The organism is Legionella taurinensis, from assembly GCF_900452865.1.
Lineage (GTDB): Bacteria > Pseudomonadota > Gammaproteobacteria > Legionellales > Legionellaceae > Legionella_C > Legionella_C taurinensis.
Genome location: NZ_UGOZ01000001.1, coordinates 1724356 through 1782026, shown reverse-complemented (window position 1 = coordinate 1782026; position 57671 = coordinate 1724356). Strand labels below are relative to the sequence as shown.

The window sequence follows — 57671 nt, the reverse complement described above, 5'->3', positions numbered from 1 at the left end:
CCCATCTCCATTTTAATGACAATCATGCTCGGAATCGGAATTCTGGTTGGCTTTTTACTATTTCTTTTGCGCTATTGGCGGCTTAAACGCGAATTAGCCAAAGTAAGAAACCAGTTACGTCTGACTGAAAAAGAAATTAAAAATTTAAGGGATATACCATTAAAAGATCAACATTGAAGCGAAGGTTTGACAGCGTTTCAGAAATTAAGATAAAACCGCCCCGTTGTGATGATTTCAATCGATTGATTATTCGTCATGGAGACCGTTGATGATTAATTTATGGCCATTGTTATTGCCCGCCGCAGCCTGGTCAGGCTGGTGGGTTGCTAATCGAAGCTTTGCTGGCAAAGAATTGAAAGCAGGAAACCGCTTATCAAGAGAATATGTCGTTGGTCTTAATTATCTGTTGGATGAGCAGCCCGACAAGGCAGTGGATGTGTTCATTAAACTGCTGGAAGTCGACAGTGAAACGGTTGAAACCCATCTGGCACTGGGCAGTTTATTCCGTCGCCGTGGCGAAGTGGATCGTGCCATCCGCATTCATCAAAATTTAATTGCCCGCCCGCAACTGAGTCTTGTGGAAAGAAAAGAAGCCCTCATGGCCCTGGGGCAGGATTACATGAGCGCCGGTGTGTTTGATCGCGCCGAACGCATTTTCCTTGAAGTGGTCGAGCTTGGTGGCTCGCGGGAAACCTCCAGTCTGCAAGGGCTGCTTGCCATCTATCAACAGGAAAAATCCTGGGAAAATGCGCTGGATGTCATTAAAAAGCTGGAATTGTCAACCGGGCAGAGCATGCACATGCAGGCCGCTCATTACTATTGTGAAATTGCCGCGCAGGCCTTGAAAACCAGTGCCCTGGAAAAAGCACAGAATGCGATTAAACAAGCGCTATTGATAGATAAAATGTCAGTTCGCGGTAGTTTAATGCAGGCGTCTTTTGACATGGAGCAGGGCCGTTTCAAGCAGGCCATTCGGTCACTCAAACGGGTACCCCAGCAGGATCCGGAGTTTTTAAGTGAAATCATTGAACCGTTGGTCATTTGCCATCGCCATCTGGATTGCATGAATGAATGCGTGGCGTATCTGGAAGACACATTAAACGATCATCCTCGCGCGTCCACCATCTTTGTGATCGGGGATTACCTGCGCAGGGAAAAAAGCATGGATGCCGCCATTGATTTTGTATCAGAACAATTGAGCACCTACCCATCGATCAAGGGACTTAACCGCCTGATTTGCTGGCACCTTGAAACGGCCCATGGCAAAGTGCGGGACAAGCTGCAGATGCTTTATGACATCACCAGCAAGTTTCTTGATAATAAACCCATTTATCGCTGTACCCAGTGTGGATTTGGCGGTAAACACTTACATTGGCATTGCCCAAGTTGTAAGCAGTGGGGTAGAATGAAGCCTGTTCATGGATTAGAGGGAGATTAGGTTTTATCCTGATTTCTGGTTTAAATCGCTTTTAACGAGAACATTATGCAATTTATCGACCTTAAAAAGCAGTATCAATTAATCGAAACCGACGTGTTAAACGGTATTAAAAAAGTACTGGATCATGGCCAATACATCATGGGACCCGAGATTGGTCTATTGGAACGTCAACTGGCTGACTTTGTTGGTACCCGCCATGCCATTGTCAATGCCAGCGGCACAGACGCGCTGTTAATGGCGCTTCTGGCGCTTGAAATTGGACCCGGCGATGAAGTGATTACCAGCCCATTCAGTTTCTTCGCGACAGCGGAAGTGATTGCCTTATGTCAGGCCAAACCCGTTTTTGTCGATATTGATCCTGCAACGTATAACCTCGATGTTAAAAAACTGGAAGCGGCGATTACCCCCAACACGAAAGCGATTATGCCAGTCAGCCTCTATGGTCAAACGGCAGATATGGCGTCCATCAATCAGATTGCCAAAAAATACGGTTTGCCGGTGATTGAAGACGCGGCGCAAAGTTTTGGCGCCACCCAGAATGGCCATTATTCCTGCGCGTTATCCACCATTGGCTGCACGAGTTTCTTCCCCTCAAAACCCTTGGGCGGTTACGGGGATTCCGGTGCCTGTTTTACGGATGATGACATTCTCGCTGAGCGTCTGGCTGAAATTCGCATTCATGGCCAGAATGCCCGTTACTGCCATCGCCGCATAGGGATCAATGGCCGCATGGACACCATACAGGCCGCTATCCTGATTGAAAAGATGAAGTTATTTCCCAAAGAAATTGAACTGCGCCAGCAGGTGGCCGAACGTTACATGCAATTACTGGATGGCATTGCCCAGACGCCGGTTATTAAAAAAGGCAACACCAGTGTGTATGCCCAGTTCACCATAGAAGTACCCCATCGTGAAAAATTCCAAAAAGAAATGCAGATTCTGGGCATTCCAACGGCGGTGCATTACCCGGTTGCCATGCACGAGCAGGAAGCCCTGCAGTATTTAGGCTACAAAACCGGCGATTTTCCCTGTGCAGAAGCCGCCAGCAAACGTGTGGTCAGTTTGCCTATGCACCCTTATTTGACCATGGAAGAACAAAACAGGGTGGTTGATGCGGTAAAACGGTGCATTGCTTTATCGGTTGAAGTCGCCTGATGACGACCGAACTGATTGTCGCCCTTGATTTTCATCACGAGGCTGAGGCGTTAACGCTTGTTGAAAAGATAAACCCGGCTCATTGCGCCCTCAAGGTGGGCAATGAGCTGTTTACCCTGCTTGGACCTTCGTTTGTTAAAAAACTGGTTAATCAGCAATTCAACGTGTTTCTGGATTTGAAATTTCATGACATACCCAATACGGTTGCGCGTGCCTGCGCGGCGGCAGCGGAAATGGGTGTCTGGATGATGAACCTCCATGCCTCCGGGGGGTTGGCCATGATGCGCGCGGCAAAAAACGCACTGGAGGCTTTCGGCAAAGACAAGCCCTTGCTGATTGCAGTGACGGTATTAACCAGTATGAATTCATTGCAATTGCCTGAAATCGGCGTCGATACCTCCATTGCCAATCAGGTTAACCGTCTGGCTCATCTGACACACCAGGCGGAACTGGATGGCGTTGTCTGCTCTGCTTTGGAAGCACCCATCGTCAAGCAATTGTGTGGCGCTGATTTTTTAACCGTGACCCCCGGCATTCGACTGCCTGGCGATGCGGCCGATGATCAATCACGCATTGTAACGCCCAGGGATGCTTTGATGATGGGCAGTGACTACTTGGTCATGGGCCGATCCATCACTCGATCGCCTAATCCAGATCAGGTGATCGCTGACATTTTAGCCTCTCTGGCTGAGTAATAAACACGTGTCTTATTAACAGGCACGTGTATCGTTTAATAAACTTCTCCCTCCTGTATTCAATTCTACGATGATTTATGTTAGTTATTAAATTGGATAAATAATTTAGCAGTCAGGCCACTTTGGACAAAACGTGGTTCATACGATCACATAACAAAGGGATTTATTATGGCTCGAGAAAATGTGTTAAGTGATTTGTTGCGTAGGAATTGTGCTGAACATCCCAACACGCGCCTTCTTCAAAAAATACTCCTTTGTGTTCATCGTGGCTGGTTTAGAATCAATGGCCTGGCCCCAGACAACCATTATACGCTGGGGGATTACCTGCTTGATGACGAGCGTATCATTTTCGATTACACCCGCCTGAGCGATGAAGCGAAAGAAAAATTTATCCACTGGTTTTTAATGCCGCATTATCAGGATGCCCAAAAGGCTTTTCTAAGCGGGGTGGCGACGAATGATTACCGGGGATATACGGCAGAGGTCGGTTTAAGCTGGTGGGGCCGTATCACCAATCTTCTCTATTATCGTCGCAAAGCCTACCACTGGCCTCTGACGCCGCTGGAATTAACCTTAAATTATCAGTTAACAGGCATCGACATCTGTCCTGATAAATACGGCCTGTTGATTGGCCTTAAACAATTCGCCACTGAAAATAATGGCAGTAAATACCGCGATCCGGAGGATAATCAGCTAACCCCTTTGCGCAACGCCAAACGCCTGATATTAACCGACAGGCTAGTAGAAAATTTAATCAATGAAGATCCTGGATCCCTCGATTATGATGAGATGATCTTTAATCCGCACCCTTATGCCATTCGTGTTCCTTTACATAACCAGCGTATGGAGGAGATGTACGAATACCGTCAGACACAGCGGTTTATCACCACGCAAACCTGGTACCAGCGCGTGTGGCGCTGGATTAAATCCTGGTACGAAAAGCCCAATAACGAGTATGAACTGGAAGAGTTCAAATTCCGGGAAAAAAATTATCAGCCGCTCATTGAAGACGATGACGTGATTGTGTCCGAGCGGCCATCCACTGGTGAAATCCTGATAACCGAAAAACGTCCTGAGCTGGACAACATGGTGTTTTGCGGCGGCGGCGGCAAAATTTTTGCTCACGTAGGGGCCTATAAAGCCTGTGAAGAGACCGGTATTACGCCAACGCGTTTTGCTGGAAGCTCGGCTGGTGCCATCATGGCGGTGTTGTGTTATTTAGGTTATTCCTCCGAGGAGATATTGAATTTTTTTAAAGAGTTCAGGCAGGAGAATCTGATTCACTTCGACATTGACAGTTCAGGGATGTCAGACACCCAGGCAGTGAAAGGGGCGTTGGATTTTATGGTGACGCAGAAAGTGAATCAAATCATTCAACGCTATGGAATTGACACCACCGCCAAAGGCCGAAAATTCCTCTCCGAAGAAGTGCTTTATAATAATAAAATCACCTTTGCTTCGCTTAAAGCGCTTAAAGAACGTTACCCGGATTGTGGACTCGGTAATGAGCTGGTCGTTACCGCCACCAATATGCCGCAACGCAAAACCCGTTATTTCTCAAGCACGACCTCGCCGGATCTTGAAGTCAGTGCGGCAGTGACCATTTCGGCCAGCCTGCCCGTGGTTTTTAAACCCACCATTTTTGAAGGCGAACGGTACAATGATGGTGGCGTATTAAACAATCTCCCTACCAATGTCTTTCATGACAATCATTCCACCTTACTGACCTCAGAATACGGCAATTGTTTAAGTTTGCTTGCTTTCCAATTTGACAATGGCTGTGAACGGGGCTTACTCGACAAGCTGGTGGATCGTATCTATCGGGAAAATTTTATCTGGAACTGGATCTATGGTTTCCTAACCGGGGTGAAAGACCCGGTCAGCGGTTGGGAGCAGGATCGCTTAAGGCTGATGCAGCACAGTAATCAAGTGGTCCTCTTGCCTACAGGGAATGTGTCAGCCACCCAATTTAATATTACCCCGGAAGAACAGGTGATGCTGGTTAAAAATGGTGAGGAGGCCGTAAAGAATTACATTGCCCCACGTTACCACACCCGCCAGGGGGTTAAGGCGCGTAACGAAGAATACATGTATGCCAATTTTGCCAGTATCGAAGAGGCGCTTTATTTTACCTGCTTTCGTAATCGCAAAGACTGGTTTGAGCGTCTGGCCGCCATTGCCTTGAAACGGGGGATGACGGCTGAGAAATTGAACGAGATTCGCGAACGTCATTTCCCGGAACCCAGGCCAGCACCAATAAGGGTACCGTCTGCCATTGACAGTGATTTTTTTAATTCAGGCCTTTCGTCCTGGCTTCGCCGTGTCAACACCCTGTGCAACATGCAGATTTTTGAATGCCTGTTTCCCATTTTTTTAAAATTGCCTACCGGTGTGTTTAAAAAGCCCGCTGACTTGAAAATCTATAAAATGGCAAGGCATTCCTTTGCCTTGACTAATCCCCATCAAAGCCTTGATATGCTGCTTAAAATCAATGGCGAAGTGCATGTGTTGTTTGCCATACTTAAACACATCACATCGAGGTTAAATGTTGAATCGTTAAAGGAACAATGCCAGCAATTGAAATGCTTTGAAGCCATTCTCAATAACAAATGCATGACTGAAGAATCGGTGTTCTATGGGAACTGGGATTTAACTCCTGAGCAGGCTAACCGATTGTTTAAAGCCTTCCAGGCCGGTAATCTAAACACGGCCCGCGTTATTTGTTACAGCTTAAAGAACAAAGAGGAGCCCCTGCAGACCGTCGCTAAGGGGCAGGGGGATGAACTCATTTACACGGATGAACACTATGAGGACACTGATTACTGGGGCATCACGGGGAATAGGGCAAGCCTTAGCGTTTGAGTTTGCAAGGCAGGGGCATGATGTGGTTCTCGTGGCCCGGGACGAGCCGCGGCTCAATGAACTGGCAGCTACGCTTCGATTAAAATTCGGCATTCAGGCTGACATCGTGGCCATGGATTTAAGTCGTCCAGGCAGTGCGCAGTATCTCATCAATGCCCTTGAAGCAAAACAACTGGATATTGAATGCCTGATTAATAATGCAGGCATCGGCTGCCTGGCCGATTTTGTTGACATGGATGGGGAGACAGTCAACGCCACGATGCAATTAAACATGGTCTGTTTAACCGAACTGACCCACCATTACGCCGTCCGTTTCAGCAAACTGGGGCGAGGGAAAATATTACAGGTGGCCTCAACGGCTGGTTTTCAACCGGGGCCGCGCATGTCGGTTTACTATGCTACGAAAGCTTATGTGATTTCCCTTTCGGTGGCTCTGGCCTATGAATTAAAGCCGCAGGGGGTGACGGTTTCTATCCTGTGTCCCGGGCCAACAGAAAGCGCTTTTATGGAAAGGGCTCACATGCAGGGCTCCTGGCTTGCTCGTGGCATCATAGGTTTAATGAGTGCAGAAAAAGTTGCTCGTAAGGCTTATAGCGGATTAAATAGCAATCAATTGTTTATTATTCCCGGTATAATGAATAAAATTCTGGTTTTTGCTGCGAAACTCTCTCCCCGGTTTATGTCCACGAGAATTGTCGCTTTTTTTCATCGAAAACAGGTTTAAGGTGGCATGTCGAATCATTTAAATCATTATTATCTTCAAGAGATGGGGATCGAACCCTGGATCTTACGTGAGGGCCACACCGGGTGCGACAAGCAATTAAAGCAATTGATGACGACCGTGGCTTCCTGCAGACGGTGCTCGCTTGCCGATACACGTACCAATACGGTTTTTTCGCGAGGTAATCCCGGCGCGAAGCTCATGATTATTGGTGAGGCTCCGGGATTTTATGAGGATAAACAAGGCAAGCCCTTTGTCGGCAAGGCCGGCCTGTTGCTTGATCGCATGTTAAAGAGCATCGGACTGGACGAACAACAGGTGTACATTGCCAATGTCTTAAAATGCCGTCCGCCGGATAATCGTGATCCAATGGCAGACGAAATTGAGCAGTGCCGCGACTACCTGGTAAAACAAATTGAATTGGTATCGCCTGCATTGCTTCTCGCCCTGGGGCGTTTTGCCGGGCAATTTCTCATGGGTAAAACTACGCCTTTGAATCAGATGAGGGCTAAATTACACTCTTATCAAGCGATTCCTTTTTTAGTTACCTATCATCCAGCTTATCTTTTACGCAATCCAAAAGATAAAAAACACGCATTTAGCGATTTACTTTTGGTTAAACAACGATTGTCCAGCGGCGACGAACAGCAGGCAACGGGCCTTCAGTCTTGTTGAGTTATTAGTCAGCCTGGCTTTGTTCACTCTGTTGTTGAGTTTTTATCTGGGAATGAATGCCAATAACCAGCTCAAAACGCAACTGTTCGTGGCGCAGCATCGATTGACACAAGCCATACACTATGCCCGCAACCAAGCCCTGGTTAAGCATTCTGTCCTGATTTTACACCCTGTGGAGCAGGGCAATTGGGCAAAGGGCATGGTGCTTTTTAAAGACCCTGGCGAGCATCGTTTCAGCCATCAGCAGGAGGTGGTGTATGAATGGCATGAGCTAGGCGGTCCATTAACCATTACCTGGTCCGGGTTTCACTCGCAAGACGCGTTGATTTTTAGCCACGCCCTCGGCCACGCCGCAGCCAATGGTTATTTTTCCATTGCTTATCAAGGGGTTGAACTGGGCCGGATTGTTATCAATCGGCTGGGCCGACTCCGCGTCGTTAATTACATTTAACAGCAAAATAGCCTATAATTTATACAGAATTTTCGGAAAATGGTGATTATTTTGAAAGGGACGTGCCGAGCGGGGTTTACCCTGACAGAATTTATGGTCACCTTGGCTGTGGCTGGAATTTTTATGGCTGTGGGCGTTCCGGCCTATTACTCGTTAATTCAAAACAACAAGGCGGTGGGAATGACCAATAAATTATCCGCCAGTTTCAGCTATGCCCGCATGGAAGCCATTAAACGGGGTATTCGCGTTTCGGTTTGTCCAGCCGCCAATGCGGCTTTCAATGCCTGCGGTAACGGTGCGCAATGGGCACAGGGCTGGATTGTTTTTCTTGACGCCAATAACAATAATACGATTGATTCAGCCGCCGATGTGGTTAAAATCCAGGAAGCGCTGCCAGCGGGGACAACCGTCAACGCCAATCTGGGAATAGTCAGTTATGACAGTTCGGGCTTCGTGACCAGCGGTGCGTTGAACATGACCATCTCCGCTGCAGGTTGCAGCGGTAACAATGCCCGTTCATTAGCCATAACGTCCAGCGGCCGATTAAGCGTTGGTAAAATGAACTGTCCTTAATCCGCATCGATTCTCATTCTGTATTCTCCCTGATCTCAATGTTATACTGCATGCGTTTTGTTAGCCGCTGATTGCTTATGCCATTTGAAATTTCACCAGCACTGACCCGTTCATTTAAGCCGCCTGACGCTTTGCTTCCCTGGTTGACGCACGCAGAGGAGTTATCTGCCAAATTGCGTCAGACCGCGGGTCAGGTTGCCCTTCATGTGTTAAAGCAGGACTGGGTCCCGACCGGCTGGTGGGAGAGGTCTGTCTTGGGCTTGACCTTGGCCACGGTTGTTCAGCGCGAGGTGATTGTCTCTGTCGCAGAGACGCCTTGCTGGTATGGGCGCACCGTCATCCCTGAGATGACCTGGTTAAACAATCAGTCTTTTTTTGCGCGATTGCGGCAGGAGTCCTTAGGCGCGCTTGTTTTTTACACGGATGAGGTGGTGCGTGTCCGTACTGAGTATTATGCGGTGAATTCAAGCTGCATGGAATATTATTGGCCCGATCGGGGGTTGACTCAGAATGAATCCTTGCTTTGGATTCGCCTGTCAGAGTTTAGTCTTTCTGAAAAATACCCGTTTCACCTAATCGAAATTTTATTGCCTGGACTTTTGCGAGTAATCTGATGGATGTTTGGTCTTATCTGCGTTTGATGCGTTTTCATAAACCTGCTGGCACGCTGTTACTTTGGGCTCCAACAGCCTGGGCGTTATGGATAGGTTCTCAGGGGACGCCGCCTGTCGCGTTGCTCCTTTATTTTTTCTTAGGCACGGTTATCATGCGCGCTGCCGGTTGCGTCATGAATGATATTGCCGATCGGCACATTGACTGCCACGTTCAGCGCACACGGGAAAGGCCCTTAACCAGCGGTCAATTGACGCTTCGACAGGCAACAGGCACTCTGTTCGTGTTGCTGGGTCTGGCGTTATTCATTCTGTTGCAATTGCCCTATGCCTGTTTTTATTATGCCCTTGTTGCTTTGTTACTAACCATCGTTTACCCGTTTTGCAAGCGGATTATCGCCTGTCCACAACTGGTTTTGGGGTTGGCGTTTTCCATGGGTATCCCCATGGCATTTGCCGCCTTGCATCGCCCGGTGGATTTATCCATGACGCTGCTATTTGTGATTAATTTTGCCTGGATTGTGGCTTATGACACTGAATATGCCATGGTCGACCGACAGGACGATTTACGCATAGGCGTCAAGTCCACGGCCATTTATTTTGCACAATGGGATACATTTATCATTGCTGTCCTGCAGGCCATTCTGCATGGTTTATGGCTGCTGTTAGCCTGTATTTCCTCCCTGTCCCTGCCTTTTTTCCTTTGCTGGTTAGCAGGCGGAGGATTGCTACTGTATCAGCAATGGCTTATCTCCGAGAGAAAGGAAGCCGCCTGCCTTAAGGCATTTTCGGTAAACAGTGGGTATGGTCTGATTCTTTGGGTAGGGTTAATCCTTGATGCCCTGCTTAAGTAATCCAGAATAGGCATGCGCAGCCTTCATCAAATGGCTGTTATGGAGGCCGGTGCCCCTTTCATGGATGCCCGCCTGCACGCGGCGAAGAACAAGAAGGGAGGCATAGGATGACCCTGTCTGTGGACTCATCCGCTGTCTTGCCCGCGAAGGCCGGCAACTATTCGAAAACCCGTATGGGGGATGCCTGGGACGAAGCAGGCAAGACCACGCGACTAAGGGGACTGCGTGAGCTCATCCAATAAACTGCTGGCGCCAATCCTAAACCAGCTTTTATGAACAGGTTTGTCCAGGCAATATTCCGCCAGATGAATGTAGGCCAAGGCGGGTGATTTTTGTTTTACTCCACCGGATACCTTAATCCCGCAGACCGAGTTGCTGTCATGGATGGCTTTCATTAGGGTAAAAACCGCAAGCGGTGTAGCCCCGATCGCTATCTTACCCGTTGAGGTTTTTAAAAAGTCGCAACCTTGCTCGATGATCTCGCGGCAAGCCCGGTAAAGGGTGGTGACTGAAGGGAAGGCGCCTGTTTCAAGGATAACCTTAAAGACAACCTGCCTGCTCCGGCAAAGTTCGTAGAGCGTCTGGCAATGGTTAAGGGCATGGGCTGTTTTTCCCTTTAAATAATCGGTGTAAGGGAAAACATAATCCAGTTCATCCGCTTTCCCTTCGTCAATGGCCAGACGGGCATCCTCTTCAACCGCCGTCAGCGGCTGAAGACCCTCCGGAAAATTCACAACCGTGGCTCGCTTAAGCGAGAGGTTTTGAGGCAGGTGAAGCAGATGCCGGGGGTAAACACAAGCAGCAGCGACAGGGTATCGGGTTGTTTTTTGTACGAATTTCGACAGAGCCTGTTCGTTCGCTTCGGTATCGAGCAGCGTCAAATCAAGCAGCGTGATTATTTCTTCAGCGCTTACAATGCGCTTGTTTTGGTCACTCTCCAGATCTTGAAGTGTCCGGCTGTACTCGCGTTCGATGGTCATGCAAGTCCTGCAATGAATGTTTTAACCAAGCGGTTTAATTTTTCTGCCGCTTGGGACGCCATCATGACTACCGCTTCATGGCTGTGGCTGCAACTGGCTAAGCCGGTGGCATAATTGGTAATGGTTGCAATAACCGCCACCTTCATGCCGCAATGGTTGGCCACCAGCACTTCAGGTACGGTCGACATGCCCACGGCATCCGCACCCCAGATGCGGAAAGCACGGATTTCTGCTGCGGTTTCATAATTCGGACCCAATATGGATAAATAGACACCCTGATGAAGATTAATCTGTTCCTTTAGGGCAATCTGCAGCAGCGTATGACGTGTGGCTTTGTCGTAAGCATTATCCAGGGGGAAAAAGCGTGGGCCAAATTCGTCGTCATTCGGTCCAACCAATGGATTTCCGGGTTGCAGGTTGATGTGATCGGTAATAAGCATTAATTCCCCGGGGCCGACGTCTTCCCGTAATGAACCGGAGGCGTTCGTGGCGAAAAAATATTCACAACCCAGTAATTTTAACGTACGGACATACGTTTTCACCACGTTGTAATCGACGCCTTCGTACGTGTGGGCACGGCCTTGCAAACACACTACGCCAACGCCATGCAAATAACCCAGAACCAGCTTGCTGCCGTGACCGTGCACAGAGGTTTTGGGAAAGCCGGGTAGCTCGGCATAGTCAATGGATACGGCATTTTCCAATTGTTCAGCAAAACTGCCTAAGCCGGAGCCTAAAACAATACCAATGGCTGGGCTGAAGTCAGGAACACGTGTCTTAATTTCTGCTGCTGCCAGATGGGCCGGGCTCAAATTCGTCTGCGTCATTTTTCTTCCAATATTCTCTTGGTTACAAATCGCTGCTGACTATACTCATTATCGACTGGGCTTACAAGACGTTAAAACCACGCGAAAGTTTTTTTGCAATTAAAAGGGTTATAAATAAAGGCATTAATCAGGAAACACCATTGTTTATTGGTAATCAGCAGCATGGCAGCTTGCCTGCTTATTGTTGTCAGTATCCGATCAGGTTACTATAGGTCATTTTGTTGATTACTCTTACCTCATGCCCACAGTCCAAAAAAGAAGATTTGCCTTACTGACCGTTGTTGTCTTCCTTATCCTGATTAACTTAAGTCTACGGATGATGCACTATTGGGCCAATCGCCAGATGACGACCAACATGCTGCCCACACCGGAATCAGATTCTCTCAACACCCGGAAAAAAGAGGTATCCCCTTGGCAGCCGCTGAGTAAAGGGGTGATGGAAACCGTACAGGCTGTCCCTGACACCCCAGTGATTTATGCGGGCGGCTTTGATGCCCTGAACGATGACAATGGGCCGGTGTACAAATCGCTTGACGGCGGAAAAAGCTGGGTAGCTGCAAGTCAGGGTTTTCCTGAGAATGCACTGGTGAACGCCGTGGTTCCCTTGAGCGAAAACAAAGTCTATGCCGCCACCTGGGGGGCCGGTGTGTTTAAAACAGAAGACGGCGGCAATACCTGGTTGAGCATCAATAAAGGCTTACCGGGTAAGGATATCCTTGCGCTTTCGGTTGTGGACGAGAACACGTTGTATGTCAGTACCTCGGGCAAATTGGCTTCGCGCGGCGGTATTTTTAAAACAGTTGATGGCGGCGCCCATTGGCAAAGCGTCTACAAAACCTGGCCTAACCGGGTGTTAAGCCTGGATGCAGTCGATGCCAATACGGTTTATGCGGGCATAAGCCCCGGGTGGGCTACTAATGGGACACTCATTAAAACAACCGACGGCGGGGCGCATTGGTCGACGCTTTACGTCGGATCCCGTCATCTGCAGATAACCAATCTCGCAGCCCATGATGCCAATACCGTCTATGTAGCCACCTCGGAAGGCCTGTTAAAAACCACCGATGGTGGTCGCTACTGGATGGCGGTCAATGGCGGTTTACCCATCTCCTTTAACGCCACCACGTATTCCCTGTCAGGACTTTACGTTGATGATGACAAACGGGTGTATGTTGGGGCAAGGACGGATGCTGCGCGAAGCGGAGCGGTTTATTATACGGTGGATGGCGGCATACACTGGTTTTCAGCCCGCAAGGGGTTAAAAACCGATTCGGTCAACAGCATCTCGGCGTTAAAAAATGGTACCGTTTATATTGGTACCAATCAGGGCATATTTAAATCACAGATTCGCTAAGGATTACACGATCTGACATAAGCCTAAAGAGGGCTCTTCTTGCGCTTTTGTCTGACGAGCCAGCCTGAAATCAGCTTGGGCGTTCGTGTAGTGCATTAATTCGATGAGGTCGTTTTTATGCAGTGACTGCGCCAATTCCGGGAATGTGTAGCCCATGATGAGGGCTGTTATTTCAAGCGGTAATCGAAGCAGGTTTTCATAGGCGAGGTGATCGTTTGTCAAGGCAGCGGGGTTTTCTTTTTGTTTGCCAAAAAAAGTCATGGCGTTTTTCATCTTCAGTAATTTTTGAATGTAATTTTTATTAAGATGAATCCCTTGCTGCAATAAGAGAGCGGAACACGTTGGGGAAAGAATAATGGTTTTGTGGAAATCGGTTTTAGGGTGAAATTCAAGGGGCAGGTATTGTTTCAAAAATAACAATTCCTGCTTGATGATCTCGTGATTTGGTTTGCCCTTGGCATAAATGTCCCGATAGGCCGGATTGCCTGGCATATCCATAGCAAGGCAACCATCCTGTCGAAGGGTGAATTCTGCGTCGCTAAACAGCCACCATTCGGTATAATTCCAGGTGTAATGCCCATTGTCATGAGCCAGTTGACCAATCGCAGGTCGGAAAAATCGTTTTTTTGCCTCCAGGCCTAAATTGTCGACAAGGTGGATTAATTCAACCTTTCGGTAGGTCAAGAGCGATTGAGTCATTTCAATCAGCATCCTGATTTGGCTGTAATGATCAAGTGGTGAGGCAAGAAGCTTATTGGCAGAGGTATAGAGGATGAGATACCGGTTTTTCATTTCCAGGCATTCACTAAACGACTTGCCCTGTTGCCTGGCAAAATGATCGACTTTGGCCAGGGCATCAAGCGTCGAGCGGTAAAGGGGAACAGAACACTGCCATGAGAGGATGGTCGCTGTTAATCGTTGTGTCACCTGCTGACGCGGCAATGAACGTGCAAGGAGGTTTTCCAGCGGTTGGATTAACTGGCCTTCCGATACCTTTTCGTAAAGAACCGAATCGCTGAGCACGGTGTGATCAAATTCCCTGCTTTCAAGGTAGGCATCAATGGCTGCAAGGAAATCCAACGCCATGAGACGATGATGCGGCAAGCGATAGTGTACGGATGTAATTCTTGAGAGGAAGGGTTTATTCTGGTAATTCAACTCAATGAAGGAGTCAGGCTCCTCAGCAATTAACTCTGTAATCTGAAGCTCCTTCTGAAAAGCCACCGCATCCATGGGATAACTTCTATTGAATAAATCCAGAAACCTGTGCAGGACATGCCCTGCGTTCTTTTTGTGGTTATACCAGATTTCATCCTGCTGGTTTTCAAAGAAAGAAAGCGTTTCAAACAGGACAACAATGTCATGATCTTGGCGTTGAGTAACGATATTTAAAATGCGCACGTTTCATCCTTGAAACAGGAGGTGGTTCATTTTAGTGAGAACAAGCGATTGTTTCAATGAGAAAAATAACCCTAACCCTTTTGACTATCAGGGTCCCGTGTACTTCTCAACTGTCAGCACAACTCCGTTTTCAAATTATCCAGCACACGTTGAATCAAACCCTGAAGCTGATTTTTTTCTGCCTCACTGAAACCCTGTAGCGCATGTTCGTTGAGGCGATTGGCATTGTCAGCGAGCATGGATTCTGTCTGTTTGCCTTTTTCGCTGAGGTAGATTAATACCGCACGCCGATCCGTGGGGCTCGGTTGGCGAAGAATGAAGCCGTCGCGCTCCATGCGATCCAGGGTTCGTACCGCGGTGGGCTGCTCGACGTCAATGCGCTGCACCAGTTCGGTTTGAGTCAGCCCGTCCTGATTTAAAAGCTCCATCAAAATAAACGTGTACGCATGATTGATCTCATGCGGTTTTAATAATTCATTGGCGCGTTTCAGCAGCAGCCGATTGGTTTTTTTTAACAGGGTTGACAGGTACATGATTTCCTTTTATTTGCATAGCTTGCTATATAATAATAGACTATGTTAAACTATACCCAGTTATTCAGGAGTAATCAATGAAAAAAGTAACCCTCTATCAAGTCGATGCCTTTGCCTCATCCCTCTTTCGCGGCAATCCCGCTGCCGTCTGCCCGTTGCAGGAATGGTTGCCCGATGACCTGATGCAGGCCATTGCCAGTGAAAATAACCTGTCGGAAACCGCTTTTTTTGTCCCGAAAGGGGATGGTTTTCATTTGCGCTGGTTTACGCCGAATGAAGAGATTGAACTGTGCGGCCATGCGACCTTAGCCAGCGCTTATGTTCTCTTTGAGAAGCTGAATTATACTCGGCAAACCATTCAATTTACCTGTTTAAGCGGCGAGCTTCTCGTTATGCGGCAGCCGCAAGGCCTGGTGATGGATTTTCCTGCCTTGCCCTATGAGGAAATACCCTGGCAGCCGGACTACGGGATAACCGCTTTACCAAAACCGGTGAAGGTATTAAAAAGCCGTTTTGATTTAATGTTTGTTTACGATGACGAAGCGGACGTGGTTTCTGCAAAGCCCAACCTTGAGGCTGTGGCTCAACTGGATTACCGCGGTCTGATTTTAACGGCACCGTCAACGCGGACTGATGTGTATTCGCGATGTTTTTATCCGGGTTGTGATGTGCCGGAGGATCCGGTCACCGGGTCGGCTCATTGCGTGATTGCCCCTTATTGGTGTGAACAATTCGGCAAAAACAACATCACCGCACAACAGGGCGGGCGCCGCCGCGGTGAGCTGAGTTGCGAGGTCAGGGGAAACCGCGTCTTTTTAAGCGGTGTGTGCCAGCTTTATCTTGAAGGCGTCATTCACTTACCGGAATGACGGGCAGTTCGACCGACGGGTCCTCGTCAACCGCGGACTGGGAGGGCCATGGCAGCGATGATAGCCAGCCTTTCCCTTCCACCAGCCGCGTAATCATCAGGCTGCTCGCGGTGTTGGCGGTGACATTAAGCAGGGTGGCAATGGGATCAATGATAATGCTGATGGCTGCCACCGCAATCAGCACCGAAGGCGGGAACCCGTAAACGTTTAAAATCAGCAATTCACCCAGCATGCCGCCGCTGGGTATGGCGCCCATCACCGTGCCGACCAGCACGGAAACGCCAACAGCCAGCGTCAGTACAGCAAGGCCGTTAAAATCGAGATGAAACAGACCAAACAGAAAGGCAATTTTGAACAGGCCGCCGATGACGGAACCGTCTTTGTGAATGAGGGTGCCTAACGGAATAACCGTTTCGGTGATTTCCGAGGGCACACGCATGGCCCTGGCGGCGTACAGATTGGCAGGGATACTGGCCGCGCTGGAGCAGGTCGCCAGAGCCGTGGTGGCGGGCAACAGTGTGTTTTTCCAGAACAAAACCAAACCTGCCTTTTTTCCTGCAAAAAAAGCATAGCCGCTTAACCCTACGGCGAAGTAAACCAGGGCACAGGCATAATAGAGCACAGCAATGCGAAAATAATTGCTCAGCAATTGCGGCCCCAATTCACTCACCAATACGGCAAAATAGGCAAAAAAGCCGACGGGGGCAACCCTCATAATCAAAGTAAATACCCGCATAAAAACCGTTTCGCCGGCTTTTAAAAAGCTAAAAAAAGCCGGGTTTGGATGATGCGTCAGTGCCAGTCCAACCAGTATTGAAAAAACAATCAGAGCCAGCATGTGATGATGGGACAGAAGCTGGCTGAAATCCGGTACCGAAAACATACCGACAAGCTGCTCTGAAAAATGGACTGCTTCACTGCCAGGGGTTGGCGGTAAGGGCAAATAAACCCCTTGAGCCGGCGGAAAGAGTTTGACGACAAGCAGGGCATACAGTGCAGCAATGAATCCGGTTAAGACAAAAACCACAGCCATACTGCCCATGATTTTACCCAGTTTGTTTAAAGAGCCTGCTTTGGCAATCGCTGAGGACACACTGAAAAAAATAAGGGGAACAATCACTGTAAAAATTAAATTTAAAAAAACATCGCCCAGGGGCTTAAGCAATTTGACCTGCTGCGGAAACCAATAACCCGCGGCGCCGCCGCCAACGATCGATAAAAGCAGCAACGAGGGGAAAAAATAGGATTGCAATGTTTTATTTTGCATGGCCACCGCAGTCATTTCCATTTAGAATTGTTTGATACCTAAAGCAAAGCATACCTGACCTGAGGCAAGGACTAAGAAATGGTTTTTCCTTACCACGTGATCGATTTAACCCACACCATCGCGCCAGCCATCCCAACCTGGGAAGGGACTGTTGGATTTGAGCAGGAGGTTTTGCTCGATTACGGGCAATGTACTACAGAACCGCCTTTTTGTGTACAACAATTTACCCTTGAGGCTGGCTTAGGGACTCACCTGGATGCGCCGGCCCATTGCATTCCCCATGGCCTTACCGTGGATAAACTGCCTTTAAGCGATTTGCTTGTGCCTTGCGTGATGATTGATGTGTCGTCCAAAGCCCATGCCAGCTATCGCATCAGTCCTGACGATCTCACCGACTTTGAACAACAGCACGGGCCGCTGCCGCCCCGCAGTTTTGTGGTTTTTTATACTGGCTGGTCCCGATTCTGGGATGATCCGATAAAGTACCGTAACAATCTGATTTTTCCCTGTGTGGCTAAGGAGACGGCGGAATTATTGATAACGCGCGACATTGCCGGCCTTGGCATCGACACCCTGTCACCGGACAGGCCGGATGGCGGCTACCCGGTTCACCAAATCGTACTGGGGTCAGAGCGCTACCTCGTTGAAAACGTGGCGAATGCGGACAGGCTTCCTGCCAAAGGCAGTTTTGCCTTAATCCTCCCTACAAAAATCCAGGGCGCTACCGAAGCCTGGGTGCGCCTGCTGGCTTTGGTGAGTCCTTGACTCAGTAAACCACGACTTCACGTAACGCCGGCTGAACCTGCTCGACTTTAATGGGTTCAATGGGGTGGAAAAACAGTTTGCTGAGATCCATCACCGGGGGTAACGCGTCCGTCTTATTTGAGGGTTGTTGTGCGACAAACACGTCATAGCGTTGCCTTAAATTTTTTAATTTCTGGTGCATGGTCAATTGCGCTTCGATATGCCCTCCGTTTAATTCGGGCGTTGTGACCGTCTTTGGCATGACAACCGGCGAATCATAGCGGCTTTCCCTGTCACAAAAAACCACCGCGGCTGAGGGTGTTTTACTGCCGGTAATGCCATAGTGCCACCACCGTTTAATCAGTTGCCAGAATTTAAAATACCAGCTGCCTACATGGGCGTTTAATTCGCCCTCTACCACGGCCTCCAAATGAATTTTTTCTATTTTTGGATTGGTTTTTTTCTCCGGGCTGTTTGTTTTATACAGCTCGCAGGCATGCCTGACGAGATCGTATTTTTTCTGTTGCCCGAAATGCTCGATCAAAGCCAGTTGGCATTGCTGCGGGGTGTACGATTTACGCTTGAGGTGGTTTTGCGCATGATAGACGGCCATTTGACTGAACAGGGTGTAATCCATTCGTGAGGGCTTGGCCGTAAAGCACTGTTCAAGTGCTTGAAAAATGCATGGGCTGACATTGCGGTTTGGCAGTTTGACCATCACCTCTGAAAGCGGCAGCAAATCGGCTTTTGCCGTCTTGCAATAATCATTAAGCAGGTTTTTTAAAGGCAACACGTCACCGGAGTAATTCGCAAGGTAGGCGCTGATTAAAGGCATTTTTAAGGAATCGGTCATGGCCCAGCTTTGTTTATTGATTTCTTTCCAATCAATGATGGCTTTGTTGGCCTTTAATTCCTGAATGGTTTTTTTCGTTTGCGGCGCTTCGCCATTAAACCAGCCGGCTAAGGTATCGACGACCTCCTGCAGTTTTTCTTTAAAGGCCGGGGGTATAAAATGGCGTGCGGCGATGGCGTTTAAGGTGCTTCGTTCAAAGTGGAGGCCTGCCAGTTGGCTATCAAATTGATTCTGATGATAAAACAACGACGTGTTACCGCAATTGGCGGTGCGAAAGACCAACTCGCTTACTAATTTTTTGCCGATTTTTTTATTGTGATCCAGCGCACCGGCGAGACCGAAATGCCGTTTGACAAACAGGCTGTAGCCACTCAGTTCGTCGCTCGTCCAATGATCTGGACTGTAGCGCAATTCAACCCGCTGAAAGAAATCCTGACGTTGGCGGTGAAGAATCAGCAACAGCAGGCGGTATTGGTAGCTGGTGGACAACTCATTGATTTTTAGGCGGTTAACCGCGGCAATAACCGGTGTGCAATGCGCTCTCTGGAAGAAAGCCGTCAACCCCGACAGTGTGCTGTCAAGGGTGTCTAAGGGGGAGTTGATGTCCGCATCGAGAAAAGCCCGCCAAACAAGTCTGGCGATGTTTTCTTTTGCTATCAAAGCAGTCATCAGGGTATCCCACTGCTTATCCAGTACAGCGTTTTTCTGTCTTTTTTCCTGAAGACAGGTTAAGGCGCGAAGAAGAAGAGTGCGTTGATTGTGCGAAACCGCATAGTCCGCGAAAGCCTGTAACCCCTGAGCAAAATAGGGTTTGGAATGATGTTTTTCGAGGAAGTCAGCCAGAATGACGACAGGATCGTGTTTATCCAGGTAGGCTTGAAACACAGGCGTTCGCTCGTTGCTGAATAATTGCTCACGCGTTCCCTCCTGTTCAAGAATGGTTTGAAACAGCGAATGGCTGTTTTGGCTTAAAGGCATGGCTGCAAGCAGGTTAAACGATGCCTCGGGGCCATGTTCCAGGACCAATAACTCAAAAAAAGCACGTGGCAGCGGTTTATTGGTTTTCTTCGCATAGGCGGCCACCTGTTGTTTTATCCAGGCCAGTTTTTCTGTGTCGCTCTCCTGATAAAGACGTGCAAGTGATTCTTCATTGATGGCATCAGCCAGCAACAGTTCCATGGTTGCGGGTGTGGTGGATAATTGTTCCACAGGCACTTTGGCTAACAACAGGGCGCTGGTTTCTTTCTGAAACAGGTTCGTCCGTTTGACTTCGCCGGAAGGCAGAAGAACGCCAAGGGTATAGCGGTTGTTGTCGTAAAACGATATGCCCGCACTGTAGCCCCGCAATTCAATTAACGGTTTGGGAATATCGTCAACAAAGGTCATGGCTTGATTGGCTTCATTAATAAAGCCAATTTCTTTGCCGGTGACATCGTAGAGCAGAACGGATTGTTTGCGGGCCAATTCGCTTTGCTCAAAATTTTTATGGGGTAAATATTTTTGCAGCCAACCAAGGAACGTATTCTGCGCCAACGCGAGGTCACCCTTACTGGCTGTGCTTTGTTCAAAGACAAAGTCAGCGACTTTAAATAACCAGTCGGATCGCAGGCTGCTTAAACTGGCATTGTAATGCGAATACAGCACGTTAAGCGCCGCATTGGCCATCGTCGGGTCGTCTTTACGCAGTGCAAAACAGGCATCCTCCAATTGCATCAGCAGGGCACGAATGCTGTCGTCGGCGCGAAATTGCAGCAGGCGTTGACGTTTTTCCAATAAACGGGCGCGAAGACTGGCATTGGCAGCCATTTGTTCATCCACCTCGGCAAGCTTGACGGCATGGTGTTTGAAGAAGACCATCTGGCTTTTGATATGGGCATTCAGTTGCTCAAATTCGGCCTGTTTCAGCGTCAGCGATAAAAAGCGGTAGCGTTCCAGCAAGGCGCGGATAGCCTCAGGCGTGCTGACTGCAACGAATTGCGGTGAGGTGAGAAGACGCTGGATCCAAACCCCGTTCAGTGTGGATTCAGCAAGCGTGCGGTGTTCCTGCTTTAACACATGCCCCGCCATGGTGATGAGCTGCTCATCACCCAATAAACTCAAGTCCTGAGCCCCCAGGTTCGCTTTAATGATAGCAAGATTCTCTTCCGACTGGGACGCACACTGGCAGAGCAGGGTCATTATGTCACGGCTGGCCTGCTTCATTGCCCTGTCGTTGCTGTTTAATCCTGCTAGGCAATGCGTAGTTAGCGAGGTGATGACAGAAGGGGGCAGCTGATTAATCATCTCCGTCACGATCAGGATGCGATGGGCGCTGAGCAACGTATTCAAGGTCGGAATAAAATCAGTTATGGTGTGAGGCGGTGATTTCTCCAGCGAATCAGTGGCCGCACTGATAAAAATAGCCAGGGTTTTGGCATCCAGGGGCACGTCCTGATCGGCAATGACCTGATTTAAACGCTTCAGTTCAGAAACCGGATGCGCTTTTAAATCGAACCCGCTGATCAATGCACTGCAAGACAGGGCTCTGGCGGCCTGTTTTTCAAGCGAGTTCAGGGACTCTTTAAGCCAGAAATCTATGGCAGTGGAAAGAGGGGTTACTGGTGGTGCGTCTTCTAACTTCAGCGGTAATTGGAGGAGTTTGCTTTCAATCACATAATCCACAATCAACAGCAGGTCGCGCTGATGGCATAAGGCGCAATAGGCCTTAAACTGTTCCAGTGTGGCCGCGGGAATTTTGTCAAGGCAATGAAGCAACGCATCCAGGTCAAAAAACAGGCTGTCGTTCAGCAGGGTGTTTAATGCCAGGATAACCGGGGATGCCGCACGACGTAATAAAAGGAACTGATTCAACTGCTGTTGGATGGGTACCCAGGCCTTCGCGGGAATCTGTTCACGCAGCGCCTGAATCTGCTCATGCATGGCATCGTGTCTGCCGGCGTCAGAGCTCATAAAATACCAGTAAAACAACGAGGGAAGCTGTTCTGCAATGTGGTCATTAGTCAGTAAACCCTGGATGACCGCCTGTCGAAACTGTGAGAGAAAATGCTCCTGCTCCTGCAGTGGTTGAGCAGGCAGGCTGGCCGTAAGCTTTGTTTCCTCGTCATCAATGTGCTTCGCCAGCGTGCGGATGTGTTCGATGATTTCAGTAAAATCGGTTATCGGCCAGGGTGAATTTTTCAATAATTCAGCGCCTCTTAAACCCAGGGCTGAAAAAAGGTCGCTGCTTGTTTTGAGCGAAGACTTAAGTTCAGAGTCGAAAACCGAAGAGGGTGCTCCTTCCAGCCGTTTACGGGACAGGAGGCTGCATAGCTCATCTAACTGATGCTTAAATTCGCTAAGCGCCGGCTCAAGCGGCAGCGATTGACGCAATACCTCCAGCTGCTCTGTGAAAGGCACAAGGTCGAGGCGATAGCGAAGGCTTCGCACCCGCCGCAGGGACTCGTGCAGTCCTGCATGATTGGTCTTAACGAATGCCTCATCACGGCGGGCAGCGGCCTGTTCCAGTGTCGGCTGCAGATGGGTCAGCAGGGCCGATGTCTCCTTGGGCGTGGCCATGGAGAAAAGAACGGAGTAAATCGGCTGATTTTCGGGATTTAACGCCGCCTGCGGGGTTTTTGCCTGTTTGAGAAGCATGTCCCTGAGAAGGCTTTGCGGCAGAATGGCTGTGTTTGCTGTGAGCTGTTTAAACGTTTGTTTAACCAAGGGGATAAAGCTGTCCCCTGCCTGCTCCTGAATCCATTGTGTCAGCTTGGGATGCTGGGCTAAATTAAGCAATAACACCTTCTCTTTGGGTGTCATTGGCGATTTATCCTGCCGGATTAAGGCCAATTCCTGCCCCAATTGCTTATAAAGATCAGCCATTGCGGCCTCATCCGTGCTGCCCATGGTCAGGTGTTTTTGCAGTGTGAGCAGGAGAACCAGCGGATTGCGTTTCTTTTTTATAGTCTCGTTTAGCTGGGAGATTGAAACCAGATCACTTAAGGCCAATACCCATTGAGGAGGCAAATGCTCTAAAGGGGCGTGCAGTAAATAATGGTTAGCTAAATCGATAGGCAGGGTTTTTTCGCCGCTTAACTTTTCAAGCGCATCCAGGAAAAATGCATGTTCTTTAAGCGTCAGGGTGGAATAAACAGCCGGTTGAATCAGGCCGCGAAATAAAACGGCGGCCCATTGCTTTTTTTGTTGCTCATCCAGTTGAAGCCGTTCCATGCACCGCGTTTGAACGCCAGACGGCAGGGTAAAAAACAGAGTGATTAATTGCAGTTGCAGGCCATTGGCAAGGGCGTGACTGGTTTGCGTATCCAGTTCACGCAGCGCTTTTTCAATGAACCGTCTGACCCCCGCTTCCAGAGGATCTCCGTTTTGAGAGAAAAGAAGCCTGCTCGTCAACAGGAGGAAGTACAGAAAGGTATCGTTTTTTTCAAGACAGTAGTGTATGAGGGCATCACTCACCGAGGTGGGTTTAACCTGTTCGAATGCCGCCTGCAGGGCGGTGCAGGTTGGCGGGACAGGGTTTATTCCATCCAGTTCATAAGCCCAGGCTCTGGCTGCATGGGCATCGGCATGGGTTACAAAATGAGTCAGCGTTTCCCGGTTGTCTTTCCGTCGGGCCTGATGAATCTGTAACAGGTAAACCAGCTCATGGTGCTGTTTTTCATTGGCCAGGTCGAGCAGCGTCCTGGAGCCGATGCTGGTCTTGTGCTCCCATTCGCTATCCTGTTTCAGGTAATGGGCGACAGCGGCCGTGTTGTGTTGAAGTACGGCATGATGCACCGGCGAAAAGGGTTGTTGGAGGGAGGTGGACTTCAACAACGGCTTTAATGCTTGCCGTTTACTGACAAAATCAATGAGCTGACAGGCAATGGCCGGGCAATTTTTGCGCGAAAAGGCGATGGATAACGGCGTTTCATTTTGCTTAAAGGAAGCCCTGGCAGTCAATAATGACTTCAACTCCTCATCCGGCAGTTTTTCAAGAATGGTCAGAAGTTTCGCGACGACAATTTCGGATTGGCTTTCAAACACGCGGTGCAGCAGATTGAATTGACCGCTGATGCCTGCGGTTAATGTCATTAACCTGTCTTTGTCATAGACAGCAAGGATGGATAATACACGCAGTGCCTGTTCGTCTGTCAGCGGCAGTTTAAATAAATCAATAAGAGCAGTGTAAGCACGGGATGGGAAAGGGTCGGTTTGCAGCAAGTCATACAATTTACCCTTCTTGTCTTCCTCCTGGGAGTAACCGTGCAGGATGGATAATAAATCACTCAGGCTTTCCTGATCGTCAGCATTTAAAAGCGCCGTAAAAACGCTGAAATAACGGTTAAAATAGTCTTTGCCAAACAAGAGAATGACGACGGTATCCATGGGCAGGGACTTGATGGCCGCCAAAAGTTTTTTTCGTGTGGCCGGCGGGGCATAATGCATGAGCGTGTGCATGACCCGTTCATTCAGGGAGTCATTGGCCGGATGGGTGCGGAAGGCGGACAATAATTCCACCATGTCTTTGGGTTCCATGCCGAGAAGCACATCGGCTGCCCGGTCACAGACCTCTTCCGGTGCATAGGCAAAGACCATGCTCAGGGCATTTTGGTAGCTTAATTCCTTATCCAGAAGGGTAGCGCGCCCCTGAAGTGCTCGCTGAGGTGACGACGCATAGACCTTACAGAACAATGCGGCCTGGGTTTCGGCTTTGGGATTGAAGTGTTCAAGAAGAAAGGATTTAAGCGCCTTATTGCTGACCTCGTCGATTTTACTGGCAAAAATTTCACCGATTTTACCCATTTAACATCCTTATTCACATCCTGTGTTGATTCTATTTTCCACGACAAGATAAACAAAAACCCATTTTAACTGAAAGTCTTCCAGTAATCCAAGCCCCCATTGTTAAGAATGTTAAGTGGATTGTAAGCAGACGAATGGCGCATCGCCCAGCATGTCAGGTTCAACGACCGCACCTGAACGCCATAGGGGCTGTAATGGCGTACCTTCACTCGAACTTGGCGCCTCAGACGACTGGGACAAGACAGAGACGTCTTCCGCCTCTTCGTCCAATGCCGGTTCATGCCCGAGTTCGCAGCCTAATTCATTGTTCATATGCGTATGGCTTTGCTCCCATGCGTCGGGGGGATGTTTAACCCAGGTAAAGACAACCCAATCCTGAAGGGCGACCAGGTTAATCAGAAGGCAGAGGATGGTGGCAGTAATTAATGTAGCCAAGGCCGCGGGAGGGAAACAAAAAACCAGCGTTGTAGCCACCGCGGTGACAAGGCTTGCGGAGGTCATTAACAGCGCATAGCGCATGTACACTGCCTGTCGTTTGGAGGAGTATTCTTTATCATAGACTGGCGGATGGCGCATTTTATGGTATTCCGCGATGCACCATAACACATTGCTGACGAGAAAGAGCCAGGCTGAGGCGATCAGGGCCGGGGGAAAGGCAATGGCTGCCACACAAATCAGAATGGCCAGGGTACCGAGGACCGCCGCCACTTTATGCTGATTTTTAAACTGGACAAGGCCATACCATGATTGCGTGCGTGGGGGGTGATCAGGGTAGCGTTCGCAGGCGGCAAGCCAGAGAGTATACGCCGTGAGGTAACACATCAGCGACAAAAGATTAAAAAGGGAGGAGACAAAGACGATAGGAATCGTCTGCAGTTTAGAGAATACAAAACCCATGAGGAAAAAAAAACCACTGGCTTTATCCAGGCGTTTAGCATGGCGGAGCTTTTTGGTTGTTTTCATCGGTTAATCGGATGGATATAAATGAATTAAATTAACACAGGAAAATTAGTATAGAAAGTGTTAATTTAATGTTTGAGATGATAAAAAATTGCTAACGGAGCCGGTGGTCAGACTTGACCGGGCGAAAAGCCACCAGCCGGCATGGTAATGATAACCTGTAATCCGCCTTCTGTGCGGTTGTTGGCGATAATGCTGCCGTTGTGAAGGGCAATCGCCTGCTGGGCAATGGATAACCCCAGTCCGTAACCGCCGGTTTTTTTCTCGCGGGACGTGTCGACTCGATAAAAGGGATTAAAAATTTTATCCAGCTGATCCTGGGGTACGCCCGGTCCGTGATCCTCAATGGTGATGTAGAGCAATGAACGCTCGTCGTTAAACGACAAAATAACAAACACTTCTTCCTCTGCTGGTGAATACCGTAAGGCATTACGGACGATGTTTTCAATCGCCCGATGAACCAACCGTTCATCCACCATTAAAATAAAATGCTCCACCCGGGCAATGACGTGCACGCGCTGATTGCCGGACTCAAAATTGGCATCTTTAGCAATTTGCCGCAGCAATGCGGGCATGTCGACCGCTGAGGGATGTACTTCGTTGACTGATTTATCGAGCCTTGCAAATTCGAGTATCTCGCCAATGAGGGTGTTTAAGCGCAGGCATTCCTCTTCCATGCGCGAGAAAGCACTTTCGGCCTCAGGGCTGGATTTTTTTCGGCCAATCTCAATGGCTATCTGCAATCTGGCCAAGGGTGATCGTAGTTCATGGGAGATGTCCTGCAGAAGCCTTTCTTTGGAATTCATGATGTTTTCCAATTGCTCTGCCATGCGATCAAATTCGCCGCTTAATTCGGCAATTTCATCCCGGTGATGCCCCTTAACGCGGCCAACCCGGGTATTTAGTTTGCCGGTGGCGATGGATTTGGCAGCCATGCGCAGGGAGCGCAGCGGTTTGGTTAAATACACCGAGAGCAAATAACAGATTAAGCCGCTGATAAAAATAGCAATCAAGAGGCGCAGAGTCAGGCCAGCCCAGGGGATTTGCACAAAATGAGCCAGCGGTTTCTCGCTGACGGCGACCAGACGATATGCTTTGCCCGTGGTTGACAAAATTTCATGGCTGACTACGATGTCGCCAAATTTAAGCAAACCGTCATCCAGACGCTGATGGACCAGTTCATCGGCAATGGTTTTCACCACCGCCGGCGGGGTTTGCGTGCTGATGATTTCGCCCGTACTGACCAAAAGAAAAAGGGTCATCTTTTTTGACGTGCCGGTTTGCTGCATCCATTGGGTTAGTGCGGCATGCTGGCCGGACTCAAACGTGGCCACGGCGGCATTGGCGTAGCTGTCCATAAAGAGCTGTTCGCGGGCCGGTATGGAGGATTTCTGCGCAATTTCGCTGGTGACCCAGGCTGTCGTCAGAATGATCAGACTTGAGGCTAACCAGAAGGTCAGGAAAATTTTCCAATACAGGCTACGCATTAAACATGTACCCGAATCCACGTACGGTTTTGACCAGCGGTTCACCCTGAGGATTATCGCCAAGCTTATTACGTAAATTGCTGATATGAACATCGATGCTGCGATCGTAAGCGGTGTATTTTCTGCCCAGGGCATATTCCGTCAGCTCCTCTTTGGAGAAGGCCTGACCCGGCGATTTAATCAGCATTTCCAGAATATTGAATTCGGCATTGGTCAGTTCCATGGGATCGCCATGGTAGGTGACAATGCGCTTGGAGCAGTCCACCACGATGTCATGGTGTTCGATAACCGGCCTGTGGGTGGGCATTTTTTGCGTGCGCCGCAAAATGGCCCTCAAGCGGGCGACCAGTTCTCGGGGATTGCAGGGTTTCGGTAAATAGTCATCGGCGCCGATTTCAAGTCCGACAATGCGGTCAATGTCGTCACCCCGGGCGGTTAACATCAGAACCGGCGTCTGCGTGTGCTCTCGGATGGCTTTGAGTACTTCAAAGCCGTTCAATTTGGGCAGCATGACATCCAGAATAATGGCATCAAAAGTTTGATTGACTGCGCGTTTCACCGCGTTTTCACCATCATGGACGCAGACAACATGAAAACCTTCGGGCTCAAGGTACTGAACAAGCAAATCCGTCAGTTCGGTATCATCATCAACAATTAAGATGTTATTGTTCATTTAACTCGGTGTCCTGGTAATGGTTCATGTTCAAATGCGGCGCGCTTGTCATAACAGGCCAGCAGTTTAATGCGGCGCGCGTCAGCATTTATCACTTTAAACTCAAATTCGTCGATGGTCGTCACTTCGCCGCGTTTGGGTAAATACCCAAAGCTGGCCATGACGATGCCGCCAATGGTGTCGTACGATTCGTCGCTGAAACCGGCATGAAGCTGCTCGTTAAATTCTTCAATGGGGGTATGGGCCTTAACAATGTATTGCGCATCCCCATGCTCTTTAATGTAAGCCTCTTCATCAATATCAAACTCGTCTTCAATATCACCGATAATCTGCTCAATGATATCTTCAATCGTCACAAAACCGCTAACGCCGCCGTATTCATCGACAACAAGAGCCATGTGGTTTCGATTTGTACGAAATTCGCTGAGCAACAAATCCAGACGTTTACTTTCTGGAACAAAAGTGGCTGTGCGAACAATGTCGTTTAAATCAAACTCACTATTATTTTGCGCCTGATACCTTAACAAATCCTTAGCATGCAGAATTCCGATGATTTCATCCGGGTGATCCCCTGTCACTGGAAAGCGGGAATGCCCCGAACTGGTGACTGTTTCGATGACTTGTTTCAAGCTGTCATTCTGGGAAATGCTGGCCATCTGTTTTTTAGGCAGCATGATGTCTCTGACACGCATCTGGGAAAACTGAATGACACCTTCAATCATGCCCAGCGTTTCTGAATCAATCAGCGCACGGATCTGCGCATCACGCAGCAGACTGATTAACTCCTCTTTATTCCTCGGCTCCAGTTGTAAAAATTGTTTTAAACGTATAAACCAGGAGCTGTTTTCGTCCTCTTTACTCAAGGTAATTATCCTCATCAAGATAAGGGTTGGTGAATCCAAGTTCCGCCAGCAGACGGATTTCCTGAGCCTGCATGAGGCGGGTTTCCTCGTCTTCCATGTGGTCAAAGCCCAGTAAATGCAAGACGCCATGAATGACAATGTGAGCCCAGTGAAAATCCAGGGCTTTATTCAATTCCTGACTTTCAGCCAGTAAAACGGCAGGGCATACAATGACATCGCCAAGCAGGGGATAATCCATGGCGATCGCTGCGGGCAGATTGGCTGGAAAAGCCAGAACATTGGTGGTTTTGTGCTGTTTCCTGTAGGTTGAATTCAAATCAATCATTTCCTCAGGACTGACCAAGCGCAGGGTTAACTCCGCTTTGTCGCGGTGCGCCTTCAGTGCTAATTCGGCGAAAGCGATTAAAGAGGCTTCGGTGACAGGCAGAGGATCTTCGCAGGCGACCTGAAGGTCTATCACGTAATTCATGATTTGCCTTCCTTCGATGAGGCCTCATAACAATCGACAATACGGGAAACGAGCGGATGACGCACCACTTCCCGGCTGGTGAAGGTATGGATGCCGATGTTTTCGATGTCTTTAAGGATTTTCACCGCATGGATAAGGCCGGATTGAATGCCTTTTGGCAAATCGGTCTGGGTCATGTCCCCGGTGATCACGGCTTTGGAGCCAAAGCCCATTCGTGTTAAGAACATTTTCATCTGCGGCACGGTCGTGTTTTGTGCTTCATCAAGGATGATAAACGCCTCATTCAGGGTACGGCCGCGCATGAAGGCTAAGGGCAGAATTTCAATCACATCGCTTTGGATTAATTTCTGCGCCTCCTTAAAACCTATCATTTCATAAAGCGAATCATAAATCGGACGCAGGTAAGGCAGGACTTTTTCAACCAGGTCGCCCGGTAAAAAGCCCAGTTTTTCACCTGCTTCGACAGCGGGCCTTACAAAGACAAGTTTTTGTACCTCGCCTTTTTCAAAGGCTTCAATCGCTTTGGACACAGCAAGGTAGGTTTTGCCGGTGCCGGCAGGCCCTATGGCAAAGGTAATATCATGGCGCTGGATACTTTCCAGGTATTCAACCTGTTTGCTGTTTTTGGCAAGGATGGATTTTCGGCTTAATTTGACTGGGTGATTCATAACCGTTTGCGGTTCCTCATCGTGAATTAATGGTAATACCATTTCGCTGGCAATGGGATTGTCTGACACACGGTACAATTGCTGGATAACCTGTTCCGCTCTCGACAAATCCTTAAGGGAGTGTCCCGAGAGGAAAATCTGGTCATGGGCAACACGAACAGACAGAGAGAAATGGCGTTCGAGCAGGGTGATGTTTTCATGCAGGGCACCGCATAGATTGGCAAGACGCTTTATGTTTAAAGGGGGTAGGGAAACCTTTTTAATCTGTAGTGTACTGCTCAATGTTAGTTAAATGGAAGTAAGTGACTCTAAGTAAAGGATAGTTCATAACCGTGTTTATCCGCAAGTCAGAATGCTTAAATGAGCGAATAGCACGAAACTATGATATGATAGACAATTTACTCTGCTACCAGGTAAAAAGTACTCAAAGTGAATGAATCCGTGTCGTTAAGTCCTAATTCCCTGATGATTGATCTGCATTGCCATAGCCACTACTCGGACGGATTGCACAGCCCGGAAGAATTAATCAGCCAATCCGTCGAGGCAGGGGTCCGTCTTCTAGCGCTGACAGACCATGACACAGTTGCCGGATTAGCGGCATTGCATCAGGCCAATCAACACGCGTCACTGACGGTGATTAATGGCATCGAACTCAGCACCCGCTGGAAAAAATACGATATTCATGTCGTGGGTTTAATGATTGATCCGCACAACCCGGTGTTAATACAACTCAACGCAGAACAAAACGAAAGCCGAATCAAACGAGCCCGTGAAATTGGCCAGCGTCTTGAATTGGCCGGTGTCCATAACGCGTATCAAAAAGCATGCGATTTGGCCGGGCATGAGCGGGTAGGGCGGCCTCATTTTGCCCAGGTGCTCGTCGAGGAAGGATTGGCCATCGACAGGCAGGCGGCGTTCAAACGCTTTCTGGGGCGTGGGCGGGCAGCCTATATTCCCACACCCTGGCTGTCTATTCCTGACGCCGTTTCAGGGATTGTGGAAGCCGGCGGACAGGCGGTTCTTGCTCATCCGTTAAAATACAATTTAACCCGCACCCGCCTGCATGAACTGGTCAGTGAATTCAAGGCAGCCGGCGGCGTGGGCATCGAAGTTGTATCCGGTGAAATGACGGTCACCCAGGTTCAGGAGATGACGGGATTGGCACTTCGCTATGAGCTCCTGGCCTCTTCCGGGTCGGACTACCATGGCGATCAGGTGTCGCGCATTTCCCTTGGACGTCAACGTAAACTCCCGCTAAACTGTACACCTATATGGCAACAATGGACTATTTGACAGGGGATATTAATGAGTCAGTTTTTTGCTATACATCCTGATAATCCGCAGGCCCGGCTGTTGAGAAAGGCCGCGAACCTGATTGAAGAGGGCGGTATTCTGGTTTATCCCACCGATTCCGGTTATGCCCTGGGTTGCAGGCTGGGGAATAAAGCGGCCCTGGAACGTATACGCAAATTAAGGCAGCTTGATAAAAACCACAACATGACGCTGGTCTGCCGCGATTTGTCGCAGCTCGGCACCTATGCGCGTGTGACCAACCCCATTTTCAGGCTTCTTAAGGCGTTCACGCCCGGCTCTTACACGTTTATTCTGAATGCAACCCATGAGGTGCCGCGTCTGATGCTGCATCCCAAACGAAAAACGCTGGGTTTGCGGGTACCGGACAATACCATTACCCTGGCGTTGCTTGAACACCTGGATACGCCGATCATGAGCACCACCCTGATTTTGCCCGGCGCTACCGCCCCGTTGGGTCAGCCGGAAGCGATTCAGGATTTATTGGGCAATCAGGTCGATTTGATCATTGATGGCGGGAATTGCGGTTATGAACCCACCACGGTGGTTGACTTAACCGGCGATTACCCTGTCATCCTGCGGGAAGGGAAAGGGGACCCTGAGCCTTTTAAGTGATAATTAACCATTGAGGAGTTCGATGTCAGCCTTGTTTAGTGCGAGTAAACGTGTAGTCTCTGGCATGCGTGCCAGTGGTCGTCTTCATCTTGGACACTACCATGGTGTGATTAAAAATTGGTTGAAATTACAACATCAGTATGATTGTTATTTCTTTGTGGCCGATTGGCATGGCTTGACCACCCGTTACGATGAACCCGGTTTTATTGAAACCATCCTCTGGGATATGGTCATTGACTGGTTGGCTTGCGGAATTAACCCCAGCCTTTCCAAGATTTTTATCCAGTCCTGGGTGCCAGAGCATGCCGAACTTCATTTGCTTTTATCCATGATTACCCCTCTGGGGTGGCTTGAGCGCGTGCCAACGTTTAAAGATCAGCAGGAAAAACTGCACGAAAAGGATTTGGCGACTTATGGCTTTCTGGGATACCCCCTGCTGCAGAGTGCTGACGTGTTGCTTTACAAAGCCGATTATGTCCCCGTAGGTGAAGATCAGGTGGCTCATATTGAATTAACCCGCGAAGTGGCGCGTCGTTTTAATCACATCTATGGTCGAGAGCCTAATTTCGAAGCCCTGGCGATGGAAGCCATCAAAAAAATGGGTAAGAAAAATGGCAGTCTGTATACAGAATTACGGCGCCAGTTTCAACAGGATGGCGATCACGAGTCCTTAAACACGGCCAAAGCCCTGCTCGCCAATCAGCATAACCTGTCGCTGGGCGATAAAGAGCGCCTGCTCGGCTACCTGGATGGTTCGGGAAAAATCATTCTCCCTGAACCGCACCCCCTGCTGACCGAGACATCGAAAATGCCGGGGACAGACGGTCAAAAAATGTCTAAATCCTACAACAACACCATCAGTCTTCGTGAAGAGCCTGAACAGGTCGAGAAAAAGATCCTGACCATGCCGACGGATCCTGCCCGGGTCAAACGTACCGATCCCGGAGAGCCTGAAAAGTGCCCCGTCTGGCAGTTGCACAAAATCTATTCCGCAGACGATGTCAAAGCCTGGGTGCAAACCGGTTGCCGCACAGCCGGTATCGGTTGCATTGAATGCAAACGTCCGGTGGTTGATGCCATTCAACAGGAGTTAAAGCCCCTTCAGGCCGCGATTAAGGATTTTGAAGAAGATTTAGGTTCGGTAAAGCGCATTGTCGCAGACGGCAGTGAAGCGGCGAGGGAAGAAGCCAATAAAACGCTGAATGATGTCCGCGAAGTGATGGGGCTGGATTATTAATGGATGCGACGCTGGCGGAGAATACTGCACCGGCTCTGGCTTTAGTCAGCGGTAAACCCTTTACCGAGATGCCGGCGGATCTGTTTATTCCGCCCGATGCGCTGGAAGTGCTTCTGGACAGTTTTTCAGGTCCGCTTGACCTGCTGTTGTACCTCATTCGCCGGCAGAATATCGACATTCTGGATATCCCCATTGCTCATATTACCCGGCAGTACATTCAGTACATCCAACTCCTTGAAACCACCCGCCTGGAGCTTGCCGCTGATTACCTGGTTATGGCGGCCATGCTGGCGGAAATTAAATCCCGTTGCCTTTTGCCGCCGACGCCCAATGCAGAGGATGAACCAGAAGAAGACCCCCGCATGGCTTTGGTGCGCCGTCTTAAGGCCTATGAAGAAATGAAAATGGCGGCGGAAAGCCTCGATGAGCTGCCGCGTTGCGAACGCGATTATTTTCGAGTCGAAATCCAGGCCACAGGCCTTGCCGCAATGACCATTCATCCTGATGTTGAATTGTTTTTATTGCCGGAAATGATGCGGCAACTGGCTGAAAAGCAAGGCCATCAGAGTAATCATCAAATCAGTCGTGAGCAATTGTCGGTTCGTGAACGAATGACGATGGTTCTCGAGCGCTTAAGCCAGGAAAAAACGCTGCTGTTTACGCGCCTTTTCTCCGCGACTGAAGGGCGGATGGGCCTGGCGGTCAGCCTGTTGGCAGTCCTTGAACTCGCAAGGCAGTCACTGGTCATCATTAATCAGGGACTCCTTTACGGTCCGATTCACATTATGGCGGTGGATCATGGATAATCACCAATTAAAAGCAATCCTTGAAGCCTTATTGATGAGTTCTTCGGAAGCGTTAAGCATGCAACAGTTGCTTTCGGTGTTCAATGAGTGGGAGAATCCGGGGCTTGAGCGTGTGCAACAGGCGCTTTTGGAGCTGAAACAGGATTACAGCGAACGGGGTATCGAGTTAGCAGAGGTCGCAAGCGGTTATTGTTTTCAAACCCGAGCGAAATATGGTCACTGGATAAGCCGTCTCAATGCGGAGAAGCCGGCTAAATATTCCCGCGCTTTGTTGGAAACCTTAGCCATTATCGCTTACAAGCAACCCGTAACACGGGCTGATATCGAGGATATCCGCGGGGTGGCTGTCAGCAGTTCCATGTTAAAAACCTTGTTGGAGCGGGAATGGATTCGGGTCGCAGGGCATCGCGACGTTCCCGGCAAACCTGCCGTGTATGTTACAACCAAAGCCTTCCTTGATTATTTTAATTTAAGAAGTCTTGATGAATTGCCTCCCCTTAAGATAGCGGAGGCCATACCCGCCCCAACCCGCGAAGAATCAGTAGAAGAGTGTGTAGAATAAATGACAACAGAACGATTACAGAAAATACTGAGCCAGGCAGGCTTTGGTTCTCGACGCGAAATGGAACGCTGGATAGAAATGGGCATGGTTTGCGTCAATGGCGCGGTGGCCAAATTGGGCGACAGCGCCGGCCCTGAGGATAAAATCATTGTCAAGGGCAAGGTCATTGCCAATCCGCTGAAAGCACAGGCAAAGACACGCATTTTGCTTTACCATAAGCCGGTGGGTGAAATTTCAAGCCGCAGCGATCCCAAACACAGCCGCACGGTGTTCGACAAGTTACCACCGCTTCGCCAGGGGCGATGGGTGCAGGTAGGCCGCCTGGACATTAATACCTCAGGCTTATTGATTTTTACCAATAATGGCGATTTGGCTAACCGCCTCATGCACCCTAAATTTGAACTGGAACGGGAGTATGCCGTTCGGGTGCACGGCCAGGTTTCGCAAGAGGCAATCAAAGCCCTGTTAAAGGGGGTTGAACTGGACGACGGCATGGCGAAATTCAAGCGCATTGAATTCAGCGGCGGCGAGGGGACCAATGCCTGGTATCACGTGACGCTGACGGAGGGCCGTAATCGGGAGGTTCGCCGCCTGTGGCAATCCCAGGGTGTCGAGGTCAGCCGCCTTATTCGCATCCGTTACGGCAAACTCACGATGCCGCGTTCGCTATCCCGGGGTGATCATGTGGAATTGACACCGAAAGAAGTGGAAACGTTTCTGGCCAGCTTGAGTTAAACCTGACAACATGTTGCCCGCCTGCGCGGGCAAGCAACTCATCGAAACTGGGCTTCCTCGCCGTGATGCACCGGTGTCGCCAATCAGTCCTTATGCACCTGAAAATCAATCAGCGTAATTAATCCGCTCCACAGGGCAGTCCAATGGTGATCATTGGGATCATGGTTGCTGACGCGTTTCAGTAACACACCATTGTCTACTTTAAATAAGGGAGAATGATTCGGTAATTGTTCAATTTTGTCGAAGTCTGGCAGCCAGCGTAATTCCTCGTAGGTGGCAGGAAGAGTGCCGTCACGGAACGTCTGGTAAATGGCATCGGCAGAAAGCTGCATGATGTGTGTCAGGATTTCGACGTGCCTTGCGGCATCGGGGTGGCTTAAGTAATCATCGCCATAGGCTCTCCAGCTTAAACCCAGCGCGTTGCTGACTTCAAGGCCATACCTTGAGTCTTCATCGTGCATGAGGTTGGCAATCAGCAGATTCAGAATGGCTGGAAGGGCAATGTCGTTATGGATGGCTCGTCTTGGCGTTCTCATGTGGCCTGAGGACATGGAGTCCGTAAGGAAGTGATTGGCAAAGGCATTTTGCGCATAAGCGAGGTGCAGGGCTTTGTCCGCCTCTGCCAGATTGCCCTCGCTCAGGGCATGATGCGCTTTTAAGGCTGAGCGGAGCGCAACAGCGTGACCTGCACGATAGGCCGTCAGGGCATCAGGAACAAAATGATCAAAATTAACCTGGGCCAGTTTCAGATAGAGGCCTAAAGGCAGATACCCATTGATGGCGGTCCCGCCGCAGCCAATGCGGTTTAACGACTGAGAGAGATCGCTGAAATGCTGTTTGTAAAACTCCCATGGCTTTTGCCCCTTGGCTTCGGCCGCTTGAAGCTCGGTCTCCAGCCGTGCAAAAAACTCGCTGTACTCGCTGACCAGCGTCAACGGGTCTTTGCAGGCGTTGTCGCTGTTTAACCCACCCAAGGCGTTAAACTGACGAAGAAAGCAGGCTTCCTGTTGCTGGGATTTGCAGTTTGAAATGGGTTTGTAGGGGTCTCCGAACAAATCGCCCGCGTACATGACCAGCTCCCCATAACTTAACTGCAATCCATTGGGAAGCGTCAATCGGTTATTTTGCGGCGGCGAAAGCGGTTCCCAGTGAAGAAGAACCTGGTTGCCATAATCACGGTGTTCCAGATTGGCAAATCCGGCATTGTGTTGTTTCAGGTGCTCTTCGATTGAAGGATGATTGAGGGGACTGGCTTTTGTCACGCCAATGATGAACCATGACAGCAGCAATTTGGCTATGATATCCTTAATCATTGTATTTTTCCTTGAATGTTTGATCTATTTAAGCGCATAGAATAAAGCGTATTCAAGTCAGTATGGTAACATAAGTCCTTGACGAATTGATGTTTAAACCAGAGTAGAGTAGTTGGATGAGCAGACGAAAGCAACGACCCCCAAGAACAGTTCAAACCGCTGAAATTGTCAATTTCAGCCACGATGGCCGCGGCATTGCCCGTCTGAATGGCAAGACGACGTTTATTCAAGATGCCCTGCCTGGAGAAACCGTGTTATTTCAGTACACACGCACCAAAAACGATTTTGATGAAGGGCGTGCGCTTGAGATTCTGTCGCCGGCTGCCAACCGGGTGTCGCCGCGATGCCAGCATTACAGTGCCTGCGGCGGGTGTTCTCTGCAGCACCTGGATGAGAATGCACAGATCCATGAGAAACAAACACTGCTGTTGGATTTGCTTCGCCGCATCGGTAAAGTTGAACCGGAATCGACACTGGCCCCTTTAAGCGCCGGCAGTTGGCATTACCGCAACAAGGCGCGTTTAAGTGTGCGTTATGTTGAAAAGAAGCAGGGCACGCTGGTGGGTTTCCGGGAAAAAAGCAACCCGCGCTACATTGCTGAGATTGAGCATTGTCCGGTTTTAAATGCCCGTGTGGAGGAGCAAATTATGCCTTTGCGCGCACTCATTGATTCCTTTGATTCGCCCCAGAGTATTGCTCAGGTTGAAGTGGCTGCCGGTGATGACGAGGTGGCTCTGATTTTCAGGAACATGACGCCGCTTAGTGAAACGGACAAGGAGGCGCTGCGACGTTTTGGTGACGCATCCGGTTTTAAACTGTATCTGCAACCCCAGGGACCTGACAGTGTCAGCCTGTTTTACTCACCTGGGGACAGCGAGGAGTACCTGCATTATCAATTACCGGATGAACAGGTCCGGTTTCGCTTTCACCCGACCGATTTTACCCAGGTGAATGCCGGTTTAAACCGTTTGATGGTCCGCAAGGCCCTTGAATTAATGGATGTGAATGCAGGCGATGTCGTCCTTGATCTGTTTTGTGGTCTCGGCAATTTTTCCCTGCCCCTGGCACGTCGCAGTAAAGAGGTCATTGGGGTTGAGGGCAGCGACACCATGGTGAGGCGTGCAGCGATGAACGCAGACTACAATGGCATCAGCAATGCGCGGTTTTATTGTGCCGATTTGGACCAGGTTGATGCGTTGGCAGCGATCATCAGGCAACCCATTGATAAAATGCTGATTGATCCGCCGCGCTCCGGAGCACTGGAAATTGTTCGCCAAATCGATAAACTTAATCCTATAAGGCTTGTTTATGTATCCTGCAATCCAGCGACATTGGCACGCGACACCGATATTCTGGTTAATCATCATGGGTATCGTTTACGAGCAGTTGGGGTAATGGATATGTTTCCGCACACGGCCCACGTGGAGTCCATTGCCTTATTTGAAAAGGATAAACAGTGATGGTTAAAGTGAAAGAAAGTACGCCCTGGTTATCAGACGGCGGCATTGATGTGGAGCAATGGCTCCATCAACTCGGCAGCAAAGGGTATTTTCAAGATCTGGGGATGATCCGTAATGCCTGCACTTTAAGTCAGTTAAGCGGCCTTGATCATGCGACTGAAACCGGCGTTTCCTGCCTGCAGCAGGGCTTAACCATGGCCGATATTCTCGCGGATTTGGAAGTGGACCAGGAAACACTGACCGCAGCCATTATTTTCGTCAGTGTTCACTATGCCGAACTGTCGCTGGATGATGTGGAAGAACAGCTCAATCCCGCCATTGCCAAACTGGTCAGGGGGGTAGAGCGCATGAGTGCCATGCATAATCTGCAGGCCTTGAATAACCCGCAAAACAAGCACCAGATCGACAACATCCGAAAAATGCTGCTGGCCATGGTGGATGATGTGCGTGTCGTCCTTATCAAACTGGCAGAGCGGTTGAGTGTGTTGCGTGCCTCAAGCCAGCTTCCGGAAGCGCTGCGCACGCAAATTGCGACCGAGGCCATGGAAATTTATGCCCCTCTGGCCAACCGCCTGGGGATCGGAGCCATCAAATGGGAGATGGAGGATTTGGCCTTCCGCCTGCTGCATCCCGACGATTACAAGGCCATTGCCAAAGGATTAAAAGCCAAGCGGCTTGAGCGGGATCATTACGTCAACTTGATTGTTGATGAGCTCAATAAATACATACAGGCGTTGGGCGTGCATCATTTTGCCGTGTATGGCCGCTCCAAACACATCCACAGCATCTATAAAAAGATGACGCGCAAGAACGTGTCGCTGGATGAAATTTACGATGCCACGGCGGTCAGGGTTTTGCTGGAAACCAAAGAGCAGTGTTATGAAGTGCTGGGCATGGTTCATGATGTGTGGAAGCAGGTGCCGGCAGAGTTCGACGATTACATCGCCAACCCCAAAGCCAACGGTTATCAATCCCTGCATACGGCGGTCGTAGGGCCTGAGGAACGGGTGTTTGAAGTGCAGATCCGCACGTTTCAGATGCACGATTTGGCGGAAATGGGTGTGGCGGCGCACTGGAAATACAAAGAAAGCGGCATTCACCATAAGCAAAGTCACGAACGCAAAATCGAATGGCTGCGGGATGTATTGGCCTGGCATCGGGAAATGGCCACGTCAAGCGGTGTTTCCGAAGCTATTGAGACGGAATTTCTGGAAGACAGGGTTTACGTGTTCACGCCCGACGGGGATGTGCTTGATTTGCCAGCCGGAGTAACGCCCCTGGATTTTGCCTACCACGTGCACAGCAAAGTAGGTCATCGCTGCCGCGGCGCCAAAGTCAATGGCTCGATCGTGCCATTGACCTATGCCCTCAAAACCGGGGATCGGGTGGAAATTTTAACCGGTAAAGACGAGCGTCCCTCCCGTGACTGGATTAACCCGCACTTGAATTACCTGAAAACCTCTCGCGCCAAAGCAAAGGTACTGCACTGGTTCAAGATGCAGGATTACGATAAAAACCGTGCGGAAGGCCATGACATTCTTGACAAGGAATTGAAAACCCTGGGGATTAAAGCGGAAAAATTACAGGAGGTCGTCAAAACCTTCAACTACAAACGCCTGGATGACCTGCTAGCGGCCCTCGGGCGAGGGGACATCAAGCTCAGTCAGATTTTAAATCGCCTGTCTCCGGCTGAAGTGGTTGAGCCCAGCATTCAAAACATTGTCAAGCCGCAGAGTGTGCCGGAGGTCACTGGCAGTGATCTGCGCATTGAGGGCGTGGGTAATTTGATGACTCACATGGCCCGTTGTTGTCAGCCTGTGCCTGGCGATACGGTTGTCGGTTACATTACCATTGGTCGCGGCGTGTCGGTTCATCGCCAGGATTGCCCTAACATCCTGCATGCCACTGAAAAGCAGAAACAGCGTTTTTTACAGGTCAGCTGGGGAAGTGCTACTCGCGATCATTACGTGGTGGATGTTCTTATCAAAGCCTTTGATCGGCCAGGCCTATTGCGGGATGTGACCTCTTTGTTATCCAATGAAAAAGCCCATGTGTATGCGTTGCAGACCAACGCCAACAAGCAGGATAACAGTGCCTACATTACTCTGACTGTTGAAATCGATGGTTTAAACAGTCTGTCTCGTCTCCTGACCCGTCTTGAGCAGATTCCCAATGTGCTGGAGGCAAGAAGGCAGGTTTAACGCTGAATGTCACGTGCGGCTGTGGTCAGAGCCGGCAGGCCCTGACCCTTTGAGATGCAATTAAACCAGAAGCACCACGTCCGGCGCATCAATCTGTTCTTTACACTGGCGGATGAATTCATCACGAAGCGTATCCATTTCGTGAGGCAGCGGAAATTGGCTGATTTCCTTCACCAATCGGCTTAAGAACGCTTTGTCCTCTGACGCGGAGTAGTGTGAAACCGTGGCTTTTGACTGCTTAGGCGCGGGTTCAGGATCCGGTTGATATTGGGGCTCGGAAAAGAGCATGTCATTCATGTAAGGGGTAAGGAAAGGGCTTTGTTTCAGCTTGTCCTCGCTGCCATACCAGCGAACGAGAGCCTGGCGATAGGCGGTTAAGGCCTCCTTGTCCAGGAAATCGGCATAATTGACTACACCATGCGGAAAATGCTTACCCAGGTGGTGGCGGGGTTGAATGCCTTTTTCCCTAAGAAAAGCAAGAAATTCCGTCTCAAAACGGGCGATGCCTGACGCGTGAGGATGAGTGACCATGTCAATGGCAAACACGCGCTGATGCTCGTTTGCCGTAGCGGAAGTGGATAAACCGCCATTGGTGCCTTTAAAATAACGGACATAATAGGCATAGGTCAGCGGGTATTCTCCGCGTTCGCCGGCTTCCTGCAGCATGTCGTCCAGTTTTTTACAAATCTCAGCCAAAAGCGCTGCCGCCTTATCCTTATCCACCGGAATGAGGTAGCTAACATCCCGCATGGCTTTGGGGAATCCGACCTGGTAATGGGTGATGTGATTTTCATAATCCACCACGGTTTTGGTGCCGCGCGTACTGGTTACAATCGCGGCAGTGAGTTGCATAAAAGCAGGCAGCAAATGCTGTAAACCCGGCTCGGTCAGCCTGTCCTGAATCGAATCGCCGACCCGCACGCTCAACTCCTGGGCGAGGGAACTGGCATCTGCCGCGTAAGGCGCATTGTCGTTTGTGGTTCGTCCTCTGGTGGTGTAATTCCACAGGCGAACATGCCATTTATCCACTGGAACTTTACTGTAAGTGGGGATGCGCATCAGCGTAAAATAGTGATTGTTGTTCAAATAATCAGGAAGGTGGGTGTTAAGGTCGTCAACGTTTTTGAAATTATGCACTGTCTCTTCAAGATTAAAAGCGTTTACCGCCCGCAACCGAATGTTCAGAATCACACCCAGCATGCCGGCATGCGCGCCGAACAACAGCGGAAAATCCTCATGGCTAGAGTCAATTTCGCGGATATTGCCATCCATGTCGCAAAGGGTTGCGCTGAGGATAAGGCCGCTGAAGGCGGTCTCATCCTGCCCTGTGCCGTGACCGCCTGTTCCGGCGAGTCCCACAGCTGTCACCCAGGCAATCATGCTGGCTGTGGACAAGGATAAATTTTTTTTCCGCAATTGATCGGCCAATCGCGCAATCTGAACGCCGGCGCTGACTTTGACTATCGATGCCGGCAGATTTTTTATGGGGTTGGTCTCGCTGGGGGGAAGGGGTGGGGCAACGCCCTCGACCTGAACGGATTGGTATTTTTCACTGAACAGGATAACCACATCATCGCCGCGGGCGATTGGAGAGAAAGAGAAGGAGCCATTGTAGCGTTCCTGCTGCGCCTGCTTCCAGGGAAAGCAGCACCAGTTGCTACTGGTTTTGTCATTCCATCCGGCCGCTGCCCGAACGGTAATGCGGTGATGCGTATGTTGTTCGTTCTGCTCCTTTATGGCGAGCATGATTTCTTTTACCTGCTCCTCCGTATCAACCTGAACCACAAGGGCGCCAGAATGAGTTACTGTTTCCATGTAATTGGTCCATTTGCCGGTACGGCAATGGATTTTACTGCGAGTAAGCCTGTCGATAAGGGCCTGACGGGAGCCTTTTGCAAATGACATAATCACATCCTGTGAGGAGAGGGTCTCTCCATACTGCCATTGGTAAGGGAAGCTGGTCAACGCCGTGTTGATTGATTAGCCGGTTAATGAACAGTAAGCCCTTTGTTGATCACAAAATAATACCCAGTACCACACGCCGGCCCTCACTTAAAAGGACATTATAGGTGCGGCAGGCAGCGCCGATGGACATGCACTCCAGAGCCATTCGTTGAGCGGTCAATTGCTGGTAAATGGCCGGTGGAGCAAACTGGCCGGTGACGCCATGGCCGATGAGGATGATTTCCGGCTGGTGTTTAAGCAGCGAAGCCAAGGTGTTATCGCTGAGTTCCTCGATGCGGCGGACAGGCCACTCACTGATGAGTTCATGAGTCGAAACGACCAGGCTTTGCGTGTAGAGGGTGGCATTGATTTGGATTGCCGTGTCGCTGTAGGCTTCAACCGCGTAGGGATCGTGGGCTTCTAAATTAATTTGCATGGTGTTTGACGAATCAATAATTTATACTGTTGGCCAGTATAACACAGGGGGTTGCCAACATGAGCCAGTTTCCGCGTATAAAACGCTTACCACCGTATGTCTTTAACACGATGACTCAGTTAAAGTCGGAGGCGCGGGCGCGCGGAGAAGATGTCATTGATTTTGGCATGGGCAACCCGGATCAGCCGACACCGCAGCACATCGTTGACAAACTCGTCGAAACGGCACAACGCCCTGATACCCACCGTTATTCCATGTCCAAGGGCATCCCGAGGCTTCGCCGCGCCATGGCGAGCTGGTATGAGCGTCATTACGGGGTGATGTTGGACAGCGAAAAGCAGGTTTTAACGACGATCGGTTCCAAAGAAGGGCTTGCACACCTTGCGTTGGCCATCAGCGGCCCCGGGGATACCGTGCTGGTGCCCGATCCCGCTTACCCCATTCATACGTATGGATTTATTATTGCCGGCGCGAATGTGAAGCAGATTCCCCTGATTGATGAACAGCAGTTTCTAGCCGCAGTACAGACCGCCATTGAACAAACCTGGCCCCGCCCCAAGGCACTGGTGATTAATTTTCCAGCTAATCCCAGCACCCATTGCGTGGAGTATGGATTCTTTGAAGAGGTCGTGGCTTTGGGCAAGCGCCACAACATCTGGATCATTCATGATTTGGCGTATGCCGATATTGTGTTTGACGGCTATAAAGCGCCTTCTATCCTGCAGGTTCCCGGCGCCATTGATATCGCCATCGAAACGTATTCCATGTCGAAGTCCTACAACATGCCTGGATGGCGGGTTGGATTTGCCTGTGGCAATGAGGAGCTGGTAGCGGCATTGACCCGCATTAAATCGTATCTGGATTACGGTACCTTCACCCCCATCCAGGTGGCTGCCATTACGGCGCTGGAGGGATCGGATGACTGCGTGGAAGAAATTCGGAGTCTCTATGAGCAACGCCGTAATGTCTTGTGCGACGGTCTCGACGATTTGGGCTGGCCCGTTACTCGTCCGAAAGCCACCATGTTTGTCTGGGCTGAGATCCCTGAATTTTATCGTCACATGGGGTCGCTTGAATTTGCCAAATACCTGCTACAGGAAGCGCATGTGGCCGTCTCTCCGGGCATTGGTTTCGGTGCGCAGGGAGATAATTTTGTCCGCTTCGGCCTGATTGAAAACAACCAGCGCACACGACAGGCTTTACGTAACATCAAAGCCCTGTTCAGACGGGACGGCTACCAGCAGGCAGTTTAACCATGGATGTGATAATCAACAGCACCTGTGAGGAAGTGCCTTCCCGCAGTCTGCCTTTAGCCACTCAGGGGCATTATTTGACGAATGCCCTGGTGGCTTTAGGCTATGAAGCCGCAAGCCCGCCGTTGGCTGATCTCTTGCGGCGATACCACTCATTGGCGGGTGACTGGCTGATTGCTTCCCCCATTCATTGGGAGGCCACGCACAATGATGCGATGATTGTCGCAACCGGGGATGCGCTGGAGCTCGATGATTCGCTGGCAAAAATCTGGTTTGCCGAGGTATCCCAGTTGTTAAAAGAAGACGGTTTCGAGCTTGTTTATCACAGTCCTGACCTTTGGTTGGTCAATCCCGGCAATAAAGCCGCTGCCGAATTTCCTGCGCTTCACACTATGCTTCATCGCTCCATGATGCCGGTATTGCAGACTATGGATAAATCGATGTTCTGGCAAAAGCTGTTGACTGAATTACAGATGTTCATGAGTACACACCCGCTTAATTCTGCCAAAAACAGAGCCATGCCGATCAATGGCTTGTGGTTCTGGGGTGGTGGGACATTGCATGCGAATCACTCCAAACCGCTGATTAGCAACGATGCGGTTTTACTCACCGCTTTCCCGGGATGTCAGCCTCTTCAGGAACAGACACTCCCCACAGACAGCGTGGTTGTGATAGGGACTGATCAGGCCGCTGCTACGGCGCAAGTATTAAAGGCAACCGCCAGGAAAAAACGCACGCAATGGTATTGGAGTAATGTGGCCTATCAATGCAGACGCCTCCCCTGGTGGTTAAGAGTATGGAAGAGATGAGTGATGCGCATTAAACAACGTGAAATACCCGAGGCAATGCCTCAACTCCACTCATTACCGCCTATCCTGCAGCGTATTTATGCCACCCGCGGAGTCACGGATGAAGCGCAACTGGACCGGCGTCTGCAAACCCTGCTGCCGTTCAGTGCCTTGAAAGACATTGATAAAGCCTGCCTGCGCCTTGAACAGGCGCTCCGCGAACAGCAATGCATTTTAATCATTGGCGACTTTGATGCCGACGGTGCCACGTCGACAGCGCTTGCTGTCTCGGCGCTGAAAGCATTTGGCGCCCAGTATGTTGATTTTCTGGTGCCTAATCGGTTTGAATTTGGTTATGGCCTGACGCCTGCCATTGTCGAGGTCGCCAAAAAATGGCAGCCCGATTTGATCATCACGGTCGATAACGGCATTGCCAGTATTGAAGGGGTAGAGGCCGCCAATCGGGCAAACATTGATGTGCTGATTACCGATCATCACTTGCCGGGCGAGCAGTTGCCCAATGCCTGCGCCATTGTGAACCCCAATCAGGCCGGGGATGGGTTTGAGAGTAAATCGATTGCGGGTGTAGGGGTTATTTTTTATGTCATGCTGGCTTTAAGACGTCATCTGGTCAATAGCGGCTGGTTTACTGCTCAGCAGCTGCTCGAACCTAACATGGCGCAATTTCTTGATCTCGTGGCTTTAGGTACTGTCGCGGATGTTGTTGCACTGGATCAGAATAACCGCATTCTGGTTAATCAGGGATTGACACGCATTCGTCAGGGCTTATGCCGACCGGGCATTAAAGCCATGATTACTGTCGCCGGACGCGAGTGTTCCCGCCTGCGTGAGAGTGATCTGGGGTTTGCGGTCGCGCCAAGACTTAACGCGGCCGGTCGGTTGGATGATATGTCGCTGGGTATTTCCTGCCTGTTGTGTGAAGATGAAAAACAGGCCAAAGCCCTTGCCGAGCGACTGGATGAGCTCAACCAGGAGCGCCGCCTGATTGAAGCGGAGATGAAAGAACAGGCGCTGGCTTCGGTGGATGATCTCATTAAAAAGATTGACGGGCAGCGCCTGCCTGTGGCCTTGTGCTTGATGGATAAATTGTGGCATCAAGGGGTCATCGGTATTCTGGCTGGGCGCTTGAAAGAGCGTTACCATCGCCCGGTGATTGCTTTTGCGATGGTCAGTGAAACCGAACTGAAAGGGTCGGCCCGCTCCGTGACGGATTTAAATATCCGGGATGTGCTGGCTGCTGTTGACAAAGACCACCCTGGTTTAATCACCAAATTCGGTGGTCATGCCATGGCCGCGGGTTTAAGTTTACCGGTGCACTCCTTCAGCGCGTTTCAGGCGGCTTTTCTTGCTGAAGTCGAACGGCATTTGGACATCAGCCAGTGCGAAGGGCAATTGTTGACGGACGGTCCTCTGAAAGACACTGAATTCAATCTTGAAACCGCCCACCTGCTGCAACAGGCAGGCCCCTGGGGCCAACAGTTTCCAGAGCCCTGTTTTGATAATGTGTTTGAAATTCTGGATCAGCGCGTCGTTGGGCAAAATCACCTGAAGCTGACTTTCGCACTGCCTGAAACCGGCGGCACTGTCGATGCCATCGCCTTTAATGTCGACCGCAGCCAATGGCCGAACCACCGTGTCCGGGAAGTGCATGCCGCCTATCGTCTGGATATCAATGTCTACCAGGGGCGCACCCGTTTACAGCTGATGATTGAAGCGTTAAATCCAGTGAGTTGATGCCTACCTTCGCAAGCGGCCATGGAGGGATCCAAAGACGGAATAGTAGCCCTTGCCTGCTCAGTCCCAAGCATCCTCATCCGAGTTTCCAATGGATGCCCGCCTGCGCAGGCATCCCATTCAAATCATCATAACGCCGCATCATTTGTCTTCAGCCGCGCGTTTTTAGTGTATAATTTCCGCATTCTTTTTCATGTGATGCCCAAGTTTTGACTAATGCGTTAATTTCTCCTTTGGCGGTCGCTCCGATGATTGATTGGAGCTATACCCATTTTCGCGTGTTGATGCGGCTTATCGCACCGCGGGCGCTGCTTTATACTGACATGCAAACCACCGGTGCTGTGCTGAACAATCCCAAAAAAGCCCTGGGCTTTCACGGCTGTGAATTGCCTTTGGCTCTGCAGTTGGGCGGGTCAGATCAAGAGGCCTTGGTGCAATGCGCCATTTTAGCGGAGGAAAAGGGTTACAGTGAAGTGAACCTGAATTTAGGCTGCCCGAGTGATCGGGTGCAGGCGGGCCGTTTTGGCGCCTGCCTGATGGCAGAACCCGAGCAGGTGGCTCAAAGCATCAAGGCCATGAAGGCGGCGGTTCGTATTCCAGTAACCGCAAAAACCCGCATCGGTATTGATGAGCAGGACAGTTATGATTTTTTTTCAGCCTTCGCTCACCAGTTAATCGATGCCGGATGCGACAAGCTGGTTGTTCACGCCCGCAAAGCCTGGCTTCAGGGTTTAAGTCCTAAGCAAAACCGGACTATTCCTCCCCTGCATTATGATTATGTTTATCGTATCAAGAGGGCATTCCCCGCGCTGCCCGTGGTTATTAACGGCAACATCAACACGGTGGAGGAAGCCCGAGTGCACTGGCAGGCGGTGGACGGCGTAATGCTGGGGCGTCTTGCCTGCAATAATCCTTATGCTTTAGCCGACTTTCATCGCTTCCTGTATCCCGATGTCGCCATTCAAAGCCGCAGTGCCGTGATGGAGAATTATCATCGCTATGCAGTCGAGCAATTCGAAGAGGGCGTGCCGTTGAGCATTCTGCTTAAGCCGGTGCTTAATCTGGCGCACGGGTTGGCAGGAGCAAGGCGTTTTAAAGAGTTGCTGGTTTGCGCGCAGCAGAAAAAAAATCCTGGCTTGGTGGGGGATGCCGTTTTTCTGTTGCAGGCGATGGAAAAAACAAAACAAGGAGAGTGGGTTGAATGAATGCGTTGCTGACCACGATAGTCTTGCTGGTGGGTTCCAATACCTTCATGACCATGGCCTGGTATGGTCATTTGAAACAGCAGAGCAGCAAGCCGCTGATAGTGATTATTATTTTAAGCTGGTTGATCGCCTTTTTTGAATACACACTGATGATCCCCGCTAACCGCATTGGCTTTAACCAGGCTCACTTGAATTTACCGCAGCTTAAAATCATGCAGGAAGTGATTACCCTGTCGGTGTTTTTGCCTTTTGCTGTTTTTTATATGGGGCAGCGGGTGCATTTGAATTTTTTATGGGCCTCGCTCTGTTTGCTGGGAGCTGTGTATTTTATTTTTAAACCCATGGCGTCCTAGATGCTGAGAGAATAACCAATAAGCCAAAAGTCCGGCTGGTAAAGCGGATGAATCACTATATTCATAGTAATTTTCCTCAATTTCTAGTAAATTAAGCGATTTTGATTGCCACGATTATTAAGAGGATTTGCAAGGTCATGCTGAATACGTTGATAAAGAAAATGTTTGGGAGTCGTAACGAGCGGACTCTGCGGCGCATGGAAAAAACCGTCCTCAGCATCAATGCCCTTGAGCCTGCAATGAAGGCTTTGTCCAATGAACAGCTTGCTCTGAAAACAGCGGAGTTCAAACAACGTTTTTCCCAGGGTGAATCACTTGACCAGTTGCTGCCGGAAGCCTTTGCTGTGGTGCGTGAAGTGTCTGTCCGTACCATGGGGCTTCGTCATTTTGATGTACAGCTGATTGGCGGCATGGTTCTGCATGAAGGGAATATCGCTGAAATGCGCACCGGGGAAGGTAAAACCTTGGTCGGTACTTTACCGGCTTATTTAAATGCCATCAGCGGTCGCGGGGTTCATGTGGTTACTGTGAATGATTATCTGGCCAAGCGCGACAGCCAGTGGATGGGACCCATTTACGAATTTTTGGGCTTAACCGTGGGCGTCATTGCACCGGACATGACGCATGCTGCAAAACAGCAGGCTTACCGTGCTGACATAGTCTTTGGTACCAATAACGAATTTGGTTTTGATTACCTGCGCGACAACATGGCTTTCAGCTTAAGCGACAAGGTGCAGCGCGAATTGAATTTTGCCATCGTCGATGAGGTGGATTCCATTCTGATTGATGAGGCGAGAACACCGCTCATCATTTCCGGTGCGGCGGAAGGAAGCTCTGAGCTGTACATGAAAGTCAACAAACTGATTCCTCAATTGAGAAAGCAGGAAGAAGAAGGGGATGGCGGCGATTACACGGTGGACGAAAAGCAGAAGCAGGCGCACCTCACCGAAGCCGGGCATCAGCATATCGAAGAACTGTTGATGAAAGAAGGCCTGCTGGATGAAGGCGAAAGTTTATACCACGCCAGCAATATCATCCTCATGCACCATGTCAATGCGGCGTTGAAAGCGCATGCCATGTTCCATCGCGATGTGGACTACATTGTCAAAGATGGCCAGGTGGTGATTGTTGACGAACACACTGGCCGTACCATGTCGGGTCGACGCTGGTCAGAAGGCCTGCATCAGGCCATTGAAGCTAAAGAGCTGGTGCCCATTCAGCATGAAAACCAGACGCTGGCATCCATTACGTTCCAGAACTATTTCCGACTGTACGACAAGCTGGCGGGGATGACCGGAACGGCGGATACCGAAGCCTATGAATTCCAGCAGATTTACAATCTTGAAGTGGTGGTTATTCCGACTAACAAGCCCATGCGCCGTCAGGATCAGGCCGATCTCATCTACCTGGGCCTTGAAGACAAATACCAGGCCATCATCGACGACGTGAAAGACTGCATGGCGCGCAAACAGCCTGTTCTTGTGGGAACGGCTTCCATTGAAGCATCCGAATTATTAAGCCAGTTAATGAAGAAAGCGGGCATTAAACATCAGGTGTTGAATGCCAAATTCCATGAAAAGGAAGCACAGATTATTGCAGAGGCAGGGCGCCCCGGTGCAGTCACCATTGCCACCAACATGGCAGGACGAGGAACCGACATCGTTCTGGGCGGCAGCCTTGCAGCGGAGCTGGCCATGTTGCCTGAAGGGGCTTCTGAAGCTGAGCGTCAGGCCATTAAAGACGATTGGCAAACACGTCATGATGACGTGATTAAGGCAGGGGGGCTGCGCATTATCGGTTCTGAACGCCATGAATCCCGTCGTATCGATAACCAGTTACGAGGCCGTGCCGGCCGTCAGGGCGACCCCGGCAGCAGCCGATTCTATTTATCGCTCGATGACAATTTAATGCGTATTTTCGCTTCCGAACGGGTCATTAACATGATGCGTCGTTTAGGCATGAAACCGGGAGAGCCGATTGAGCATAACTTGGTCACCAAAGCGATTGAAAACGCGCAGCGTAAACTCGAAGGCCATCATTTTGATGTCCGTAAACAGCTGTTGGATTATGACAACGTTGCCAACAACCAACGGCGGGTGATTTACACTCAACGCGCGGCCATCATGGCCATGACCGATCCGAAGGAAGTGGTTGATGCCATGCGCGAAGAAGTCATTTTTACCCTGGTGGATAATTTTATTCCCCCGCAAAGTCTCGAAGATCAATGGAATCTGGATGGGTTGTCCAAAACCCTGTATGAAGATTTTCAGGTCAGAGCCGATGTGGCGGACTGGGTGGACAACGATCATACCCTGCAACCGGAGCAGATTAAAGAACGTGTCTTTAACTTATGCTATGAACGCTACCAGGAGAAGGAGAAACAGGCTGGCCGTGAAGTGCTGGCGCAGTTTGAGAAGTCGGTTATTCTCCAGACCATGGATAATCATTGGCGTGAGCATTTAGCGTCCATGGATCATTTGCGTCAGGGCATTCATTTACGCGGCTACGCGCAGAAAGATCCTAAACAGGAGTATAAACGCGAAGCCTTTGCTCTGTTTACCATGATGCTTGATACCCTCAAATACGAAATCATCCGCTTGTTGACCTCGGTGCAGGTCCAAACGGAAGAGGACGTCCAGGCCATTGAAGATCAGCGTCGTTCCGAGCAGGTCCAGAACGTGCAGTTACTGCGTCAGAGCGAAGAGGACGGCGAGGAGACGGCGGAAGGCATGGAAGACCATACGCCTTATCGCCGTGAAGGACAAAAAATAGGACGCAATGATCCTTGCCCCTGCGGTTCTGGTAAGAAATACAAGAGCTGCCACGGAAGTCTGGTGTGAAAGTCGCTGTTGCCGTTATAGTAGACAAAAACCAGCGTATTCTGATTACCCGCCGTCCCGCCCATGCCAGCCATGGGGGGATGTGGGAATTCCCCGGTGGTAAGCTTGAAGAAGGCGAGGCGGCCGATCAAGCCTTGACTCGTGAAATTGATGAAGAAGTGGGCATTCAAATCAACAAGTCCACATTCCTCGGCGAAATCAATCACCAATATCCCCATAGAACAGTGACGCTGGTTGTTTTTTTGGTGGACGAATTCACCGGTCGCGCGACCTGCCGCGAAAACCAAATGGGCTTGTGTTGGGTACCCTTTGAGCAGCTCTCCGATTATTCATTTCCTGAAGCCAATTATAAAATTGTGCAATTGCTAAAGGCGCATGCCTCTTTTTCCGCTGAACACTCGCTATAAATTAGATTCACGCGCGAAATTCCGCGCGCCCAAAATTCATAAGTTGTTCAATTCCTGTTTTCAATGGTGTTAATAATCCCTTAATTCAAGGCCGGTATACTGGCAGGAAATGACCAGATGAGTGAATTATGACTAAAAAAGTAGCATTTGTGGATATTGATGGCTGTATTCTTCATGGGAACAGGTTAAATCAAGCCCTGGTTGAACAACTTCGTGAGTATGATGAAGTCATTCTATTTACGCAACGAAGCGTCTATCTTCAAATGGCACAAATCCCACGTAAATACCAATTATCTGGCGTGGAAGAAGGTGATCTTGTTAATACGCCCGATGTGGTTGATGAGCTTGGGAAGGTGCTGGGAAAACGCATCCGAGTATCGACCTCCATTGACCCATACTATAAAAATGGCAAGCCGATGCAATACTTTGATGATGTGCTGAAAGGCTTTGAAGACGAATTAAAAAAGGCAGCCGGCTCAGTAAAACAGGGAGAAGAGTTCAAGTTACCGGCTCCTTTAGTGGAACAATATAACGAAGAAATCACCTTGGTTTGGGATGGTGTTGAAAAAACCGATTCTATGAAAAAAGAAGACCCTGCCTCCTTTTATCCGCAAGGCAAAGTAGCGCAATTTGATCATTTAAGACGGGAACTCTTTGGGATGCTGGAAACGGATGATTTGGAAATTACCTATTTTGACGACAGCCTGCATAATCTTTACGAGGTGGCCCAAGAAACCAAAGATAATAAGAATCCTCCCCAATGCATGGTCGTACAAGAAGCGTATATTGGCACTCTGAATCAATGGCAAGTCGATTACCCTAATACAAAGAGCGTCAATGAACAAATAAAGAGCGAACTGCAAGAGACTTCTTTAGCGAAATTATGCAACTACGTGGTGCTTCGTGAAGGGGAACGTCGATTGTCCCACAGCGAATACAATGGCTCCTGGGCTCGATTGTTCGCGTGGGATTCTCGCGCTGCAACCGTCAAAATTAGTGCCGCAAAAAAAGCAATAAAAATTTTGCAGGGTTGTGATGACGCCAAAAATGTTCTTAATGACAATGAACTCGCCGCGTTGCAACAAGGCCGATTAAAAGACAGAATTGGCGACGACTTGCAGTTCGTTAAGGAATTTTGTAAGCGGCACAACGACCACAAAGTGGTTATCATTCATTAATCATCTTTTTCCGCGCTACTTCAGACTCTTTGTGGTGGCGCGGTTTCCGCTTGTTACTCCTAACAATCTGGCCCAATTCATGCTTTGATTCTTCATCGGACAGCCTTAAACGGTAGTGGAGGGATTTCATTATCATGAAAAAAGCACTTGTTACGGGAGGAATGGGCTTTATCGGCAATCATCTCGCTCGCCGGCTGCTTAAGGCAGGGGTTGAGGTCATCATTCTTGATAAAAACATCGACAAGCCAGGGTATTATGACGTGCGTGATGCGTTGATTATCGAGGGCGATGTGTTGTCAAAAGCGCTGTTGCATGATCTGCTCAACGAGGTCGATGCCTGTTTTCATCTGGCTGCCCTGGCGTCCATTGCCCTGTGCGAGCGGGATTGGCTCTTCAGCCATGCCGTGAATGCATTGGCGTTTAATTATCTGCTCGATGAAATCAGGCTGCGAGATAAACGTCCCAAACTGGTCTATGCCTCCTCGGCGGCGGTGTATGGCGACTCAAGGACCCTGCCTCTGGAAGAAAAAGAGCCGCCTCATCCTGTTTCCAATTACGGCTGCGACAAACTTTGCAATGAAATGTATGCAGGAATGATGTCACGAATGGCCGGCGTTTCTTCCATTGGGCTGCGATTTTTCAATGTGTACGGCCCTGGTCAATCCGCCACCAATCCCTACAGCGGTGTCATAAGTCACTTCAAACAGGCGATTTTGACACACCAAAACCTGACCATTTATGGTGATGGCCAGCAAACGCGCGATTTTATTTACATCGATGACGTGGTGGATGCGTTAATAAAAGCCGCCAGTGTCGATTGTTCAGAGGCTTTCGTATTTAATATCTGCAGCGGAGAGGCAATAACTATTGAATCCTTAGCCTGGCTAATGCTTAAATTAACTCATTCACAGGCTGAAATTGACTACTTGCCTGCCCGCGGCGGCGATTTAATACACTCCCTGGGTAAAACGGAACTGGCGCAAATGCAACTGGGGTTTAAGGCAAAAACGCCCATTGAGGATGGTTTAAAGCGATTTTTAAACGATTCCTGCTAAAAAAAGGATAACAACATGGCGCAGGATAATAACGGGTATCTGATTACCCGCCAATTGACAGCGAAAACACTGCCCGACGGGATTATTCCCATTGAAAGCATCAATCAGCTGCCACCTCAGGGCTGTCTTTTTGTCCTTATTGATTTCAATGACGGCTATACTCTGAGTGTGATCCACGACATCAGACAGAAGGAAAATTACCAGCTGTCCCCTGTTTTTTATACCGGTACGCCGCCTGAGCATGCCGAGCAGCTTCTGGATGGGGCTTTTACCGACGATCTGTTTTCTCGGGCCAAAGCCATTCAGGATAAAATCCAGTTAGTTAAAGCCGTCCATAAAGAAAAAATCAGCGATTTCGAGCAATTAATATGCAGTTACCTGTTCGTGAGAGAAGAGTACATTCTGAGAGGTTTTCTGGATTATCGCTCACCTTCCGGCTTCCAATACCCCTTGCTGGATATTCTTGGATTTCATGAAGATGCTCAGCACTATTGGTACATGCTGCAGGGGATGGAGTCACGAAAACTCCTAAAGCATGAGACTTTAATTGATGAAATCCAGACCTGCCCGCATTGCCGATCCGGTTTGCTAAACTTTAAAAATTGCTGTCCCAATTGCCAGTCTGTCCATATTGCTGTGCAATCATTCATTCATTGTTTTTCCTGTGGAAATGTCGGTCCGTTGTCTGAATTTCTTCACCACGAAGAATTGGTCTGCAGCCGCTGCCATGTGAAACTCCGGCACATCGGCATCGATTATGACAAGCCGATGGAGGATAAGATTTGCCAGGATTGTCAACATGCTTTCTTTGAGGCCGCGGTCAATGCCGTTTGCATGGTTTGTGAGAAACTCTCTGATCCTGGTGATTTGCAGGCGAAACGCCTGTATGAATACCGGCTCGCGCGACGCGGGGAGTCTCTTGCCAAGGGGCTTGATCAGCATTTGATTGTTGAACTGGGCCAGTTTTTGAAGCTCATTGATTTAAGTATTTTTATGATGGTTGTCAAATGGCAAACCATTCTTGCCCGACGATATGATCAATTAATTTATAGCCTCTTTGCCCTAAAAGTAACCAACGAAGAGGAGTTAGTCAACACGCTTGGGATGTTTAAAACAGAAAAACTGTTGATGGAGTTTTTCGAGCGGGTGAGGACTTTATTAAGGGACAGTGATTTGGTGACGCGTGACAATAAAACCGTCATTTTCTTTTTACCCATGACCCCACAGCAGGGTTGCGACATTATCCATGAGCGCATCAGGGCGTTTGCTGAAATTCAGTCTGAAAATAAAATTAATATCAGTGTGGGCATGATGTCGTCCTGGGATGTGATAAAAAATGACATCGGGTCGGATTTGCTGCTGGCGGAATTGTATAACCGGATCAACAGCAATGAATGATTTTCTCTATGGACTGGCCTACTACTTTACCAGCCTGTTTTCCATGGGAAACATCAAAAGCTTCCTGTTTATTTTTTTCCCATTTGTATTTTTACTTGAGTTGCCATTTTATGTGTTGACGATACTTTACAGTATTCGGGGCTGGATTAACCTGCATTTTAAGGGCGAGTTCGCCAGGGGCTATTATCCCATTGTCACCATTGTCATTACAGCTTACAACGAAACCTATGAAGAAATCCTGACCACGATGCGTGCGGTAGGCGAGCAAATCTATCCGGGTAAAATCGAAACAATGATCATTGTCGATAATGCCGTCAAGAATATAAAAACAGCGCAATATGCCAAACAATTGGCCTTGCAGTATGGGAAGTTGCCTAATCGTTTTTTCACAGTCATTGAACGCCAGACTCGTGGCGGCCACGCCAGCTCCATGAATTTAGGTCTTAAACTGGCCAAGGGTGAAGTATTGATTATGCTGGATGCAGATACGTCCATTGATAATCAGACGGTAGCCAAGGCTGCGGCTCATTTTATTGATCCGAACGTCATTGCGGTTTCCGGGGCAGTCCGGGTGAGAAATTACAAAGACTCCATCCTGACAAGGCTTCAGGCCATTGAGTACATGATCGGTATTCAGCTTGGCCGTTTCGGCTTAACCGAATTAAATGTAACCAATAATATTTCCGGTGCTTTTGGTGTTTTCCGCACTGGGTTTTTAAAGCAGATTGGCGGCTGGTTAAATGGCACCGCGGAAGATCTGGATTTAACCTTGCGCCTGCACGTTTACGTCAGCCGGTATTCCCATTTAAAAATAGTCCATGAACCTTTCGCCATTGCCTGGACGGCGGCGCCTGTCAAATTAAAAACCCTGCTGAAGCAACGCTTACGCTGGGATGGGGATTTGTATTATATTTACGTGAGGCGGCATTGGCGTAAATTCAGCCCGGCACTGATGAATCGCATGAAAATGTTCTTCTTTAGCTGGTATGGCCTGTATTACCAATTGGTGCTGCCGTTTATCGTTCTGCTTTACAGCATTCTATTATTTCTGCAATATAGCCTGACGGTGGTTGTCGCTGTTAACATCCTGGTTTACTGTTATTATTTGCTGACCGGAATAGTGATGTATGTGTTATTTTTACTGTTGGTCTCGGAAAGGCCGCGGCAGGATGCCAAAATGATAGGCTGGGTGCTATTAATGCCCATTTATCAGCAGTTCATGCGTTACATGGCGACCATTTTTATTTTAAATGAAATCATTTTTAAAGGACATAAGGATTCTTCAATGGCCCCCTGGTGGGTTATAAAGAGAACCAAATAAAAGTCGGGTGATATGGGAATTCACTTTCGTAAAAAAGCGCCGTCAGAACAATTGCCAGTCCAGTATGGCGAGGGGATCCGTACGCCTCCCAAGATGCGCTGGATTCTTCTGGTACTTATTTTAAGTATTCCTTTGGCTATTTTGTTGTATCAATTAATTAATGAATACGTTTTTATCCGTTTTTCAGGATTGATAGCTTACGACACCATCATTATCCGTGCGCCTGATGAAGGTTACATTGAAAATCTGAATGTGCAACCGGGACAAAAGGTCAGGAAAGGCGAGATGATTTTAAAATTCATTTCACCGGAAACCCTGACCAAACTGCAGTACCTGGAGAAGGAAAAAGAACGCATCACCGACCTGATGAACTCCTTGGGCGATCAAACGCCAGACAATTTGGAAAATTTACTGGACGTCGCTAAAAAAGACATCGATTCCAGTAAAGCGGTCTACGAGCGCTTTGTAAAATACGTCAATAAGGGGGATATGGCAGAGCTGCAATTGGAAGAAGCCCGGAAAAACTGGGTAAACGCGCAGAGAAATTATGCCGCGCTTGAACAGCAGATTCAGGAAGCGAAGCTGCAGTCCAAAACGCTCCTTGAGGTCAATTACAAACGCAAGATTTTAGAAATTGAAAGCAATATTGCGGAAGTGAAAGATAAAATAGCTCATTTTTCTATCCTGGCCCCTCAACCGGGCACCATCATGAGCATTTCAACCCATCAGGATGAGTACGTGTCTGCCGGGCAAAATTTAATGACCATTGTTACTGAACGGAATATGCGCATCATTGCTTTCATTGATCCAAAATACGCCGAAGAAGTGTATCAGAACAAACAGGTCACCATCACTTTCCCTGGCAATGAGAAAATCGAAGGGCGCATCATTAACACACCCAGTTACGCGGAGAAAGTGCCTCTGTCGCAGATTAATCCGTTAGCTACCCGCGAGAATAAATTGATTGCCATTATTCGTCCCGATGAGGCGATCCCCCAAATATATCAGGTCTTTGGTATACCCGTTACCATCGAATTAGAATAAAATAATCAACTTTGTTAATTTGTAAACAATCATTGAGTGGATTATGACCGTTTTATCGTTAAAAATACTTGCTGCGCAATCACTGAGAAACAACCACCCTGAAAAATTATTGGCTCTGTATGACAAAGCAATTGATCCCGGCATTGAGCAAACCTACATTACTCCTCAGATTGATGCGTTAATCAGGAAAGAAAAATCACACTATGAACGTGAGGTAGAGGCCAGGAAAGACGCAGTGAAAGACACGACGTCGCAGGTGACAAGCAGCCGCTTTTTCCATAAAGTGTCGGCCTGTACCAGCATGACGCTCTCCACTGGCGTTCATGTGGCAACCTATTATATTCTGGGTGCGGCGGAGGTCGATGCGGACATCCGCATGCTGTGGTTGGCTTTAACGCCAGTCTCCACACTGGTTGGAATGGCCACGGGAGTGTTTTGCATTTACCCGTTTGCCCGCGGCATCGTGGGTTGCATGACGCCCTCAGTCTCTTCTGAAAGAACCATTGATCTTGAACAGGTTGTTCGTCAGGGACGTTAACAGACCCCGTTTAAACGCTGGCCTGGGTGCATGGCTCAATGAATAGCCAAATTCAATCATGAGTGCCGTTCATTGAGCAACGACAGAAGAGAGCCTAACAGTATAATACTGACACCCATCATTTGCATGAGGCTAACCTGTTCACCCAAGAG

Annotated in this window: 52 protein-coding genes (2 of these 52 only partly in view); 35 read left to right on the top strand and 17 right to left on the bottom strand. The window is 49.3% G+C overall.

The window, feature by feature from the left end; translation table 11 throughout:
• From DYE45_RS08300 to ubiA, 11 genes are all read left to right on the top strand, one after another.
• Window positions 1-177 carry the 3' portion of a LapA family protein gene (locus DYE45_RS08300; RefSeq protein ID WP_108293834.1) on the top strand. It extends 114 nt beyond the left edge of the window, so the window shows 177 of its 291 coding nt (coding positions 115-291); its start codon lies beyond the left edge, outside the window; the stop codon is at window positions 175-177.
• Between the two features lie 91 nt (window positions 178-268).
• Window positions 269-1438 carry a lipopolysaccharide assembly protein LapB gene (gene lapB / locus DYE45_RS08295; RefSeq protein ID WP_108293832.1) on the top strand — a complete coding sequence of 390 codons (1170 nt, stop codon included), beginning with the start codon at window positions 269-271 and terminating at the stop codon, window positions 1436-1438.
• Between the two features lie 45 nt (window positions 1439-1483).
• Window positions 1484-2593, top strand: a complete 1110-nt coding sequence (locus tag DYE45_RS08290; protein WP_108293830.1) for a DegT/DnrJ/EryC1/StrS family aminotransferase — start codon at window positions 1484-1486, stop codon at window positions 2591-2593.
• Entirely contained in the window at window positions 2593-3288 is a 696-nt protein-coding gene (gene pyrF, locus DYE45_RS08285) for an orotidine-5'-phosphate decarboxylase (protein ID WP_108293828.1), read from the top strand. Before DYE45_RS08290 ends, pyrF begins: the two co-directional genes overlap by 1 nt.
• A 168-nt stretch (window positions 3289-3456) precedes the next feature.
• Window positions 3457-6150, top strand: a complete 2694-nt coding sequence (gene vpdC, locus DYE45_RS08280) for a Dot/Icm T4SS effector VpdC (RefSeq protein ID WP_108293826.1) — start codon at window positions 3457-3459, stop codon at window positions 6148-6150.
• Entirely contained in the window at window positions 6095-6874 is a 780-nt protein-coding gene (locus DYE45_RS08275) for an SDR family NAD(P)-dependent oxidoreductase (RefSeq protein WP_108293824.1), read from the top strand. Before vpdC ends, DYE45_RS08275 begins: the two co-directional genes overlap by 56 nt.
• A gap of 6 nt (window positions 6875-6880) precedes the next feature.
• Complete coding sequence (locus DYE45_RS08270; RefSeq protein ID WP_108293822.1) at window positions 6881-7546, top strand: uracil-DNA glycosylase; 666 nt, start codon at window positions 6881-6883, stop codon at window positions 7544-7546.
• Between the two features lie 52 nt (window positions 7547-7598).
• On the top strand, window positions 7599-7997 hold the full coding sequence (locus DYE45_RS08265) for a GspH/FimT family protein (protein ID WP_133138206.1): 399 nt from the start codon (window positions 7599-7601) through the stop codon (window positions 7995-7997).
• A 39-nt stretch (window positions 7998-8036) separates the two neighbouring features.
• Window positions 8037-8570 (top strand): GspH/FimT family pseudopilin, encoded by a 534-nt coding sequence (locus tag DYE45_RS08260; protein ID WP_108293818.1) that lies wholly within the window; start codon window positions 8037-8039, stop codon window positions 8568-8570.
• Window positions 8571-8647: 77 nt separating this feature from the next.
• Complete coding sequence (locus tag DYE45_RS08255; RefSeq protein ID WP_115300748.1) at window positions 8648-9184, top strand: chorismate--pyruvate lyase family protein; 537 nt, start codon at window positions 8648-8650, stop codon at window positions 9182-9184.
• Complete coding sequence (gene ubiA / locus DYE45_RS08250; protein WP_115300747.1) at window positions 9184-10035, top strand: 4-hydroxybenzoate octaprenyltransferase; 852 nt, start codon at window positions 9184-9186, stop codon at window positions 10033-10035. Before DYE45_RS08255 ends, ubiA begins: the two co-directional genes overlap by 1 nt.
• Here ubiA and DYE45_RS14705 read toward each other — a convergent pair.
• The 3 genes from DYE45_RS14705 to DYE45_RS08240 all read right to left on the bottom strand — a co-directional run bounded on the left by DYE45_RS14705 (window position 10009) and on the right by DYE45_RS08240 (window position 11842).
• Entirely contained in the window at window positions 10009-10164 is a 156-nt protein-coding gene (locus tag DYE45_RS14705) for a hypothetical protein (protein WP_160160703.1), read from the bottom strand. The genes ubiA and DYE45_RS14705 overlap by 27 nt on opposite strands.
• Before the next feature lie 83 nt (window positions 10165-10247).
• Window positions 10248-11015, bottom strand: coding sequence for a deoxyribose-phosphate aldolase (locus tag DYE45_RS08245; protein WP_115300746.1), 768 nt, complete (start codon window positions 11013-11015; stop codon window positions 10248-10250).
• Window positions 11012-11842, bottom strand: coding sequence for a purine-nucleoside phosphorylase (locus DYE45_RS08240; RefSeq protein ID WP_108293808.1), 831 nt, complete (start codon window positions 11840-11842; stop codon window positions 11012-11014). Before DYE45_RS08240 ends, DYE45_RS08245 begins: the two co-directional genes overlap by 4 nt.
• Before the next feature lie 238 nt (window positions 11843-12080).
• Here DYE45_RS08240 and DYE45_RS08235 point away from each other — a divergent pair, with 238 nt between their 5' ends.
• Window positions 12081-13196, top strand: coding sequence for a WD40/YVTN/BNR-like repeat-containing protein (locus DYE45_RS08235; protein WP_115300745.1), 1116 nt, complete (start codon window positions 12081-12083; stop codon window positions 13194-13196).
• Window positions 13197-13199: 3 nt separating this feature from the next.
• Here the strand turns inward: DYE45_RS08235 and DYE45_RS08230 are convergent, their stop codons facing one another.
• Window positions 13200-14597 (bottom strand): hypothetical protein, encoded by a 1398-nt coding sequence (locus tag DYE45_RS08230; RefSeq protein ID WP_115300744.1) that lies wholly within the window; start codon window positions 14595-14597, stop codon window positions 13200-13202.
• A 113-nt stretch (window positions 14598-14710) separates the two neighbouring features.
• Window positions 14711-15130 carry a MarR family winged helix-turn-helix transcriptional regulator gene (locus DYE45_RS08225; RefSeq protein WP_108293802.1) on the bottom strand — a complete coding sequence of 140 codons (420 nt, stop codon included), beginning with the start codon at window positions 15128-15130 and terminating at the stop codon, window positions 14711-14713.
• Window positions 15131-15207: 77 nt separating this feature from the next.
• On the opposite strand from DYE45_RS08225, the gene DYE45_RS08220 reads away from it, so the two are divergent.
• Complete coding sequence (locus tag DYE45_RS08220; RefSeq protein WP_115300743.1) at window positions 15208-15999, top strand: PhzF family phenazine biosynthesis protein; 792 nt, start codon at window positions 15208-15210, stop codon at window positions 15997-15999.
• Here the strand turns inward: DYE45_RS08220 and DYE45_RS08215 are convergent.
• Window positions 15980-17287, bottom strand: a complete 1308-nt coding sequence (locus tag DYE45_RS08215; protein WP_242602718.1) for a dicarboxylate/amino acid:cation symporter — start codon at window positions 17285-17287, stop codon at window positions 15980-15982. The genes DYE45_RS08220 and DYE45_RS08215 overlap by 20 nt on opposite strands.
• 57 nt (window positions 17288-17344) lie before the next feature.
• Here DYE45_RS08215 and DYE45_RS08210 point away from each other — a divergent pair, with 57 nt between their 5' ends.
• A complete protein-coding gene (locus tag DYE45_RS08210; protein WP_108293798.1) occupies window positions 17345-18031 on the top strand; it encodes a cyclase family protein in 687 nt (228 codons plus the stop codon).
• A 1-nt stretch (window position 18032) separates the two neighbouring features.
• On the opposite strand, the gene DYE45_RS08205 is transcribed toward DYE45_RS08210, so the two are convergent.
• The 7 genes from DYE45_RS08205 to DYE45_RS08175 form a co-directional block, all read right to left on the bottom strand.
• Window positions 18033-24644 carry a hypothetical protein gene (locus DYE45_RS08205; protein ID WP_115300742.1) on the bottom strand — a complete coding sequence of 2204 codons (6612 nt, stop codon included), beginning with the start codon at window positions 24642-24644 and terminating at the stop codon, window positions 18033-18035.
• Window positions 24645-24755: 111 nt separating this feature from the next.
• Entirely contained in the window at window positions 24756-25607 is an 852-nt protein-coding gene (locus tag DYE45_RS08200) for a hypothetical protein (protein WP_115300741.1), read from the bottom strand.
• A gap of 107 nt (window positions 25608-25714) precedes the next feature.
• The gene (gene cpxA / locus DYE45_RS08195; RefSeq protein WP_108293792.1) at window positions 25715-27091 is read right to left on the bottom strand and encodes a two-component system sensor histidine kinase CpxA; all 1377 of its coding nucleotides are present in this window, start codon (window positions 27089-27091) and stop codon (window positions 25715-25717) included.
• Window positions 27084-27764, bottom strand: a complete 681-nt coding sequence (gene cpxR / locus DYE45_RS08190; RefSeq protein WP_108293790.1) for a two-component system response regulator CpxR — start codon at window positions 27762-27764, stop codon at window positions 27084-27086. The genes cpxA and cpxR overlap by 8 nt, the downstream gene beginning before the upstream one ends.
• The gene (locus DYE45_RS08185) at window positions 27761-28642 is read right to left on the bottom strand and encodes a CorC family transporter (protein ID WP_108293788.1); all 882 of its coding nucleotides are present in this window, start codon (window positions 28640-28642) and stop codon (window positions 27761-27763) included. Before DYE45_RS08185 ends, cpxR begins: the two co-directional genes overlap by 4 nt.
• Complete coding sequence (gene ybeY, locus DYE45_RS08180) at window positions 28620-29096, bottom strand: rRNA maturation RNase YbeY (protein ID WP_108293786.1); 477 nt, start codon at window positions 29094-29096, stop codon at window positions 28620-28622. Before ybeY ends, DYE45_RS08185 begins: the two co-directional genes overlap by 23 nt.
• The gene (locus tag DYE45_RS08175) at window positions 29093-30046 is read right to left on the bottom strand and encodes a PhoH family protein (protein WP_165481707.1); all 954 of its coding nucleotides are present in this window, start codon (window positions 30044-30046) and stop codon (window positions 29093-29095) included. The genes ybeY and DYE45_RS08175 overlap by 4 nt, the downstream gene beginning before the upstream one ends.
• Window positions 30047-30229: 183 nt before the next feature.
• Here DYE45_RS08175 and DYE45_RS08170 point away from each other — a divergent pair, with 183 nt between their 5' ends.
• The 6 genes from DYE45_RS08170 to rluB are packed head-to-tail and all read left to right on the top strand — an operon-like array spanning window position 30230 to window position 35030.
• Window positions 30230-31057: a PHP domain-containing protein gene (locus tag DYE45_RS08170; RefSeq protein ID WP_108293784.1), complete on the top strand. Its 828-nt coding sequence runs from the start codon at window positions 30230-30232 to the stop codon at window positions 31055-31057.
• 12 nt (window positions 31058-31069) lie between these two features.
• Window positions 31070-31690 carry an L-threonylcarbamoyladenylate synthase gene (locus tag DYE45_RS08165; protein ID WP_108293782.1) on the top strand — a complete coding sequence of 207 codons (621 nt, stop codon included), beginning with the start codon at window positions 31070-31072 and terminating at the stop codon, window positions 31688-31690.
• A 22-nt stretch (window positions 31691-31712) separates the two neighbouring features.
• Window positions 31713-32927 carry a tryptophan--tRNA ligase gene (locus tag DYE45_RS08160; RefSeq protein ID WP_108293780.1) on the top strand — a complete coding sequence of 405 codons (1215 nt, stop codon included), beginning with the start codon at window positions 31713-31715 and terminating at the stop codon, window positions 32925-32927.
• A complete protein-coding gene (locus tag DYE45_RS08155) occupies window positions 32927-33733 on the top strand; it encodes a segregation and condensation protein A (RefSeq protein WP_108293778.1) in 807 nt (268 codons plus the stop codon). Before DYE45_RS08160 ends, DYE45_RS08155 begins: the two co-directional genes overlap by 1 nt.
• Complete coding sequence (gene scpB, locus DYE45_RS08150; RefSeq protein WP_108293776.1) at window positions 33726-34295, top strand: SMC-Scp complex subunit ScpB; 570 nt, start codon at window positions 33726-33728, stop codon at window positions 34293-34295. The genes DYE45_RS08155 and scpB overlap by 8 nt, the downstream gene beginning before the upstream one ends.
• Window positions 34296-35030, top strand: a complete 735-nt coding sequence (rluB, locus tag DYE45_RS08145) for a 23S rRNA pseudouridine(2605) synthase RluB (RefSeq protein WP_108293774.1) — start codon at window positions 34296-34298, stop codon at window positions 35028-35030. It begins immediately after the preceding gene.
• Between the two features lie 83 nt (window positions 35031-35113).
• Here the strand turns inward: rluB and DYE45_RS08140 are convergent, their stop codons facing one another.
• Window positions 35114-36343, bottom strand: a complete 1230-nt coding sequence (locus DYE45_RS08140) for a phospholipase (protein ID WP_108293772.1) — start codon at window positions 36341-36343, stop codon at window positions 35114-35116.
• A gap of 116 nt (window positions 36344-36459) precedes the next feature.
• Between DYE45_RS08140 and rlmD the strand changes: the two genes are divergently transcribed.
• Both rlmD and relA read left to right on the top strand, forming a co-directional pair.
• A complete protein-coding gene (rlmD, locus tag DYE45_RS08135; protein WP_108293770.1) occupies window positions 36460-37803 on the top strand; it encodes a 23S rRNA (uracil(1939)-C(5))-methyltransferase RlmD in 1344 nt (447 codons plus the stop codon).
• Complete coding sequence (relA, locus tag DYE45_RS08130; RefSeq protein WP_108293768.1) at window positions 37803-40004, top strand: GTP diphosphokinase; 2202 nt, start codon at window positions 37803-37805, stop codon at window positions 40002-40004. Before rlmD ends, relA begins: the two co-directional genes overlap by 1 nt.
• A gap of 60 nt (window positions 40005-40064) precedes the next feature.
• Here the strand turns inward: relA and DYE45_RS08125 are convergent, their stop codons facing one another.
• Together DYE45_RS08125 and DYE45_RS08120 are read right to left on the bottom strand one after the other, a co-directional pair.
• On the bottom strand, window positions 40065-41909 hold the full coding sequence (locus tag DYE45_RS08125) for an FAD-binding protein (RefSeq protein WP_108293766.1): 1845 nt from the start codon (window positions 41907-41909) through the stop codon (window positions 40065-40067).
• A gap of 109 nt (window positions 41910-42018) precedes the next feature.
• Entirely contained in the window at window positions 42019-42384 is a 366-nt protein-coding gene (locus DYE45_RS08120) for an Mth938-like domain-containing protein (RefSeq protein ID WP_108293764.1), read from the bottom strand.
• 59 nt (window positions 42385-42443) lie between these two features.
• Between DYE45_RS08120 and alaC the strand changes: the two genes are divergently transcribed.
• From alaC to DYE45_RS08055, 13 genes are all read left to right on the top strand, one after another.
• Complete coding sequence (gene alaC / locus DYE45_RS08115; RefSeq protein WP_108293762.1) at window positions 42444-43637, top strand: alanine transaminase; 1194 nt, start codon at window positions 42444-42446, stop codon at window positions 43635-43637.
• Window positions 43638-43639: 2 nt separating this feature from the next.
• Window positions 43640-44446, top strand: a complete 807-nt coding sequence (locus tag DYE45_RS08110; protein WP_115300740.1) for a hypothetical protein — start codon at window positions 43640-43642, stop codon at window positions 44444-44446.
• Window positions 44447-44449: 3 nt separating this feature from the next.
• On the top strand, window positions 44450-46180 hold the full coding sequence (gene recJ, locus DYE45_RS08105) for a single-stranded-DNA-specific exonuclease RecJ (RefSeq protein WP_108293930.1): 1731 nt from the start codon (window positions 44450-44452) through the stop codon (window positions 46178-46180).
• Window positions 46181-46389: 209 nt separating this feature from the next.
• Window positions 46390-47385 (top strand): tRNA dihydrouridine(20/20a) synthase DusA, encoded by a 996-nt coding sequence (gene dusA, locus DYE45_RS08100; RefSeq protein ID WP_108293758.1) that lies wholly within the window; start codon window positions 46390-46392, stop codon window positions 47383-47385.
• Entirely contained in the window at window positions 47382-47738 is a 357-nt protein-coding gene (locus DYE45_RS08095) for a DMT family protein (RefSeq protein WP_108293756.1), read from the top strand. The genes dusA and DYE45_RS08095 overlap by 4 nt, the downstream gene beginning before the upstream one ends.
• 137 nt (window positions 47739-47875) lie before the next feature.
• Window positions 47876-50578, top strand: a complete 2703-nt coding sequence (gene secA, locus DYE45_RS08090) for a preprotein translocase subunit SecA (RefSeq protein ID WP_108293754.1) — start codon at window positions 47876-47878, stop codon at window positions 50576-50578.
• Window positions 50575-50985, top strand: coding sequence for an 8-oxo-dGTP diphosphatase MutT (mutT, locus tag DYE45_RS08085; protein ID WP_108293752.1), 411 nt, complete (start codon window positions 50575-50577; stop codon window positions 50983-50985). The genes secA and mutT overlap by 4 nt, the downstream gene beginning before the upstream one ends.
• Before the next feature lie 128 nt (window positions 50986-51113).
• On the top strand, window positions 51114-52163 hold the full coding sequence (locus DYE45_RS08080) for a hypothetical protein (protein ID WP_115300739.1): 1050 nt from the start codon (window positions 51114-51116) through the stop codon (window positions 52161-52163).
• 134 nt (window positions 52164-52297) lie between these two features.
• Complete coding sequence (locus DYE45_RS08075) at window positions 52298-53218, top strand: NAD-dependent epimerase/dehydratase family protein (RefSeq protein WP_115300738.1); 921 nt, start codon at window positions 52298-52300, stop codon at window positions 53216-53218.
• 15 nt (window positions 53219-53233) lie between these two features.
• Window positions 53234-54616: a TackOD1 domain-containing metal-binding protein gene (locus DYE45_RS08070; RefSeq protein WP_115300737.1), complete on the top strand. Its 1383-nt coding sequence runs from the start codon at window positions 53234-53236 to the stop codon at window positions 54614-54616.
• Window positions 54609-55937, top strand: a complete 1329-nt coding sequence (locus DYE45_RS08065; RefSeq protein ID WP_242602719.1) for a glycosyltransferase family 2 protein — start codon at window positions 54609-54611, stop codon at window positions 55935-55937. Before DYE45_RS08070 ends, DYE45_RS08065 begins: the two co-directional genes overlap by 8 nt.
• A gap of 12 nt (window positions 55938-55949) precedes the next feature.
• A complete protein-coding gene (locus tag DYE45_RS08060; protein ID WP_108293744.1) occupies window positions 55950-56981 on the top strand; it encodes an HlyD family secretion protein in 1032 nt (343 codons plus the stop codon).
• 43 nt (window positions 56982-57024) lie between these two features.
• Entirely contained in the window at window positions 57025-57519 is a 495-nt protein-coding gene (locus tag DYE45_RS08055; RefSeq protein WP_115300736.1) for a hypothetical protein, read from the top strand.
• 56 nt (window positions 57520-57575) lie between these two features.
• Here DYE45_RS08055 and DYE45_RS08050 read toward each other — a convergent pair whose 3' ends face one another.
• Window positions 57576-57671, bottom strand: the 3' portion of a protein-coding gene (locus DYE45_RS08050; protein WP_160160702.1) for a DMT family transporter. It continues 771 nt past the right edge of the window; 96 of the gene's 867 nt are visible here — the last part of the coding sequence; its start codon lies beyond the right edge, outside the window; the stop codon is at window positions 57576-57578.

Coding starts and splice junctions, on each gene's coding strand:
- DYE45_RS08120 (WP_108293764.1), bottom strand. CDS start 42,384: ATGCAAATTAATTTAGAAGCCCACGATCCCTACGCGGTTGAAGCCTAC.
- DYE45_RS08185 (WP_108293788.1), bottom strand. CDS start 28,642: ATGAGGATAATTACCTTGAGTAAAGAGGACGAAAACAGCTCCTGGTTT.
- DYE45_RS08270 (WP_108293822.1), top strand. CDS start 6,881: ATGTCGAATCATTTAAATCATTATTATCTTCAAGAGATGGGGATCGAA.
- DYE45_RS08225 (WP_108293802.1), bottom strand. CDS start 15,130: ATGTACCTGTCAACCCTGTTAAAAAAAACCAATCGGCTGCTGCTGAAA.
- DYE45_RS08165 (WP_108293782.1), top strand. CDS start 31,070: ATGAGTCAGTTTTTTGCTATACATCCTGATAATCCGCAGGCCCGGCTG.
- DYE45_RS08155 (WP_108293778.1), top strand. CDS start 32,927: ATGGATGCGACGCTGGCGGAGAATACTGCACCGGCTCTGGCTTTAGTC.
- scpB (WP_108293776.1), top strand. CDS start 33,726: ATGGATAATCACCAATTAAAAGCAATCCTTGAAGCCTTATTGATGAGT.
- alaC (WP_108293762.1), top strand. CDS start 42,444: ATGAGCCAGTTTCCGCGTATAAAACGCTTACCACCGTATGTCTTTAAC.
- DYE45_RS08235 (WP_115300745.1), top strand. CDS start 12,081: ATGCCCACAGTCCAAAAAAGAAGATTTGCCTTACTGACCGTTGTTGTC.
- DYE45_RS08160 (WP_108293780.1), top strand. CDS start 31,713: ATGTCAGCCTTGTTTAGTGCGAGTAAACGTGTAGTCTCTGGCATGCGT.
- DYE45_RS08260 (WP_108293818.1), top strand. CDS start 8,037: ATGGTGATTATTTTGAAAGGGACGTGCCGAGCGGGGTTTACCCTGACA.
- DYE45_RS08205 (WP_115300742.1), bottom strand. CDS start 24,644: ATGGGTAAAATCGGTGAAATTTTTGCCAGTAAAATCGACGAGGTCAGC.
- vpdC (WP_108293826.1), top strand. CDS start 3,457: ATGGCTCGAGAAAATGTGTTAAGTGATTTGTTGCGTAGGAATTGTGCT.
- DYE45_RS08065 (WP_242602719.1), top strand. CDS start 54,609: ATGAATGATTTTCTCTATGGACTGGCCTACTACTTTACCAGCCTGTTT.
- cpxR (WP_108293790.1), bottom strand. CDS start 27,764: ATGAACAATAACATCTTAATTGTTGATGATGATACCGAACTGACGGAT.
- DYE45_RS08210 (WP_108293798.1), top strand. CDS start 17,345: ATGGTTTTTCCTTACCACGTGATCGATTTAACCCACACCATCGCGCCA.
- DYE45_RS08255 (WP_115300748.1), top strand. CDS start 8,648: ATGCCATTTGAAATTTCACCAGCACTGACCCGTTCATTTAAGCCGCCT.
- DYE45_RS08245 (WP_115300746.1), bottom strand. CDS start 11,015: ATGACCATCGAACGCGAGTACAGCCGGACACTTCAAGATCTGGAGAGT.
- DYE45_RS08200 (WP_115300741.1), bottom strand. CDS start 25,607: ATGAAAACAACCAAAAAGCTCCGCCATGCTAAACGCCTGGATAAAGCC.
- DYE45_RS08170 (WP_108293784.1), top strand. CDS start 30,230: ATGATTGATCTGCATTGCCATAGCCACTACTCGGACGGATTGCACAGC.
- DYE45_RS08140 (WP_108293772.1), bottom strand. CDS start 36,343: ATGATTAAGGATATCATAGCCAAATTGCTGCTGTCATGGTTCATCATT.
- DYE45_RS08075 (WP_115300738.1), top strand. CDS start 52,298: ATGAAAAAAGCACTTGTTACGGGAGGAATGGGCTTTATCGGCAATCAT.
- DYE45_RS08070 (WP_115300737.1), top strand. CDS start 53,234: ATGGCGCAGGATAATAACGGGTATCTGATTACCCGCCAATTGACAGCG.
- DYE45_RS14705 (WP_160160703.1), bottom strand. CDS start 10,164: ATGAGTCCACAGACAGGGTCATCCTATGCCTCCCTTCTTGTTCTTCGC.
- relA (WP_108293768.1), top strand. CDS start 37,803: ATGGTTAAAGTGAAAGAAAGTACGCCCTGGTTATCAGACGGCGGCATT.
- DYE45_RS08290 (WP_108293830.1), top strand. CDS start 1,484: ATGCAATTTATCGACCTTAAAAAGCAGTATCAATTAATCGAAACCGAC.
- DYE45_RS08240 (WP_108293808.1), bottom strand. CDS start 11,842: ATGACGCAGACGAATTTGAGCCCGGCCCATCTGGCAGCAGCAGAAATT.
- secA (WP_108293754.1), top strand. CDS start 47,876: ATGCTGAATACGTTGATAAAGAAAATGTTTGGGAGTCGTAACGAGCGG.
- recJ (WP_108293930.1), top strand. CDS start 44,450: ATGCGCATTAAACAACGTGAAATACCCGAGGCAATGCCTCAACTCCAC.
- DYE45_RS08095 (WP_108293756.1), top strand. CDS start 47,382: ATGAATGCGTTGCTGACCACGATAGTCTTGCTGGTGGGTTCCAATACC.
- DYE45_RS08265 (WP_133138206.1), top strand. CDS start 7,599: ATGAATGCCAATAACCAGCTCAAAACGCAACTGTTCGTGGCGCAGCAT.
- pyrF (WP_108293828.1), top strand. CDS start 2,593: ATGACGACCGAACTGATTGTCGCCCTTGATTTTCATCACGAGGCTGAG.
- DYE45_RS08055 (WP_115300736.1), top strand. CDS start 57,025: ATGACCGTTTTATCGTTAAAAATACTTGCTGCGCAATCACTGAGAAAC.
- DYE45_RS08125 (WP_108293766.1), bottom strand. CDS start 41,909: ATGTCATTTGCAAAAGGCTCCCGTCAGGCCCTTATCGACAGGCTTACT.
- ybeY (WP_108293786.1), bottom strand. CDS start 29,096: ATGAATTACGTGATAGACCTTCAGGTCGCCTGCGAAGATCCTCTGCCT.
- cpxA (WP_108293792.1), bottom strand. CDS start 27,091: ATGCGTAGCCTGTATTGGAAAATTTTCCTGACCTTCTGGTTAGCCTCA.
- lapB (WP_108293832.1), top strand. CDS start 269: ATGATTAATTTATGGCCATTGTTATTGCCCGCCGCAGCCTGGTCAGGC.
- DYE45_RS08080 (WP_115300739.1), top strand. CDS start 51,114: ATGACTAAAAAAGTAGCATTTGTGGATATTGATGGCTGTATTCTTCAT.
- rlmD (WP_108293770.1), top strand. CDS start 36,460: ATGAGCAGACGAAAGCAACGACCCCCAAGAACAGTTCAAACCGCTGAA.
- rluB (WP_108293774.1), top strand. CDS start 34,296: ATGACAACAGAACGATTACAGAAAATACTGAGCCAGGCAGGCTTTGGT.
- DYE45_RS08110 (WP_115300740.1), top strand. CDS start 43,640: ATGGATGTGATAATCAACAGCACCTGTGAGGAAGTGCCTTCCCGCAGT.
- DYE45_RS08275 (WP_108293824.1), top strand. CDS start 6,095: ATGAGGACACTGATTACTGGGGCATCACGGGGAATAGGGCAAGCCTTA.
- DYE45_RS08060 (WP_108293744.1), top strand. CDS start 55,950: ATGGGAATTCACTTTCGTAAAAAAGCGCCGTCAGAACAATTGCCAGTC.
- ubiA (WP_115300747.1), top strand. CDS start 9,184: ATGGATGTTTGGTCTTATCTGCGTTTGATGCGTTTTCATAAACCTGCT.
- DYE45_RS08215 (WP_242602718.1), bottom strand. CDS start 17,287: ATGGAAATGACTGCGGTGGCCATGCAAAATAAAACATTGCAATCCTAT.
- DYE45_RS08220 (WP_115300743.1), top strand. CDS start 15,208: ATGAAAAAAGTAACCCTCTATCAAGTCGATGCCTTTGCCTCATCCCTC.